General features: G+C 68.4%; 55 protein-coding genes (2 of these 55 cut by a window edge). 37 read left to right on the top strand and 18 right to left on the bottom strand.

Annotated elements, in window-relative coordinates; all coding sequences use genetic code 11:
- The 6 genes from ACYBYQ_RS06840 to ACYBYQ_RS06865 all read left to right on the top strand — a co-directional run.
- Positions 1–588: the 3' portion of a sulfate/molybdate ABC transporter ATP-binding protein gene (locus ACYBYQ_RS06840; protein ID WP_459618007.1), read on the top strand. 474 nt of this gene lie to the left of the window's left edge; the window shows 588 of its 1,062 coding nt (coding positions 475–1,062); its start codon lies off the left edge, out of view; its stop codon occupies positions 586–588.
- Entirely contained in the window at positions 585–1,349 is a 765-nt protein-coding gene (locus ACYBYQ_RS06845; protein WP_459618008.1) for a phosphoadenylyl-sulfate reductase, read from the top strand. The genes ACYBYQ_RS06840 and ACYBYQ_RS06845 overlap by 4 nt, the downstream gene beginning before the upstream one ends.
- A gap of 119 nt (positions 1,350–1,468) precedes the next feature.
- Positions 1,469–2,668 (top strand): PA0069 family radical SAM protein, encoded by a 1,200-nt coding sequence (locus tag ACYBYQ_RS06850; protein ID WP_459618009.1) that lies wholly within the window; start codon positions 1,469–1,471, stop codon positions 2,666–2,668.
- A 17-nt stretch (positions 2,669–2,685) separates the two neighbouring features.
- On the top strand, positions 2,686–3,126 hold the full coding sequence (locus ACYBYQ_RS06855; protein WP_459618010.1) for a hypothetical protein: 441 nt from the start codon (positions 2,686–2,688) through the stop codon (positions 3,124–3,126).
- Positions 3,127–3,346: 220 nt separating this feature from the next.
- A complete protein-coding gene (gene rplS / locus ACYBYQ_RS06860) occupies positions 3,347–3,730 on the top strand; it encodes a 50S ribosomal protein L19 (protein ID WP_459618011.1) in 384 nt (127 codons plus the stop codon).
- Between the two features lie 193 nt (positions 3,731–3,923).
- Positions 3,924–4,658: a CoA pyrophosphatase gene (locus ACYBYQ_RS06865; protein ID WP_459618012.1), complete on the top strand. Its 735-nt coding sequence runs from the start codon at positions 3,924–3,926 to the stop codon at positions 4,656–4,658.
- On the opposite strand, the gene rsgA is transcribed toward ACYBYQ_RS06865, so the two are convergent.
- Positions 4,652–5,554, bottom strand: a complete 903-nt coding sequence (gene rsgA / locus ACYBYQ_RS06870; RefSeq protein ID WP_459618013.1) for a ribosome small subunit-dependent GTPase A — start codon at positions 5,552–5,554, stop codon at positions 4,652–4,654. The two genes, ACYBYQ_RS06865 and rsgA, sit on opposite strands and share 7 nt — an antisense overlap.
- Positions 5,551–6,828, bottom strand: coding sequence for a M48 family metallopeptidase (locus tag ACYBYQ_RS06875; protein ID WP_459618014.1), 1,278 nt, complete (start codon positions 6,826–6,828; stop codon positions 5,551–5,553). The genes rsgA and ACYBYQ_RS06875 overlap by 4 nt, the downstream gene beginning before the upstream one ends.
- A gap of 48 nt (positions 6,829–6,876) precedes the next feature.
- On the opposite strand from ACYBYQ_RS06875, the gene orn reads away from it, so the two are divergent.
- Both orn and ACYBYQ_RS06885 read left to right on the top strand, forming a co-directional pair.
- Positions 6,877–7,422, top strand: a complete 546-nt coding sequence (orn, locus tag ACYBYQ_RS06880) for an oligoribonuclease (RefSeq protein WP_459618015.1) — start codon at positions 6,877–6,879, stop codon at positions 7,420–7,422.
- 24 nt (positions 7,423–7,446) lie between these two features.
- Positions 7,447–8,079 (top strand): NAD(P)H-hydrate epimerase, encoded by a 633-nt coding sequence (locus ACYBYQ_RS06885; protein ID WP_459618016.1) that lies wholly within the window; start codon positions 7,447–7,449, stop codon positions 8,077–8,079.
- Positions 8,080–8,118: 39 nt separating this feature from the next.
- On the opposite strand, the gene paaX is transcribed toward ACYBYQ_RS06885, so the two are convergent.
- On the bottom strand, positions 8,119–9,051 hold the full coding sequence (gene paaX / locus ACYBYQ_RS06890) for a phenylacetic acid degradation operon negative regulatory protein PaaX (protein WP_459618719.1): 933 nt from the start codon (positions 9,049–9,051) through the stop codon (positions 8,119–8,121).
- A 175-nt stretch (positions 9,052–9,226) separates the two neighbouring features.
- Between paaX and paaA the strand changes: the two genes are divergently transcribed.
- From paaA to paaK, 9 genes are all read left to right on the top strand, one after another.
- Complete coding sequence (paaA, locus tag ACYBYQ_RS06895; RefSeq protein ID WP_459618017.1) at positions 9,227–10,219, top strand: 1,2-phenylacetyl-CoA epoxidase subunit PaaA; 993 nt, start codon at positions 9,227–9,229, stop codon at positions 10,217–10,219.
- A gap of 79 nt (positions 10,220–10,298) precedes the next feature.
- Positions 10,299–10,586, top strand: coding sequence for a 1,2-phenylacetyl-CoA epoxidase subunit PaaB (gene paaB / locus ACYBYQ_RS06900; RefSeq protein WP_459618018.1), 288 nt, complete (start codon positions 10,299–10,301; stop codon positions 10,584–10,586).
- Between the two features lie 13 nt (positions 10,587–10,599).
- Positions 10,600–11,364: a 1,2-phenylacetyl-CoA epoxidase subunit PaaC gene (gene paaC / locus ACYBYQ_RS06905; protein WP_459618019.1), complete on the top strand. Its 765-nt coding sequence runs from the start codon at positions 10,600–10,602 to the stop codon at positions 11,362–11,364.
- Complete coding sequence (gene paaD / locus ACYBYQ_RS06910; RefSeq protein WP_459618020.1) at positions 11,358–11,870, top strand: 1,2-phenylacetyl-CoA epoxidase subunit PaaD; 513 nt, start codon at positions 11,358–11,360, stop codon at positions 11,868–11,870. Before paaC ends, paaD begins: the two co-directional genes overlap by 7 nt.
- Positions 11,871–11,874: 4 nt before the next feature.
- On the top strand, positions 11,875–12,963 hold the full coding sequence (gene paaE / locus ACYBYQ_RS06915; RefSeq protein ID WP_459618021.1) for a 1,2-phenylacetyl-CoA epoxidase subunit PaaE: 1,089 nt from the start codon (positions 11,875–11,877) through the stop codon (positions 12,961–12,963).
- A 46-nt stretch (positions 12,964–13,009) separates the two neighbouring features.
- Positions 13,010–14,674 (top strand): phenylacetic acid degradation protein PaaN, encoded by a 1,665-nt coding sequence (paaN, locus tag ACYBYQ_RS06920; RefSeq protein ID WP_459618022.1) that lies wholly within the window; start codon positions 13,010–13,012, stop codon positions 14,672–14,674.
- A 7-nt stretch (positions 14,675–14,681) separates the two neighbouring features.
- The gene (paaG, locus tag ACYBYQ_RS06925) at positions 14,682–15,470 is read left to right on the top strand and encodes a 2-(1,2-epoxy-1,2-dihydrophenyl)acetyl-CoA isomerase PaaG (RefSeq protein WP_459618023.1); all 789 of its coding nucleotides are present in this window, start codon (positions 14,682–14,684) and stop codon (positions 15,468–15,470) included.
- Positions 15,467–15,946: a hydroxyphenylacetyl-CoA thioesterase PaaI gene (gene paaI / locus ACYBYQ_RS06930; RefSeq protein WP_459618024.1), complete on the top strand. Its 480-nt coding sequence runs from the start codon at positions 15,467–15,469 to the stop codon at positions 15,944–15,946. Before paaG ends, paaI begins: the two co-directional genes overlap by 4 nt.
- Before the next feature lie 53 nt (positions 15,947–15,999).
- A complete protein-coding gene (gene paaK / locus ACYBYQ_RS06935; protein WP_459618025.1) occupies positions 16,000–17,316 on the top strand; it encodes a phenylacetate--CoA ligase PaaK in 1,317 nt (438 codons plus the stop codon).
- Positions 17,317–17,403: 87 nt separating this feature from the next.
- On the opposite strand, the gene ACYBYQ_RS06940 is transcribed toward paaK, so the two are convergent.
- On the bottom strand, positions 17,404–18,378 hold the full coding sequence (locus ACYBYQ_RS06940) for a Bug family tripartite tricarboxylate transporter substrate binding protein (RefSeq protein WP_459618026.1): 975 nt from the start codon (positions 18,376–18,378) through the stop codon (positions 17,404–17,406).
- Positions 18,379–18,560: 182 nt separating this feature from the next.
- Between ACYBYQ_RS06940 and ACYBYQ_RS06945 the strand changes: the two genes are divergently transcribed.
- Positions 18,561–19,244, top strand: a complete 684-nt coding sequence (locus ACYBYQ_RS06945) for a GntR family transcriptional regulator (protein WP_459618027.1) — start codon at positions 18,561–18,563, stop codon at positions 19,242–19,244.
- On the opposite strand, the gene ACYBYQ_RS06950 is transcribed toward ACYBYQ_RS06945, so the two are convergent.
- The 3 genes from ACYBYQ_RS06950 to ACYBYQ_RS06960 are packed head-to-tail and all read right to left on the bottom strand — an operon-like array spanning position 19,232 to position 22,048.
- Positions 19,232–20,509 carry a TRAP transporter large permease gene (locus ACYBYQ_RS06950; RefSeq protein WP_459618028.1) on the bottom strand — a complete coding sequence of 426 codons (1,278 nt, stop codon included), beginning with the start codon at positions 20,507–20,509 and terminating at the stop codon, positions 19,232–19,234. The two genes, ACYBYQ_RS06945 and ACYBYQ_RS06950, sit on opposite strands and share 13 nt — an antisense overlap.
- A gap of 13 nt (positions 20,510–20,522) precedes the next feature.
- On the bottom strand, positions 20,523–21,020 hold the full coding sequence (locus tag ACYBYQ_RS06955; protein ID WP_459618029.1) for a TRAP transporter small permease: 498 nt from the start codon (positions 21,018–21,020) through the stop codon (positions 20,523–20,525).
- Positions 21,021–21,076: 56 nt separating this feature from the next.
- Positions 21,077–22,048, bottom strand: a complete 972-nt coding sequence (locus tag ACYBYQ_RS06960) for a TRAP transporter substrate-binding protein (RefSeq protein ID WP_459618030.1) — start codon at positions 22,046–22,048, stop codon at positions 21,077–21,079.
- A 108-nt stretch (positions 22,049–22,156) separates the two neighbouring features.
- On the opposite strand from ACYBYQ_RS06960, the gene ACYBYQ_RS06965 reads away from it, so the two are divergent.
- From ACYBYQ_RS06965 to phoU, 12 genes are all read left to right on the top strand, one after another.
- Positions 22,157–24,685, top strand: coding sequence for an ABC transporter permease (locus ACYBYQ_RS06965; protein WP_459618031.1), 2,529 nt, complete (start codon positions 22,157–22,159; stop codon positions 24,683–24,685).
- Positions 24,685–25,113, top strand: coding sequence for a group II truncated hemoglobin (locus ACYBYQ_RS06970; protein ID WP_459618032.1), 429 nt, complete (start codon positions 24,685–24,687; stop codon positions 25,111–25,113). Before ACYBYQ_RS06965 ends, ACYBYQ_RS06970 begins: the two co-directional genes overlap by 1 nt.
- The gene (locus ACYBYQ_RS06975) at positions 25,067–25,831 is read left to right on the top strand and encodes a 3-deoxy-D-manno-octulosonic acid kinase (RefSeq protein WP_459618033.1); all 765 of its coding nucleotides are present in this window, start codon (positions 25,067–25,069) and stop codon (positions 25,829–25,831) included. The genes ACYBYQ_RS06970 and ACYBYQ_RS06975 overlap by 47 nt, the downstream gene beginning before the upstream one ends.
- A gap of 107 nt (positions 25,832–25,938) precedes the next feature.
- On the top strand, positions 25,939–27,042 hold the full coding sequence (locus ACYBYQ_RS06980; protein WP_459618034.1) for a polyamine ABC transporter substrate-binding protein: 1,104 nt from the start codon (positions 25,939–25,941) through the stop codon (positions 27,040–27,042).
- 4 nt (positions 27,043–27,046) lie between these two features.
- Complete coding sequence (locus ACYBYQ_RS06985; protein ID WP_459618035.1) at positions 27,047–28,171, top strand: ABC transporter ATP-binding protein; 1,125 nt, start codon at positions 27,047–27,049, stop codon at positions 28,169–28,171.
- Complete coding sequence (locus tag ACYBYQ_RS06990; protein WP_459618036.1) at positions 28,168–29,088, top strand: ABC transporter permease subunit; 921 nt, start codon at positions 28,168–28,170, stop codon at positions 29,086–29,088. Before ACYBYQ_RS06985 ends, ACYBYQ_RS06990 begins: the two co-directional genes overlap by 4 nt.
- On the top strand, positions 29,085–29,894 hold the full coding sequence (locus tag ACYBYQ_RS06995) for an ABC transporter permease subunit (protein ID WP_459618037.1): 810 nt from the start codon (positions 29,085–29,087) through the stop codon (positions 29,892–29,894). The genes ACYBYQ_RS06990 and ACYBYQ_RS06995 overlap by 4 nt, the downstream gene beginning before the upstream one ends.
- Entirely contained in the window at positions 29,891–30,247 is a 357-nt protein-coding gene (locus ACYBYQ_RS07000; RefSeq protein WP_459618038.1) for an arsenate reductase, read from the top strand. Before ACYBYQ_RS06995 ends, ACYBYQ_RS07000 begins: the two co-directional genes overlap by 4 nt.
- Entirely contained in the window at positions 30,231–30,950 is a 720-nt protein-coding gene (locus tag ACYBYQ_RS07005; RefSeq protein WP_459618039.1) for a DNA-3-methyladenine glycosylase, read from the top strand. The genes ACYBYQ_RS07000 and ACYBYQ_RS07005 overlap by 17 nt, the downstream gene beginning before the upstream one ends.
- A gap of 72 nt (positions 30,951–31,022) precedes the next feature.
- The gene (locus tag ACYBYQ_RS07010; protein ID WP_459618720.1) at positions 31,023–32,375 is read left to right on the top strand and encodes a DNA recombination protein RmuC; all 1,353 of its coding nucleotides are present in this window, start codon (positions 31,023–31,025) and stop codon (positions 32,373–32,375) included.
- Between the two features lie 142 nt (positions 32,376–32,517).
- Positions 32,518–33,198, top strand: coding sequence for a ribose-5-phosphate isomerase RpiA (gene rpiA, locus ACYBYQ_RS07015; RefSeq protein ID WP_459618040.1), 681 nt, complete (start codon positions 32,518–32,520; stop codon positions 33,196–33,198).
- Positions 33,199–33,342: 144 nt separating this feature from the next.
- Positions 33,343–34,071 carry a phosphate signaling complex protein PhoU gene (phoU, locus tag ACYBYQ_RS07020; RefSeq protein ID WP_459618041.1) on the top strand — a complete coding sequence of 243 codons (729 nt, stop codon included), beginning with the start codon at positions 33,343–33,345 and terminating at the stop codon, positions 34,069–34,071.
- Between the two features lie 112 nt (positions 34,072–34,183).
- Here the strand turns inward: phoU and ACYBYQ_RS07025 are convergent, their stop codons facing one another.
- Both ACYBYQ_RS07025 and ACYBYQ_RS07030 read right to left on the bottom strand, forming a co-directional pair.
- Positions 34,184–36,382 (bottom strand): TonB-dependent receptor, encoded by a 2,199-nt coding sequence (locus ACYBYQ_RS07025; RefSeq protein ID WP_459618042.1) that lies wholly within the window; start codon positions 36,380–36,382, stop codon positions 34,184–34,186.
- 92 nt (positions 36,383–36,474) lie between these two features.
- Positions 36,475–37,410 (bottom strand): LysR substrate-binding domain-containing protein, encoded by a 936-nt coding sequence (locus ACYBYQ_RS07030; RefSeq protein ID WP_459618043.1) that lies wholly within the window; start codon positions 37,408–37,410, stop codon positions 36,475–36,477.
- A 133-nt stretch (positions 37,411–37,543) separates the two neighbouring features.
- Here ACYBYQ_RS07030 and ACYBYQ_RS07035 point away from each other — a divergent pair, with 133 nt between their 5' ends.
- Together ACYBYQ_RS07035 and ACYBYQ_RS07040 are read left to right on the top strand one after the other, a co-directional pair.
- A complete protein-coding gene (locus tag ACYBYQ_RS07035; RefSeq protein ID WP_459618044.1) occupies positions 37,544–38,530 on the top strand; it encodes a tripartite tricarboxylate transporter substrate binding protein in 987 nt (328 codons plus the stop codon).
- Positions 38,531–38,556: 26 nt separating this feature from the next.
- A complete protein-coding gene (locus tag ACYBYQ_RS07040) occupies positions 38,557–39,927 on the top strand; it encodes an amidase (protein ID WP_459618045.1) in 1,371 nt (456 codons plus the stop codon).
- A 61-nt stretch (positions 39,928–39,988) separates the two neighbouring features.
- Here ACYBYQ_RS07040 and ACYBYQ_RS07045 read toward each other — a convergent pair whose 3' ends face one another.
- Both ACYBYQ_RS07045 and acnB read right to left on the bottom strand, forming a co-directional pair.
- Entirely contained in the window at positions 39,989–40,801 is an 813-nt protein-coding gene (locus ACYBYQ_RS07045) for an arylamine N-acetyltransferase family protein (protein WP_459618046.1), read from the bottom strand.
- A gap of 130 nt (positions 40,802–40,931) precedes the next feature.
- Positions 40,932–43,523: a bifunctional aconitate hydratase 2/2-methylisocitrate dehydratase gene (gene acnB, locus ACYBYQ_RS07050; RefSeq protein WP_459618047.1), complete on the bottom strand. Its 2,592-nt coding sequence runs from the start codon at positions 43,521–43,523 to the stop codon at positions 40,932–40,934.
- Positions 43,524–43,663: 140 nt separating this feature from the next.
- Here acnB and ACYBYQ_RS07055 point away from each other — a divergent pair, with 140 nt between their 5' ends.
- Positions 43,664–44,776 carry a hypothetical protein gene (locus ACYBYQ_RS07055; protein ID WP_459618048.1) on the top strand — a complete coding sequence of 371 codons (1,113 nt, stop codon included), beginning with the start codon at positions 43,664–43,666 and terminating at the stop codon, positions 44,774–44,776.
- Between the two features lie 9 nt (positions 44,777–44,785).
- Here ACYBYQ_RS07055 and ACYBYQ_RS07060 read toward each other — a convergent pair whose 3' ends face one another.
- Complete coding sequence (locus ACYBYQ_RS07060) at positions 44,786–45,226, bottom strand: CBS domain-containing protein (RefSeq protein WP_459618049.1); 441 nt, start codon at positions 45,224–45,226, stop codon at positions 44,786–44,788.
- A 172-nt stretch (positions 45,227–45,398) separates the two neighbouring features.
- Here ACYBYQ_RS07060 and ACYBYQ_RS07065 point away from each other — a divergent pair, with 172 nt between their 5' ends.
- The 4 genes from ACYBYQ_RS07065 (at position 45,399) to ACYBYQ_RS07080 (ending at position 48,108) form a co-directional block, all read left to right on the top strand.
- The gene (locus ACYBYQ_RS07065) at positions 45,399–46,106 is read left to right on the top strand and encodes a glutathione S-transferase (RefSeq protein WP_459618050.1); all 708 of its coding nucleotides are present in this window, start codon (positions 45,399–45,401) and stop codon (positions 46,104–46,106) included.
- A 16-nt stretch (positions 46,107–46,122) separates the two neighbouring features.
- Positions 46,123–46,884, top strand: a complete 762-nt coding sequence (locus ACYBYQ_RS07070) for a class II aldolase/adducin family protein (RefSeq protein ID WP_459618051.1) — start codon at positions 46,123–46,125, stop codon at positions 46,882–46,884.
- Between the two features lie 166 nt (positions 46,885–47,050).
- The gene (locus ACYBYQ_RS07075; RefSeq protein WP_459618052.1) at positions 47,051–47,488 is read left to right on the top strand and encodes an RcnB family protein; all 438 of its coding nucleotides are present in this window, start codon (positions 47,051–47,053) and stop codon (positions 47,486–47,488) included.
- 218 nt (positions 47,489–47,706) lie between these two features.
- Positions 47,707–48,108 (top strand): hypothetical protein, encoded by a 402-nt coding sequence (locus ACYBYQ_RS07080; protein ID WP_459618053.1) that lies wholly within the window; start codon positions 47,707–47,709, stop codon positions 48,106–48,108.
- Positions 48,109–48,115: 7 nt separating this feature from the next.
- On the opposite strand, the gene ACYBYQ_RS07085 is transcribed toward ACYBYQ_RS07080, so the two are convergent.
- The 6 genes from ACYBYQ_RS07085 to ACYBYQ_RS07110 form a co-directional block, all read right to left on the bottom strand.
- On the bottom strand, positions 48,116–49,684 hold the full coding sequence (locus ACYBYQ_RS07085) for a gamma-glutamyltransferase family protein (RefSeq protein ID WP_459618721.1): 1,569 nt from the start codon (positions 49,682–49,684) through the stop codon (positions 48,116–48,118).
- Positions 49,685–49,773: 89 nt separating this feature from the next.
- Complete coding sequence (locus ACYBYQ_RS07090; protein WP_459618054.1) at positions 49,774–50,766, bottom strand: ABC transporter ATP-binding protein; 993 nt, start codon at positions 50,764–50,766, stop codon at positions 49,774–49,776.
- Positions 50,759–51,697: an ABC transporter ATP-binding protein gene (locus ACYBYQ_RS07095; protein ID WP_459618055.1), complete on the bottom strand. Its 939-nt coding sequence runs from the start codon at positions 51,695–51,697 to the stop codon at positions 50,759–50,761. Before ACYBYQ_RS07095 ends, ACYBYQ_RS07090 begins: the two co-directional genes overlap by 8 nt.
- A 5-nt stretch (positions 51,698–51,702) precedes the next feature.
- Positions 51,703–52,578, bottom strand: a complete 876-nt coding sequence (locus ACYBYQ_RS07100) for an ABC transporter permease (RefSeq protein WP_459618056.1) — start codon at positions 52,576–52,578, stop codon at positions 51,703–51,705.
- Positions 52,568–53,521: an ABC transporter permease gene (locus ACYBYQ_RS07105; protein WP_459618057.1), complete on the bottom strand. Its 954-nt coding sequence runs from the start codon at positions 53,519–53,521 to the stop codon at positions 52,568–52,570. The genes ACYBYQ_RS07100 and ACYBYQ_RS07105 overlap by 11 nt, the downstream gene beginning before the upstream one ends.
- Before the next feature lie 4 nt (positions 53,522–53,525).
- A protein-coding gene (locus tag ACYBYQ_RS07110; RefSeq protein ID WP_459618058.1) for an ABC transporter substrate-binding protein crosses the window boundary here: on the bottom strand, positions 53,526–54,964 show its 3' portion. 187 nt of this gene lie beyond the right edge of the window; the window shows 1,439 of its 1,626 coding nt (coding positions 188–1,626); the start codon falls outside the window, past its right edge — the gene reads right to left on this strand; its stop codon occupies positions 53,526–53,528.

A 54,964-nucleotide genomic window follows, 5' to 3' on the forward strand; every position in this document is an offset into this window, starting at 1 on the left:
CTGCTGGACGAGCCTTTCGGGGCGCTCGACGCCCAGGTGCGCAAGGAGCTGCGCCGCTGGCTGCGGCGCCTGCACGAGGAACTGCACGTGGCCAGCGTGTTCGTCACGCACGACCAGGAAGAGGCGCTGGAGGTGGCCGACCGCGTGGTCCTGATGCGGGCCGGCCGGATCGAGCAGGCGGGATCGCCGCGCGAAGTCTGGGAGCGGCCGGCCACGCCGTTCGTGCATGGCTTCCTGGGCAACGTCAATCGGCTGGCGGGCCACGCCAGCCGCGGCATGTGGGAAGACGGCAGCATGTCGCTGCCGGCACCCGAGCTGCTCCAGGACGATCGCGTTCCCGCGGTGGCCTACGTGCGGCCGCACGAGATCGAACTGGCGCGCGAAGGCGCGGCGGGCGGCCTTGCGGTACGCCTGGATCATGCCTACCTGGCCGGCCCCAGCGCCTATCTCGAGCTGCAGCCTCTGGACAGGCAGGATCGGCTCGAGGCGGAAGTGCCTGAAGCGCTTTATCGACAACTGAACCTGAAGGAAGGCGAGATCCTGGTGGCGCGCCTGCGCCAGGGCCGGGTTTTCGCCGTGCAACCATGATCAACTCATCTTCATCCCTTCCCCAAGGCTGGCCGGCGCTGCAGGCGCTCCTGGCCGACATCGCCGAGCGTCATCCCGACGCGGCGCTGGCCTCGTCGCTGGCCGCCGAAGACATGCTGCTGACCCACGCCATCTTCGAGGCCGGGCTGCCCCTGCAGGTCTTCACCCTGAACACCGGCCGCCTGCATGCCGAGACGCTCGCGCTGCTGCCGCGGGTGCAGGATCGCTACGGCCGCGCCATCGAGGTCTACGAGCCCGAGGCCGGGGCGGTGGCCGATCACGTGGCGCAGCACGGGGCATATGCCTTCTACGAGAGCGTGGAGCTGCGCAAAGCCTGTTGCAACATCCGCAAGGTCGAGCCGCTGCGCCGCGCACTGTCGGGCCGCAGCGCCTGGATCACGGGCCAGCGCCGCGAGCAGTCCGCCACCCGCGCGGTGCTGGCCGAGGCGGAGGACGATCCGGTGTTCGGCCTGCGCAAATACAACCCTCTGGCGGCCTGGACCGAGCAGGAAGTGTGGGCCGCGATCAGGGCGCTGGACATTCCCTACAATCCCCTGCACGACCAGGGCTATCCCTCGATCGGATGCGAGCCCTGCACGCGTGCGGTAAAGCCGGGCGAGGACGTGCGTGCCGGCCGCTGGTGGTGGGAGCAGTCGGACTCCAAGGAGTGCGGCCTGCACGCCGGCAATCGCGTGATCCCGGTACGCGCCCAGGCGGCTTCACCCGCCCGACAGGCGCAGCGCGACGAAGCGCTGCAGTAGGCGCGGGAAAGCCCGCATCCGGGGGTGTTCACCTGCCGGTCCGACCTGGGGTAAATTGATCCGGTCGGAACCGCAACACGGCGCTTGCCAAAAGTACTGTATTTTTATACAGTACTTCCATGGAGCGAGCCGATCATTCGTCTTTCGATTTTTCCGCCGGTAATGGGTCCCCGGCTGCCGCCCCCGCCGCCTTGCGCGGCCGGGGTGCGGTTACTAATGTCAGGCACCGCTTCGAATCCACCGAGCGGAATCCCGCCGACGACGGCTGGCAACCCATAGGCTTCGTGCCCGAGGCGGGCAGGCCGGCCACCACGGTGCGTGCCGAGCAGGCCCGCAAGCTGCTGTCCCGCAACGATTCCCCCGACATCCCGTTCGACGTCGCCATCAATCCGTACCGCGGCTGCGAGCATGGCTGCGTGTATTGCTATGCGCGGCCCACCCATGCCTATCTGGGGTATTCGCCCGGCCTCGACTTCGAGACCCGCCTGGTAGCCAAGGCCAATGCGCCGCAGGTGCTGCGGGCCGAGCTGGCGCGCCCGGGCTACCGTCCCACTCCCATCAACCTGGGTTCCGCCACGGATATCTACCAGCCCATCGAACGCACCTGGCGCCTTACGCGCTCCCTGCTCGAGGTCCTGCTGGAAACCCGGCACCCCGTCACCCTCGTCACCAAGAACGCCCTGGTCGAGCGCGATCTCGATCTGCTCCAGGCGCTGGCGCGTCGCAACCTGGCCATGGTGTTCGTCAGCATCACCACGCTGGATGCCGACATGGCGCGCACGCTGGAACCCCGCGCCTCGGCGCCGTGGCGGCGCCTGCAGGCCGTGCGCCGGCTGGCCGAGGCGGGCGTACCCGTGGGGGTGCTTGCCGCCCCCATGATCCCCTTCATCAACGACGACGCGCTCGAAGCCATCATCTCGGCCGCCGCCGAAGCCGGCGCCCGCCACGCCAGCTATACCGTGGTGCGCCTGCCCTGGGAAGTCAAAGACGTCTTCGAGCAATGGCTGCACACGCACTTTCCCGACAGGGCGCAGCGCGTCCTGCACCGCATCGCCGACATGCGAGACGGCCGGCGCAATGACCCCAATTTTGGCACCCGCATGCGCGGCACCGGCATATGGGCCGATCTGTTGCGTCAGCGCTACACGGTCGCCGTACGCAAGGCGGGCCTCGTCTCACCCCGCATGCCGCCACTCGATTGCACCCAGTTCGTTCCGCCGGCGCAGCCGGCTTCCACCCTGTCCCGACGCGCAGGGCGCACCGCTGCGGCGGTGTCCGCCCAGGTCGCCGATGTGGGGCAGTTGTCGCTGTTCGACTGACACGCCAGGAGCCCCCCATGAACCTCGCTTCCCCGCTCGCCACAACGCTGCCCACGACGCTCGATACTCCGCTCGCCGACCCGCTCACCTGGCCGCGGCGTGCCGGCGGCGCGCTGCGCCGGGTCGTGTCTGCCCCGCTGTCTGCCGCCATGTCCGCTCTCATGTCCGCCCTTGCCCGGTGGCCGTTCCCGCCTCAGCCGGGCGCAGCGCTGCCCATGCCGGTCGGCCAGCGGCAGGCGGGCTCCATGCCGGTGGCTCCCGCAGCGCCCCCGGTTCCGGCTGCGCCCGCTGCGGCCGCTGCGTCCGTTCGAGATGCCAGCATCGGCGATGCCCGCCGGATGGCGGTGCCGGCCGGCCGGGTGGGCGTGCGGCGCATGGTCATCGACATACTCCTGGTCGGCATCTGGGGCGCCATGATTCCCGCGCTCATGTGGCTGGGTGCCGCCGCCGGGTTCTGAGGATGCGCGAGCCCCGGGGCCGCAGCGGCTGCTGCGGTTCCCGCTGTCATCTGGACAAGGCTATGTGGCGCAAGGCCTAGCTTTTTGGTGTAGAATACCGGGTTTGCCAAACCTCATCCTCTGCTTGCGGCACCAGGACATTCCTACAACCGCATTGGCCGGCCCGAAGCCTCATCTTCGCGGCGCGCCTGCTGCAAGGCACGATGACTAGGAGTTTTACGTGAACCTCATCGAAATCCTGGAACAGGAAGAAATCCAGCGCCTTACCGGCGGCAAGACCCTGCCCGAGTTCGCCCCCGGCGACACGGTGATCGTCAATGTGAACGTGGTCGAAGGCACGCGCAAGCGCGTGCAGGCCTATGAAGGCGTGGTCATCGCCAAGCGCAACCGCGGCCTGAACTCGGCCTTCATCGTGCGCAAGATCTCCTCCGGCGAAGCGGTGGAGCGCACCTTCCAGCTGTACTCGCCCACCATCGCCTCCATCGAGGTGAAGCGCCGTGGCGACGTGCGCCGTGCCAAGCTGTACTACCTGCGCAATCGTTCCGGCAAGTCGGCGCGCATCAAGGAAAAGCTGGTCATCAAGCAAGCCAAGAAGGCAGCTTGATCTCCGGGGTTGGGCATGGGGGCGCCGTGTGCATCGCGCTGCAATCCCATGCCGCAACCAGGTTGAACAAAGGCACCTGCAGGGTGCCTTTTGTTTTTTGCCCGGGCCTGCTGCGAAGGATTCCGTCGCAGGCAGGTTTTCCCCGGGGCTGCCAGGCTCCTGAACCCTGACGCGTTATTCTCCGACGCCGGCAATGCCAGACGCTTCCCAGCCATCCCGCCCCAGACGACCGTCCGCGACTCCGGCATTCGATCCGGCCGACCAGCCCTGGGAGGTCGCCGACCAGGGCCTGTGTGCAGTGCCGCCCGAGCGGATGGCGCCGCAGGCGCTGCGCCGGATCTTCGAGGAGGTGCGAAGCTGGCACGAGGATCTCATGCTCCGCACGCACGAGCCACGCCATCCGGGGCGGGAAGGTCCGCCCGTGCTGGCCGCGGTATTGATACCCATCGTGCTGCGGCCGGAAGGCCCGCGGGTGCTGCTTACCCAGCGCACCGCGCATCTCAATGACCACGCCGGGCAGATCAGTTTCCCGGGCGGCCGCATCGAACCTTCCGACGGAACCCCGGTGGCGGCAGCCCTGCGCGAGGCGCACGAGGAGATCGGCCTGGCCAGCAAGTACGTGGAAGTGCTCGCCAGCATGCCTGCCTACGTGACGGCCACGGGCTTCTCGGTTACGCCGGTGGTCGCCCTGGTGCAGCCCGGCCCGGGCTTCGAGCTGGTGCCGGAGGTTTTCGAAGTGGCGGACATCTTCGAGGTGCCGCTGGCATTCCTCATGGATCCCGCGAATCACCGCCTGTACCGGGCGACCCTGCCCGACGGCAGGGTGCGGCGATATTACGCGATGCCGTGGCAAGGGCACTTCATCTGGGGCGCCACCGCAGGCATGCTGCGCAACCTGTACCACGCGGTGCGCGGCCCGGCTCAGTAGCGTTGCTGCGCGGCTTCGTTTTCTTCCAGCAGGCGGCAATACAGCGCATAGCGCAGGGAGTCGATTCCGCCGGCCCGCAGCGCCGCCACGACGCCGCAGCCGGGCTCATGGCGATGGCTGCAGTTGTAGAAGCGGCAATGCTCCACGTGCGGCAGGAATTCCGGGAAGCCGCGCATGATCTGATCGCGGCTGAGATGCTGCAGCCCGAAGGCCTGGAACCCGGGAGAGTCGATCAGGTCTCCGCCGGGCGGCGGCAGGTGATACAGCCGGGTGCTGGTGGTGGTGTGCCGGCCCATGTCGAGGGCGGCCGAATGGGTTTGCGTCGCGGCCCGCGCCTCGGGGGCCAGCGTGTTCAGCAGCGTGGACTTGCCCATGCCGCTCTGGCCCAGCAGGAGGCTGGTGCGGCCGGCCAGCCGCGGCGCCAGCCGTTCCTTCACCATGGCTGCGTCGTGGGCGCAGAGCTCGACCACCGGCACGCCCAGCGCCTGTATGGGTGCCAGGCGCGCGCGGGCCGCGGCTACGCCCGAGGCCAGGTCTATCTTGTTCAGGATGACCAGCGGCTCCACGCCGGCGCTCCAGGCGCCGGCCAGCGCGCGGCCGGTGAGGTCGTCGGAAAAGGTCGGCTCCACGGCCACCACGATGAGCAGCAGGTCCACGTTGGCGGCGAACTGCTTGGTGCGCATTTCGTCCGAGCGGTAGAGCAGGTTGGTGCGCGGCAATATCGCGTCGATGCTGCCTTCGTCCCGGCCTTGCGGGGTGATGCGCACGCGGTCGCCCACGGCTGCCCCGGCCTTCTTGCCGCGCGGATAGCACTGCCGGACCGTGCCGTCATCGAGTTCCACCATGTAGTGGCGGCCATGGGCCGCGACGATGCGACCTTCGATGGCGGCGCTCATGCGGGCTGGCTGGCGGCGGCGCCCAGCTGGCGGATGCGCACGGCGGCGGGCGGATGGCTGTCGTAGAAGGCGGAATGCACCGGGTCGGGGGTCAGTGTGGCGGCGTTGTCATCGTACAGCTTGACCAGCGCCGACACCAGCTGGCGGGGCGAGCTCTGCTCGGCCGCATAGCGGTCTGCCTCGAATTCGTGGCGGCGGGAATACCAGCTGGCCACGGGCGTCAGCATGAAGGTGAACACGGGCACCACCAGGAAGAAGAGCACGATGGCCATGGCGTGGTTGGGGCCGTCGAGGCGGGGCAGCACGCCCAGCCCTTCGTAGAACCAGGGCTGTCCGGCCAGCCATCCCAGCACCGCGAAGAACAGCAGGGCCGCGCCGAAGCTCAGGGCGATGCGCTTGAGGATGTGGCGGCGCGCGAAGTGGCCGAGCTCATGCGCGAGCACGGCCTCGATTTCGTCGGCGTTGAGCCGCGCCAGCAGCGTGTCGAAGAACACGATGCGGCGCGCCTTGCCGAAACCGGTGAAATAGGCGTTGCCGTGGGCCGACCGGCGCGAGCCGTCCATGACGAACAGGCCGTTGAGCGCGAAGCCGCAGCGTTGCGCCAGGGCGCGGATGCGGCCGGCGAGTTCGGTGTCGTCCAGCGGCTTGAAGCGGTTGAACAGCGGCGCGATGAAGGTGGGATAGAGGAACAGCAGCAGCACGTTGAAGGCCGTCCATAGCCCCCAGGCCCAGAGCCACCAGTAGGGGCCGGCTTCGGCCATGAGCCAGAGGATCGCGGCTGCCAGCGGCAGCCCCAGCACCAGGGCCAGCGCGATGCCCTTGAGCGCGTCGGCCATGAACAGGCCCGGCGTCATGCGGTTGAAGCCGAAGCGGCTCTCGAGGCGAAACTGCCGCCATAGCGTGAAGGGCAGGCCCAGCAGGCCCAGCAGGCCGAATACCACGGCCAGCAGCAGCAGCTGGCGCAACATGGGCTGCTCGGTGACCTGGGCAACCGTCAGGTCGATCAGCTGCAGGCCGCCCAGCAGGGTCAGGCATACCAGCACCACGGCGTCGTAGACGCGCTCGAGCATGCCGAGCCTGACCCGGGCAATGGTGTAGTCGGCCGCCCTCTGGTGGCTGGCCAGGCCGATGCGCGGCGCGAATTCCGGCGGCACCTGGTCGCGGTGGCGCGCCACGTGGCGGATCTGGCGGGTGGCCAGCCAGAGTCGCAGGCCGATGTCGGCAAGCAACAGGATGACGAACAGCAGGGTGAAGACGGGCAGCGGGTTGGGCACGGGTTGGCCTGGGGTGTGCGAAAATCGCGTGTTTTAAAGGCAAATTATATGGCTGCGAACGAGAATCGCCTGGTCTGGCTCGACATGGAGATGACCGGGCTCGATCCCGCGAAAGAGCGCATCATCGAAGTGGCCGTGGTGGTCACCGAGCCGGATCTCAGTGTCGTGGCCGAAGGCCCGGTGTTGGTGATCCACCAGCCCGACAGCCTGCTCGACGCGATGGACAACTGGAACAAGTCCACCCACGGCAAGAGCGGCCTGATCGACAAGGTGCGCGCCTCCACGCTCACGGAAGCGCAGGCCGAGCAGCAATTGCTGGCTTTCCTGGCGCAGCACGTGCCGCCCGGCAAGTCGCCGCTGTGCGGCAACACCATCAGCCAGGACCGCCGCTTCATGTTTGCCTACATGCCGGAACTCGAGCGCTTCTTCCACTATCGCAACCTCGACGTCAGCACGCTCAAGGAACTGGCGCGCCGCTGGGCGCCGGCGGTATACAAGGGTTTCGAGAAGAAGAGCCGCCATGAGGCGCTGGCCGACATCTACGAATCGATCGACGAGCTCAAGTATTACCGGGAGCATTTCCTCAAGATCTAGGGGGATCCCCCGGGAGGTGGGCACATGCGGCTGACGCTCGGGCAGATCCGGCGCATCGAACAGCTGGCCCTGGCGCGGGGCCTGCCCCTGATGGCGCGGGCGGGCGAGGCCGCGGCCGGATTCCTGGCGGCGCGCGTCCCGGTCCCGGGCCCCGTGCTGGCGCTGGCCGGGCCGGGCAACAACGGCGGCGATGCCGTGGTGGCCGCCACGCGGCTGCGCGAGCGCGGCTACGACGTGCTCGTGGCGTATTGCTCCGATCCCGAAAAGCTTCCGCCCGATGCCAGGCAGGCCCATGCCGCCTGGCATCGGGCGGGCGGCACGGTGTTGCCCGCCTTGCCCGACCGGCCGCCGGCATGTGTGATCGACGGCCTGTTCGGCATAGGGCTGGCCCGGCCGCTGCAGGCGGGCTGGCAGCAGTGCATCGACACCGTCAATGGCTGGGGCGTGCCGGTGCTGGCGCTGGACGTGCCCAGCGGCCTGGCGGCCGACGGCCGGCTGCTGGGCGCCCCGATACGGGCCACCTGGACCCTTTCCTTCATCGCGCCCGCCCCTGGCCTGGATGCGCCGGATGCCCGCCGCTGCTCGGGCGAGACGCACCTGGCCACGCTGGACATTCCGCCGGACCTGCTCGCGGCCGCCTTGCGCCATCCTGATTGAGGTCCGGGCCGCGCAGCACGGCCTGCCCCCGCCTGCACCTCACCCCGGCCGGCCGCCGAAGCGCCCCTGGACTTCACGGCCCAGGGGGCGGTAATGGGCGTTTTCCCGCCCGGCCACGGCGTCGAGATGCGCTTCCGAGGCGTCGAACAGCCGCCAGTACAGCCGGCCGCACAGCTGGCGGGCCGCATGGCCGGGCCAGTCGGCCGGCAGCATGGGGCCCGGCAGGCGTGGGTCGTGCAGCACCACGCGGCGCCAGTGGTGCAGCAGCAGTACGCGCGCGGCGAAGGCCTGGGGCGGTTCGGGCGGGGTGTCGAGCAGGGTTTCCAGCGGGCCGAAATGCCGGCTGAACTGGCGGTACTGCTCGGCCACCTCGTCGAGGTTCCAGCACTGCGGGGCCAGGCTGGCAATGGGCAGCCCGCCTGCGCCGGCCAGGTCGCGGGCGGACAGCACCAGCGCCTTGTCGGGGATGCCGAGTTTTTTCAGGATGTCGTGCGCGGCGCGGGCCTGCGTCTGCGGATGCGCGAACAGGCCCGGGGCGACCATGCCGAAGCCTTCCCAGAGCAGCTGGCGGCGCAGCTCGGTGCGTTCGGCCAGGGCATTGTTGCCGATGCGCGGCAACGCCACGAGGGTCCATTCGCCGCTCCATTCCTGCTCCGGACCTTCATAGATGCGCTGCGATGCGTGCGCGGTGTCGCGCCGGCCCTGTTCGGAAAGCAGGTAGAGGCTGCGGCGCCCATGCCGTTCGGCGCGCAGCCAGTCCTGGGCCACCAGGCGGAATACGCTCGTGCGCAGCAGCCGTTCGTTGACGCCCACGGGCTCCAGCAGTTCGATCAGGCTGCCCAGCCAGATGGCGCCGCCGTGCGGCGCCAGCGCGTCGCCCAGGAGGCTCACGCAGAGCGACTTGGCCCGCGGCGGGTCGGCCTTGATCAGTCGGGAAACGAAGCGCGCCAGAGGCGAGGAGGAGGGGGCCATGTCGGGACGAGGGTCGGCCATGAGCGGCGGTCCGCAACATGATACATAAGTCGAACGTGATACAGAAATTCGATTGACAATAGATTTTGTGTATTAAATAATCGTGGCATGAAGGGTGCCCACAGAGGCACGAATACGGGGCCGGTTCCGCCGCCCCGTCTCCAGGAGACGAGCCATGTATGCGCAATTGGTCGAAACCGGCGTCAAGCAGGTCCGCGGGGTGCAGGACATGTCCGGGCCCGAGCAGGCGTTCCAGCGCCGCGTCGACGAAGGCATACGCATCGAGCCACAGGACTGGATGCCCGAGGCCTATCGCAAGACGCTGATCCGCCAGATCTCGCAGCACGCGCATTCCGAGATCGTGGGCATGCTGCCCGAGGGCAACTGGATCACCCGCGCACCCACGCTCAAGCGCAAGGCCATCCTGATGGCCAAGGTGCAGGACGAGGCAGGACACGGGCTGTATCTGTACAGCGCCGCCGAAACCCTGGGCGTCTCGCGCGACGAGCTCGTCGACGAGCTCCACAGCGGCCGGGCCAAGTACTCCAGCATCTTCAACTATCCCACGCTCACCTGGGCCGACATCGGCATGATCGGCTGGCTGGTCGACGGCTCTGCCATCATCAACCAGATCCCGCTCTGCCGCTGCTCGTACGGCCCGTATGCGCGGGCCATGGTGCGCGTGTGCAAGGAAGAATCCTTCCACCAGCGCCAGGGCTACGACCTGCTCATCCAGATGTGCCGCCACGGCACTCCCGAACAGAAGGCCATGTGCCAGGATGCGCTGAACCGCTGGTGGTGGCCGGCACTGATGATGTTCGGCCCGCCCGACGCCGATTCGCCCAACAGCGCGCAGTCCATGCAATGGAAGATCAAGCTGTTCTCCAACGACGAACTGCGCCAGAAGATGGTGGACCAGACCGTGCCGCAGGCCGAGTACCTCGGGCTCACCATTCCCGACCCCGACTTGAAGTGGAATGCCGAAACCGGCCATTACGATTTCGGGGAGATCGACTGGAACGAGTTCTACGCCGTGATCAAGGGCAACGGCCCGTGCAATCGCGACCGCCTTGCGGCGCGCGTGCGGGCGCACGAAGAGGGCGCCTGGGTGCGCGAAGCGCTGGCCGCCCACGCTGCCCGGAAGGCGCGCCGCAAGGCCGCCGCCTGATCCCCGATGGGCGCGGCCCGGCCCGCGCCCGTTCCGTCACTCCATGCAGGACGGCTCGGCCGTCCGGGACTTAGGCATCATGAACCAGCAAGAATGGCCCCTCTGGGAAGTCTTCATCCGCAGCCAGCACGGGCTGGCGCACAAGCACGTGGGCAGCCTGCACGCGCCGGACGCCGAAATGGCCATCAACCATGCGCGCGACGTCTACACGCGCCGCAACGAAGGCCTGAGCATCTGGGTGGTGCGCGCCGCCGACATCGTGGCCAGCAGCCCCGCCGACAAGGAGCCGCTGTTCGACCCCGCCAACAACAAGGTCTACCGGCATCCCACGTTCTTCCCGCTGCCCGAAGAAATCAAGCACATGTGAGGAGCGCAGGCCCATGGACAAGCCGCTGTTCGAATATCTGCTGCGCCTGGGCGACGGCACCCTGATCCTGTCCCAGCGCCTGGCGGCCTGGACCGGCCACGGCCCGGCCCTGGAAGAAGATCTCGCGCTCACCAATACCGCGCTCGACCTGCTGGGCCAGGCGCGCATGTGGCTCACGCTGGCGGGGGAAGTCGAGGGCGCCGGACGCGACGAGGATGCGCTGGCCTATCTGCGCGATGCGCCGCAGTTCTTCAACCCGCTGCTGGTCGAGCGTCCCAATGGCAACTATGCCGATACCATGGCGCGCCAGTTCTTCTTCGACGTGTGGCACTACTTCCTGCTGCAGCGCCTGGCGCAGTCCCGCGACGAGCGCGTGGCGGCGATCGCCGCCAAGGCCGTGAAGGAGGTCACCTATCACGTGCGCCGCTCGTCCGACCTGGTGGTGCGCCTGGGAGACGGCACCGAGACCAGCCACGCCCGCATGCAGGCCGCGGTCGACGATGCCTGGCGCTATACGGGCGAACTCTTCGTCGACGACGAGATCGACCGCGACGTGGCGGCGCGGGGCATAGGCTGCGAGCTGGCCGCCCTGCGCGAGCCCTGGCTCGCCCATGTGCGCGAAGTGCTGGACGAGGCCACGCTGGCCATGCCCGACGAGCCGCAGGCCTTCCACGCCGCATTGCGCGGCGGCCGCCAGGGCCGCCATACCGAGGAACTGGGCTACATCCTGGCCGAGATGCAGTTCCTGCAGCGGGCCTATCCGGGGGCGTCGTGGTGAGCGCCGCCCTCCAGGCCCCGCCGCTGTCGCGCATCTGGGAGTGGCTCGCGCAAGTGCCCGATCCCGAGATTCCGGTGCTGTCGGTGGTGGACCTCGGCGTGGTGCGCGAGGTGCAGTGGGAAGAGCAGACCTGCGTGGTCACCATCACGCCCACGTATTCCGGCTGTCCCGCGATGCGCGAGATCACGCGCGACATCGAGCGCGTCCTGAACGGCCACGGCGTATCCGAGGTGGCGGTGCGCACGCGGCTCGCGCCGGCCTGGACCACCGACTGGATGAGTCCGCGCGGGCGCCAGGCGCTGCAGCGCTACGGCATCGCCGCGCCGGCGGAGCGCGCCGTCGACGTCTCCGGCATCAGCCGTCGCCAGGCCGAGCCGCCGGTGCCGTGCCCGCATTGCGGGGCAGGCGATACCCGCCTGGTCAGCCGCTTCGGCTCCACGTCATGCAAGGCGCTGTACCGCTGCAATGCATGCCGCGAGCCCTTCGATTATTTCAAGACACACTGATCTCATGAGCCAGAGCGCATTCCATACGCTGAAGGTGGCGTCCGTGGCGCGCAACACGCGCGATGCGGTGGTGGTCACGTTCGACCTGCCCGAGCCGCTGGAGCCGGTCTTCAAGTTCCGTCCCGGCCAATATCTCACGCTGCGCGCCCGGCTGCACGGCGAGGAAGTGCGGCGTTCTTACTCGATCTGTTCGGCCCCCGAAGACCGCATGCTGCGCGTGGCCATCAAGCAGGTGGACGAGGGCGTGTTCTCGACCTGGGCCAACCAGGGCCACCTGCAGCCCGGCCAGGAGCTTGAAGTGATGCCGCCGGCCGGCAACTTCACGGTGGATTTCGATCCCGGCCAGGCCCGCCGGTACGTGGCCTTCGCCGTGGGCAGCGGCATCACGCCGGTCTTCTCGCTGGTCAAGAGCGCGCTGTCGGCCGAACCGCGCAGCCGCTTCACGCTGTTCTTCGGCAATCGCGCCTCGTCCTCGGTGCTGTTCCGCGAGGAGATCGAGGACCTCAAGAATCGCTATATGGAGCGTTTCTCGCTGGTCTACATCATGAGCCGCGAAACGCAGGAGATCGAGCTGTTCAACGGCCGGCTCGACGGCGACAAGGTCGACCAGCTGCTGGATGCCTGGATGCGGCCGGCCGACATCGACTACGCCTTCGTGTGCGGGCCGCAGAACATGATCGAGAGCGTGGTCGAGCGCCTGCAGGCGCGCGGCATCGATCGCTCGCGCATCAAGTTCGAGCTGTTCGGCGCGCCGCGCGGGCCCCGCGCGCTGCGCACCGGACGCGAGGCGCCTGCAGCCCCGGGCAAGGGCCAGTGCGAAGTCACGGTGGTGCAGGATGGCCACAGCCGCAGCTTCGTCATCGACAAGAAGGACAACGTGCTGGACGCGGCCCTGGCGCAGGGCGTGGAGTTGCCGTATTCGTGCAAGGGCGGCGTATGCTCGACCTGCCGCTGCAAGGTCATGGAGGGCGAAGTCGACATGGACGCCAATTTCGCCCTCGAGGATTATGAAGTCGCGCGGGGCTTCGTGCTCAGTTGCCAGAGCTATCCGGTCAGCGACCGGCTGGTGCTCGACTTCGACCAGGAAACCTGAGCCCGCTGCCGGGCCGTCCACCATCAATCACTGGAGAACCAGCGTCGTGTCTACCGATTTCTTCGAGCGTCACCAGTCCGTACTCGAGCGGGCCGTGCAGGCCGCCGCCGAGCGCGGCTACTGGAGCCCGTACCCCGAGTCGCCGAGCCCGCGCGTCTATGGCGAGACCGCTCCCGCCGATGGCCAGGCAGCCTTCGAGGCTCTGCGCGGCAAGCCCTTCCCGCTGGAGCTGCCGCACGCGACGGGCCAGGTGGGCGGCGAGGTGTCGCCGTTCGGTTTTCCCCTGGGCATCACCTATCCGCGGGTGGCGCCCGATGCGCTGATCAAGGCGGGCAGCGCGGCCCTGGCGGGGTGGCGCAAGGCCGGGCCGCGGGCCTGGACCGGCGTGGCCCTGGAGATCCTGCAGCGGCTCAACCGCCGCAGCTTCGAGATCGCCCACGCCGTGCAGCACACCACCGGGCAGGGGTTCGTGATGGCCTTCCAGGCGGGCGGTCCGCAGGCCCAGGACCGCGGGCTGGAGGCCGTGGCCTATGCCTGGCAGGAAATGTCGCGCATTCCCGACGTGGCGCACTGGGAGAAGCCCCAGGGCAAGAACGACCCGCTGCGCATGGAGAAGCGCTTCACCGTGGTGCCGCGCGGCATCGCGCTGGTGATCGGATGCTGCACGTTCCCCACCTGGAACGGCTATCCCGGCCTGTTCGCCAGCCTGGCCACCGGTAACGCCGTCATCGTCAAGCCGCATCCCGGCGCCATCCTGCCGCTCGCGATCACCGTGCAGGTGGCCCGCCAGGTGCTGCGCGAGGCAGGCTTCGATCCCGACGTCGTCCAGCTGGCCGCCCACGAGGCCGGCGACGACACGGCGCAGGACCTGGCGCTGCGGCCCGAGGTGCGCATCATCGACTTCACCGGCAGCACGGCCAACGGCAACTGGCTCGAGCAGCACGCCCGCCAGGCGCTGGTCTATACCGAGAAGGCCGGCGTGAACCAGGTCATCATCGATTCGGCCGACGACATCAAGGGCGTGGCGCGCAACCTGGCATTTTCCCTGGCGCTGTACTCGGGCCAGATGTGCACCGCGCCGCAGAACATCTACGTACCGCGCGGCGGCATCCAGACCGCCGGCGGCCACCTGGGCTTCGACGAAGTCGCGGCCGCCCTGGCCGGCGCGCTGGAGAAGCTCACGGCCGATCCCGCCAAGGCGGTGGAGGTCACGGGCGCAATCCAGAGCGATGCCACGGCGCAGCGCATCGGCAAGGCGCGGGCGCTGGGCCTGCCGGTGCTCGCCGACAGCCGCGAGCTGCCCCATCCGCAGTTCCCGGAGGCGCGCGTGCGCACGCCGCTGCTGCTGCGCGCCGAGGCCGGCCACGAGGCCCTGGGCCAGGAATGGTTCGGCCCCATCGCCTTCGTGGTGGCCACCGATTCCACCGACCACAGCATCGCGCTGGCCCGCGAATCGGTGCTGCGCCATGGCGCATTGACGCTGTCCGCATACACCACGGATGAAACCGTCGCGGCGCGCGTGCAGGAGGCTGCCGAGGAAAGCGGGGTGTCGCTGTCGCTCAATCTCACGGGGGGCGTGTTCGTGAACCAGACCGCCGCCTTCAGCGATTTCCACGGCACCGGCGCCAATCCCGCCGCCAACGCCGCGCTCTCCGACAGCGCCTACGTGTCCAACCGTTTCCGCGTCGTGCAGACGCGCCGCCACGTGTGAGGCTGCCATGACCTACCAGGACATCCTGTTCTCGCTGGAGGGGGGCATCGCCCGCCTCACCCTGAACCGTCCCGACAAGCTCAACAGCTTCACCGCGCGCATGCACGGCGAGGTCGCCGAGGCGCTCGGGCGCGTCGAGTCGGAAGGCGCGCGCGTGCTGGTGATCACCGGCGCGGGGCGCGGCTTCTGCGCCGGCCAGGACCTGAGCGAGCGGCGCCCCGGGCCCGACGGGGCGCCGCCGGACCTGGGCGAGACGGTCGACAGATACTACGCGCCGCTGGTGCGACGCCTGCATGCGCTGCCCATGCCGGTGGTGGTGGGCGTGAACGGGGTGGCTGCCGGCGCGGGCGCCAACCTGGCGCTGGCCGGCGACATCGTCATCGCCAAGGAGTCGGCCAGCTTCATCCAGTCGTTCTGCAAGCTGGGCCTGATACCCGACACCGGGGGCACCTACGCGCTGCCGCGGCTGGTCGGCCGCGCCCGTGCGCTGGGCCTGGCGCTGCTGGGCGACAAGCTGCCGGCCCGGCAGGCCCAGGAGTGGGGGCTGATCTGGCAATGCGTGGCGGACGCCGAGTTCGATGCCACGCTCGACGGACTGGCGCGGCATTTCGCCCAGGCGCCCACCCTGGGCCTGGCCCGGACCAAACGCGCCATCGGGGCGAGCCTGGGCAATGACCTCGCGGCGCAGCTGGACCTGGAGCGCGACATGATGCGCGAGCTGGGCCGCAGCGCCGACTATGCCGAAGGCGTAGCCGCCTTTCTCGACAAGCGCCAGCCGCAGTTCAAGGGACGATGATGCAACCTGCCACCACGCCCGACATTCCCGCCGATCCGCAGGTCCTGGCCGAGGCGGTGGGCTCCGCCATGTATGCGCAGGACACCGCCACGCAGGCGCTGGGCATGCGCATCGAGGCCATCGGCCCCGGGCGCGCCCGGCTCAGCATGCGCGTGCGCGCCGACATGCTCAACGGACACCGCACCTGCCACGGCGGCTTCATGTTCGCGCTCGCCGACAGCGCCTTCGCCTTCGCCTGCAATTCGCGCAACGTGAGCACCGTGGCTTCCGGCTGCACCATCGATTTCCTGGCCCCGGGCCTGGAGGGCGACGTGCTCACCGCCGAGGCGCAGGAGCGCTCGCTGGCAGGGCGCACCGGCGTGTACGACGTGACGGTCACCAACCAGGACGGGCTCACCGTGGCCATCTTCCGCGGGCGCTCCTATCGCATCCGGGGCCAGATCGTGGGCCAGCCGGCCGAGGCCGAAGCGGAATAGATACGCGTATCGCCGGGCGGCCGATTGCGCCCGGCACCAAGGAGACAGACGTCATGTCGAACACGATGAGCAAGCCGGGGCTGGACCCCATCGAACATGCCAGCCGCGACGAGATCGAGGCGCTGCAGTTCGAGCGGCTGAAATGGACCCTCGACCACGCCTATCGCAACGTCCCGCACTACCGCCGGGCCTTCGATGCCGCCGGCGTACACCCCGACGACCTGAGGCAGCTGTCGGACATCGCCAGGTTCCCGTTCACCGCCAAGAAGGACCTGCGCGACAACTACCCGTTCGGCATGTTCGCCGTGCCGCGCGAACGCGTGTCGCGCGTGCATGCTTCCAGCGGCACCACGGGCAAGCCCACGGTGGTGGGCTACACCGCCGCCGACCTGGACAACTGGGCTTCGCTGGTGGCGCGCTCGATCCGCGCCGCCGGCGGCAAGCCGGGAGACATCGTGCACGTGGCCTACGGCTATGGCCTCTTCACCGGCGGCCTGGGCGCGCACTACGGGGCCGAGAAGCTGGGCTGCACGGTCATTCCCATGTCGGGCGGCCAGACCGAGAAGCAGGTGCAGCTGATCAACGATTTCCGGCCGGACATCATCATGGTCACGCCCTCGTACTTCTGCAACATACTCGAGGAGCAGCGGCGCCAGGGCTTCGACCCGCGCCAGAGCTCGCTGCGCATCGGCATCTTCGGCGCCGAGCCCTGGACTGGCCAGATGCGCGCCGACATCGAGTCGCAGGCCGGCATCGACGCCGTGGACATCTATGGGCTGTCGGAGGTGATGGGGCCGGGCGTGGCCAGCGAGTGCGTCGAGACCAAGGACGGCCCGGTGGTGTGGGAAGACCACTTCTACGCGGAAATCGTCGATCCCGTCACCGGCCAGCCTGTGCCCGAGGGCGAGGAGGGCGAACTGGTGTTCACGTCGCTCACCAAGGAGGCCATGCCCATCATCCGCTATCGCACGCGCGACCTGACGCGGCTGCTGCCCCCCACGGCGCGCAGCATGCGGCGCATCGGCAAGATCACCGGGCGCAGCGACGACATGCTGATCGTGCGCGGCGTGAACCTGTTCCCCACCCAGGTGGAGGAGTTGGTGCTGAAGATGGCGCAACTGGCCCCCCATTACCAGCTGGTGCTCACGCGCAGCGGCAACCTCGACGAACTGGAGATCCTCACCGAGGTGCGCGACGAATTCGCCGGACTGCCAGAAGCCGAACGTGCGGAGATCGGCCGCCAGCTGCAGCATGCGGTGAAGGCCTACATCGGCGTGACGGCGCGCGTGCACGTGGCCGAATGCGGCTTCGTGGAGCGTACCCTCACGGGCAAGGCCCGGCGGGTGATCGACAAGCGGCCCCGCGGCTGAATCCCGGCGGGGCGCGAGGCGTGCGAAGGTGTCAGGCACCTTTGGCGCCTGACACCCGGGGCGCCGGCGGGCTCGGGGCGAGGCTCGCTATTGCGGCGAGATGCCTGCCTGCTCCACCAGCTTCCGGGTACGAGGAATCTCGGCCTGCACGAAGGCGGCGAATTCCTCGCGGCTGCCGCCACGCGGCTCGGCGCCGGCGCCGGCCAGTTTCTCGCGCAGCGCCGGCTCGGCCAGCACCTTGTTCACGGCCTGGTTCAGTTTTTCCAGGATGGCCTCGGGCGTGCCGCCGGGCGCGACCAGGCCGTACCAGGGAGCGATGTCGTAGCCGGCATAACCCTGTTCGGCGATGGTGGGGATGTCCGGCGCCAGCGTCGAGCGCTGCGCGTTCGACATGCCCAGCGCCACCAGCGCGCCGCTCTTGACCTGAGGCAGCCCCGTCATGATGGTGTCGAAGTACATCGAGACCTGGCCGCTCAGCAGGGCAGGGATGGCTTCGCCGGCGCCCTTGTACGGGACGTGCAGGATGTCGATGCCGGCGATGGACTTCAGCATCTCGCCGGCCATGTGCGACGTGGTGCCCGTGCCGAACGAGGCATAGGTGAGCTTGCCGGGGTTGGCCTTGGCGTAGGCCACCATCTCGGGCAGGGTCTTGAACGGCTGCCTGGGATTGGCCAGCAGGATGTTGGGCGTGTAGGCCACCATGGACACCGGTGCGAACTTGTCGGGATCGTACGACAGGTTCTTCTGCAGGAAGCGGTTGGTGACCATGGCGGCAGGGCCGGCCATCAGCAGCGTGTAGCCGTCGGGTTCGGCGCGCGCCACCACCGAGCTGCCGATGGCGGCAGCCGCCCCGGGGCGGGCCTCGATCACGAAGGGCTGGCCCAGTTCCGTGGACAGGGCGGCGCCCAGCTGGCGCGAGATCAGGTCGGTGGCGGAGCCGGCCTGGAACGGCACCACGATCTTCACCGGACGCTGCGGCCAGTTGTTGGCCTGGGCCGCCGATTGGGCGGCGAAAGCCAGCGCAGCGGCGCCGGCGAGCGTTTGCAGAAAGCGGAACTTCATGGATCCCCCGATTGAACGTGTAGGCGTGTCGCACATCGCCCGATGACCGGCGATGCGGCGGCGCAGCAGGGGATTACAGGGCAAACCCCGGCCGCGCCGCCATCGGGAATTGCATCTATGGATCATTGGATCCAATTTGTGCTATGTTGCCTGCGCCCTGATCGAACCCTCACGGATCCCAGATGCTGCAGTTCCAGCAAGCGGCGCTTTCCGCAGAAGAAGAAGCCTACCGGCACATCCAGCAGGCCATCCGGCTGGGGCGCTATGCGCCCGGCGCCCGGCTGGTGCCCGAGTCCATCGCCGGCGAGATCGGCACCAGCCGCATGCCGGTGCGGGGGGCGCTGCGCCGCTTGGCTTCCGAGGGCCTGGTCGAGATCCGCGCCAACCGCGGCGCCGTGGTGCGCGGCCTGAACGAGCAGGAAATGCTGGAAGTCTTCGAGATCCGCTCGGTGCTCGAAGGGCTGGCCATGCGCAACGCCGTGCGCAACATGGGGCCCGACCACGTCCGCCGGCTGGCCCGCATGCTCGACCGCATGGAGGAGGGCGACGAGGATGGCGACTGGACCACCGCGCACCACCGCTTCCATGAATACCTGTGCAGCTTCTGCGGCCAGCCGCGGCTGGTGCGGCAGATCGCCGAAGTGCACGCGGTGGTCGAGCCCTACATGCGGCTGTGGTCGGCCCAGCCGGCGCATGGGCTGCGCGCCCGCGTGTCGCATCAGGAACTCATCGATGCACTGGCCAAGGGCGATGCCGCCCATTGCGAAGCCGTCATGCGCCAGCACGTGCTCAATACGCTGCCGGCACTGCAGGCGTTCCTGCGGCAGCAGGCCGGCGCCGCGCGGCCCCGCGCTCAGCGGGCGTAGACCGCGTCGCGCAGCGTCAGCGACAGGCCTGGCCAGTAGGTGATCACGATCAGGCAGGCCACCACCACCAACACGAAAGGCAGCAGGGGGCGTATCAGTTTCTCCAGCGGCAGCCGGGCCACGGCGCAGGCCGCGAACAGGTTCACGCCGAAGGGCGGGGTGATCATGCCCAGCGCCAGGTTCACCACCATGATCACGCCGAAGTGCACGGGATCCACTCCGAACTGCACGGCCACCGGCAACAGCAGGGGCGCCAGCACCACCACCGAGGCCGAGGTTTCGATGAACATGCCGATCAGGAACAGCGCCGCGTTGACGCCCAGCAGGAAGCCTAGCTTGTCGTCGAAAAGCTGGCCCACCCAATTGCCCAGCGCATCCGGGATGCCCGCCCGGTTGAGCAGGAAGCTGAACACGCCGGCATTGGCGATGACGAACATGATGACGGCAGTGGACACCACCGATCGCTTCAGTGTTGCCGACAGTTCGCGCAGCGTCAGCTTGCGGTACACGAACATGCCCACGAGCACGGCATACATCACGGCCACCACCGACGCCTCGGTGGGCGTGAACACGCCGCCGTAGATGCCGCCCAGGATGATGACCGGCATCATCAGCGCCAGCCAGGCGCGTCGCAGCGACGGCCACAGCGGCAGGCGCCCGGCGCCATCTTCCTTGCCCAGGCCATGGCGGCGCGCATACAGCCATACGTACAGCATCAGCGCCAGGCCGATCAGGATGCCCGGCAGCACGCCGGCGATGAAGAGTTCGCCGGTCGAGGTGTCGGTGGATACGGCGTACAGGATCATCGGGATGGACGGCGGGATGATGACGCCCAGTTCGGCTGCGGTGGCCTGCAGCGAGGCGGCGAAGGGGGCGGGGTAACCGTGGCGCACCATGGCGGGGATCAGGATGGCGCCCACGGCGAAAGTGGTGGCCACGCTGGAGCCGGCCACCGCCGCGAAGATCATGCAGGTGAGCACGCAGGAGCAGGCCAGGCCGCCCTGCACGCCGCCCACCACGCTCTTGGCGAAGTCCACCATGCGTTCCGAGATGCCGCCGGCCTGCATCAGGTTGCCGGCCAGGATGAAGAACGGAACCGCCACCAGCGGGTACTTGTCGAGCGCGGCATACAGCTGCTGCGCCACCACCAGCCAGGGCAGCCCTGCCACCGACACGCCCGCCAGGCTGGCCAGCCCGATGGCCACGGCCACGGGCACGGACAGCCCGAAGAAAATCAGCATCGTGAGCAGCATCAACTGCGACATGGCGTTCGTCCCGTCAGCCCTGGGCGTCGTTGCGTTGCGCCGCGGGCGCATCCGGCTCGGCCCAGCGGGCCACTACGGCAATCACGGCCAGGGTGGCGCCCACCGGGATGGCGAGATAGATCCACGAGATGGGGATGTCGAGGCTCGGCACGTTCTGGAACCGCACGCGCCATGTCATCTGGCCGCCGATCCAGGCGATGGCGGCGAGAAAGCCGGCGCATACCAGGCCGATGAGGTACTCGAGCAGCCGCTGCCAGCCGCCGCGCAGGCTGTTGCGCAGCAGCTCCACGCTGATCATGGCGCCCTGCCGGAATGCCAGCGCCATGCCCAGCAGCACCGTCCAGATGAGCAGGGCGCGGGTCAGCACCTCGCTCCAGTCGGAGGGAGACTGCAATACGAAGCGGGCGATGACTTGATAGAACGCCGCCGCCGCGGCGGCCACGAGCAGGACCTGAGCGAGCGCCGAGACGACCCTGAACAGGGCCGCCTCGGCCTGGCGTAGCAATTGCATGGACGATTCCCGGAAGAAACACGACCGCCACGGCTGGGCTGCGGCGGCCCTGGGCCTCACTGCATCGCGCGGATGGCGTCGATGAGCTTCCTGTCGAATTTCTTGTAGTAGTCGGCGTAGGCCGGCTCCACTGCCGCAGCGAAGGCCGGCCGGTCGACGTCGCTGACGACCTGCATGCCCTCCTTGCGCAGCTGCTCCACGCCGCTCTGCTCCACGTCGTCCACGAAGGCGCGCATGGCCTGGGCAGACGCCTTGCCGGCGGCCTGGAACTGGCTTTTCTCGGCGTCCGACAGGCTTTCGTAGGTGCTGGCCGACATCAGGACCAGGGCCGGCCCGTACACGTGCCCGGTGAGCGACAGGTGCTTCTGCAGTTGCGAGAGCTTGGCCGAGGTGATGACCGACAGCGGATTCTCCTGGCCGTCGATGGTGCCCTGCTGCAGCGCCGTGGCCACTTCGGGCCAGGCCATGGGGGTGGGCAGGATGCCGATCTGGCGGAAGGCCGCGATGTGGATCGGGTTCTCGGTGGTGCGGATCTTGAGTCCCTTGGCGTCGGACGGCGTGCGCACCGGCCGGACATTGTTGGTGAGATGGCGGAAGCCCTGTTCGCCCCAGGCCAGGGCGACGATGCCGCGGTCGGCGAACCTGGCCAGCATGTCCTGGCCGATCTGGCTGTCGAGCACCTTGCGGGCGTGCTGCAGGTCGCGCAGCAGGAAGGGAATGTCGAAGACGCCCGTCTCGGGCACGAAGTTCAGCGTGGCGCCGGTGGAGACGATGGCCAGGTCTATGGTGCCGATCTGCAGCCCTTCGATGACCTCGCGTTCGCCGCCGAGCGCGCTGTTGGGGAACTGTTCGAGCTTGTACTTGCCAGAAGCTTCTATCGACTTGGCAAAGGCCTGCGCGCCGGCGCCGTAGTGCGACGCAGTCGACAGCGCGTACGCCATCTTGAGTGGGGTCTGGGCGGTGGCCGGCAGCGCGGCAGCGGCGGTGCAGGCGGCCAATGCGATGGCCGCAAGCCAGGACTTGCGCATTTGTCTTCTCCAGGTTTTGGTATGGTTTTCGGCAGCGGTGCAGGATCTGCCCTGGGCGCATGATAGCGGGATTCCCCTGCCACGCCCTGTATTGGTTACGATTGCGCGATGATGGATTTCCCTGATAAGCCGGCCGCTGCGGGCCGCCCCGCCGGTGCCCTGCGCCTGGGCCTGCGCATGATGCTGCGCGACGGCCGTTCCGGCGAGCTGCGCCTGCTGGTGTTCGCCCTGGTGATCGCGGTGGCGGCCGTCACCAGCGTGGGGTTCCTGGCCGACCGGGTCGGGCGGGCGCTGGAGCGCGACGCCGGCCAGATGCTGGGTGCCGACCTGGTGCTCGAGGCCGATGAGCCCATTCCCGTCGGCTTCCTGGACGAGGCCCGGGGCAGGGGACTGGCGGTGTCCACGGCCATGCAGTTCCCCTCCATGGCGGGCGGGGCCAGCGGCGCCCAGCTGGTATCGCTGAAGGCCGTGGAGCCGGGCTACCCGCTGCGTGGCAGCCTGCGCGTGGCCGAGCAGCCCGGCGGGCCCGATGCGTCCACCCGGGAGGTGCCGGCGCCGGGCACGGTCTGGGTCGACGCGCAACTGCTGGCGTTGCTGGGCGCAGATGTCGGCGACACGCTGGGCCTGGGCGATGCGCGGCTGCGCGTGGCACGCATCCTCACCTACGAGCCCGACCGCGGGCTGCAGTTCGTCAACGTGGCGCCGCGCGTGATGATGCGGCTGTCCGACCTGGACGCCACCGGCCTGGTGGCGCCGGGCAGCCGCCTCGACTACTTCATGCTGGCTGCGGGCGAGCCCGAGGCCGTGCGCGGCTATCGCGCCTGGCTGGGCGAGCGTCTGCAGCGCGGGCAGAAGCTCTCCACCCTGGAGTCGGGCCGCCCGGAAGTGCGCCGGACCATGGACCGTGCCCAGCGCTTTCTTGCCCTGGTGGCCCTGCTCGCGGTGATGATCTCCGCAGTGGCCGTGGCGCTGGCGGCCGGCCGCTTCATGGTGCGGCATCGCGACGGCATTGCGGTCATGCGTTGCCTGGGGGCCACCCAGGGACACATCACGCGCATGCTGGCTGCGGAGTTCCTCTGCGTCGGCCTGCTGGCGTCCCTGGCCGGCTGCCTGGTGGGCTATGGCGTGCAGCAGCTGCTCGTCGTGGCGCTGGCCGGCCTGATCGACACGCGCCTGCCCGGCCCATCGGTGGTGCCTGCGGCGCAAGGCCTGCTCACCGGCCTGCTGATGCTGCTGGGATTCGCGCTGCCCACGTTGGCGCAATTGCGCCATGTGCCGCCCGCGCGGGTGCTGCGCCGCGAGGTCGACAGGCTTCCCCTGCGCAGCCTGGCCGGCTATGCGGCGGGCGCGGCGGGGCTGGGCCTGCTCATCTGGTGGTTCGCCGGCAACGCAAGGCTGGGCGCGGTGGTGGCGGGCGGCTTCCTGGGCGCGTTCCTGCTGTTCGCCCTGGTGGCCTGGCTGTGCGTGCTGGCCCTGGCCCGCCTGCGCGGGCTGGCGCGGGGCCTGCCCTCCCTGCGCTTCGCGCTGGCCGGCGTGGTGCGCCGGCGCGCTGCCACCATCACGCAGGTGTGCGCGCTGGCGGTGGGCATCATGGCGCTGCTGCTGCTCACCATGACGCGCACCGACCTGATCGCCGGCTGGCAGCGTACCCTGCCCGACGACGCGCCCAACCGGTTCCTGATCAACGTGCTGCCGGAACAGCGCGAGGCCGTGTCGGCGCGGCTGGCCGCGGCCGGGTTGGAGCAGGCCCGGCTCTGGCCCATGGTGCGCGGCCGGCTGGTAAGCGTCAACGGGCGGCCGGTGAGCCCGGCCGACTACGACGAGCCGCGCGCCAAGCGCCTGGTCGACCGCGAATTCAACCTGTCGTACGGCGATGCGCTGCCCAGCTACAACCGGCTGGAGCAAGGCCGCTGGCTGCGGCCCGATGCCGCCGAGGTGTCGCTGGAATCCAGCCTGGCCCGGTCCCTGGGGCTGAAGCTCGGAGACCGGCTGGGCTTCGACGTGGCCGGCCAGGTGGTGGAAGCCGGCGTGAGCGGCATCCGCACGGTGGACTGGGACTCCATGCAGGTGAATTTCTTCGCCATCCTTTCGCCGCCGTTGCTGGCCGACATGCCGCAGACCTGGATCACCTCCTTCCACCTGCCTGCCGACAAGGCCCCCGCGCTGCGCGACCTGGTGGCCGAATTCCCCAACCTCACCGTCTTCGACGTGGGCGCGATCCTGCAGCAGCTGCAACGTGTGCTCGGCGAGGTGGCGCAGGCCGTGCAGCTGCTGTTCCTGTTCACCCTGCTGGCAGGCGTGCTGGTGCTGGCGGCTGCCCTGAGCGCCACGCGCGACGAACGGGTGCGCGAGGCCGCCGTGCTGCGCGCGCTGGGCGCCACCCGTGCGCAGCTGGCGCGGGCGCAGCGACTGGAATTGCTGGCCGTGGGCGCCCTGGCAGGGCTGCTGGCCGCGCTCGGGGCCAGCGCCGTGGCGTGGGCGCTGGCGGTCCATGTGTTCCAATTCGCCATGACATTCAGCCTGTGGCCGTGGCTGGCCGGCCCGGTGGCCGGCATGGCCGGGGCCTGGGCCGGCGGCGCGCTGGCCCTGCGCGGCGTACTGCGTACGCCGCCCCTGATCACCCTGAGAGAAGCCTGATGACTGCCACCACCCGGGTCGAACCGGTTTTCGAGCCGCTGGATACCACCAAGACCCTGTACGAGCTGCTGGGCGGCGAGACGGCCGTGCGCGCGCTGGTCGAGCGCTTTTACGACCTCATGGATACCGAGCCCGACTTCGCCGCGTTGCGGGCGGTGCATGGCCCCAGCCTGGATTCGGCGCGCGAAAAGCTGTTCCTGTTCCTCTCGGGCTATTTCGGCGGGCCCGACCTGTACGTCCAGCGCCATGGCCACCCGCGGCTGCGGGCCCGCCACCTGCCGTTCGCCATCGGCGAGCAGGAGCGCGACCAATGGGTGGCGTGCATGGGGCGCGCCATGCAGGACGAAGGCGTGCCGCCCGCGCTGCTCGACCGCATCCTGCATGCGTTCTACGGCGTGGCCGACTGGATGCGCAATCGTGCCGGCTGAGTTGCCTGCAGGGTCCGTCCGGCGCCTGGCCTGGGCTGGCGCGCCGTCCGGCGCCATGCTGTACGACGCTGCCCGGGTGGGCGAGACCGCCGGACCCGGATTGCTGGAGCCCGGAACCTATGGCGCGGACGCACGTCCGGTACAGGCCGGCGGGCGGCAGGCGGCGTGGTTCGTGGCGGGACACGACTGGGAGGGCGTGCTGCGCGGCTACCGCCGGGGCGGGCTGGCGGCCCGCGTCAGCCGGGATGCCTATGTGTGGCAAGGAGAGGAGCGCACGCGCAGCTTCCGCGAATACCGTGTGCTGGCTGCGCTGCGCGCCCAGGCGCTGCCCGTGCCCGCCCCCCTGGCCGCCGGCTACTGGCGCCGCGGCCCGTTCTACCGCGCCGCCATCCTGGTCGAGCGCATTCCCGAGGTGCGTCCGCTGGCCCAGGCGCTGGACGCCGACCCGGCGGTCGTGGCCGCAGCGCTGGTGCGCATGCACCGCGCCGGCGTCTGGCACGCCGACCTCAACGCCTACAACATCCTGCTGGATGCCGCAGGGCGGGTATGGCTGATCGATTTCGACCGCGCCACGTCGGGCGGCGTCGGGGCGGCCGGACGTGAGGCGAACCTGGCGCGGCTGCGCCGATCCCTGCGCAAGGTGGCCGATGCGGCGGGGGAGCGCTGCTGGCAGGCCGTGGCCGCAGCCTATCGCGCACAGTGGCCCGGCGGCGCCTGAAACGGCGTGGGGATTGCGGGCAATTCCGCCTGGCAGGGCCGTCTCGAAAGGCTTTATCATTTCGCCTTTTGGTTTTTTCACAACGGGTTTCGGCAGGGGGATACGCGATGAAATTCTCGGCGGGAATGGGCGCGGCGCTCGCGGCTGCGCTGCTGGCCACGGCGGGCACGCCGGCGGCCGCTCAGGAAAAGGTCGTCAATGTGTACAACTGGGCGGAATACACCGCCCCCGACACCATCCCCGGCTTCGAGAAAGAGACGGGCATACGCGTGCGCTACGACGTCTACGACAGCAACGACACGCTGCAGGCCAAGCTGCTGACCGGCAAGTCCGGCTATGACGTGGTCGTGCCTTCCACCCACTACGCCTCGCGCCAGATCGAGGGCGGCCTGTTCCAGAAGCTCGACAAGTCCAGGATCCCCAACTGGAAATACCTGGATCCCGACATCATGGCGCTGGTTGCCACGGTCGATCCGGGCAACGAGCATGCCATTCCCTGGGGCTACGGTACCAACGGGCTGGGCTTCAACGTCACCAGGGTCCGGCAGATCCTGGGCGAGGGCGTCGAGCTCGGCAACTGGGACATGCTCTTCAACCCCGACAACGCGGCCAAGCTGAAGGAGTGCGGCATCTCGATGCTCGACGAGGCGGCCCAGGTGTTCCCGGCCGCGCTCAAGTACCTGGGCAAGGACCCCAACAGCTCGAATCCCGACGACTACAAGGAAGCGCTGGCGCTGCTGAAGAAGATCCGCCCCTACATCCGCCAGTTCAGCTCGTCGGGCTACATCGACGAGCTGGCCGGCGGCGACCTGTGCATGGTGTACGGCTTCTCCGGCGACGTGATGATCGCCCGGCGCCGCGCCCAGGAAGCCAGGCAGCCGTATGAGATCGACTACTTCATCCCGAAGGGCGGGGCGCCGGCATGGTTCGACCTCATGGTGATCCCCAAGGATGCCCCGCATCCCGAGGAGGCGCATGCCTTCATCAACTACATCGAGACCCCGCAGGTGCATGCGGCCATCACCAACACCATGTTCTACCCGAACGCCAACAAGGAGGCGCGCAAGTACGTGAACAAGGACGTGGCCGAGAACCCCATGATCTATCCGCCGCCCGAGGTCTCCAAGACGCTGTACGTCATCAAGGCCCAGCCGCTGAACGTGCAGCGGCTGCAGACCCGCATGTGGGCAGAACTGAAGTCCGGGCGATAGCATCATGAGCGACAGCCGCTATACGGCGCAGCACGGGGATCCGGACGAATTCGTGAAGGTTGCCGATGTCGTCAAGATATTCGGCGACGTGGTGGCCGTGCGGTCGGTCAACCTGGCGGTCAAGCGCAACGAGATCTTCGCGCTGCTGGGCAGTTCCGGCAGCGGCAAATCCACGCTGCTGCGCATGCTGGCCGGATTCGAGGAAGTCACGTCGGGCCAGATCCTGCTCGATGGCGAGGACATCACCGCCGTGCCGCCATACCGCCGGCCGGTGAACATGATGTTCCAGTCGTACGCCCTGTTTCCCCACATGACGGTCGAGGCCAACGTGGCCTTCGGCCTGAAGCAGGAGGGCGTGCCCAGGGCCGAGATCCACGACCGCGTGTTCGAGGCGCTCGACCTGGTGCAGATGGCCGGCTATTCGCGGCGCAAGCCGCACCAGCTCTCGGGCGGCCAGCAGCAGCGCGTGGCGCTGGCCCGCAGCTTGGTCAAGCGGCCCAAGCTGCTGCTGCTCGACGAACCCATGTCGGCGCTCGACAAGCAGATCCGCCAGAAGACCCAGATCGAGCTGGTCAAGATCCTGGAGCAGGTCGGCGTCACCTGCATCATGGTCACCCATGACCAGGAAGAAGCCATGACCATGGCCCATCGCCTGGCCGTCATGACCGAAGGCCAGATCGTGCAATGCGGCACGCCGCAAGACGTCTACGCCTTCCCCAACTCGCGCTTCGTGGCGGGCTTCATCGGCAGCACCAACCTGTTCACCGGCACCATCGTGGTGGACGAGCCCGACCACGTCGCCATCGAATGCGAGGAGCTCACGCGGCCGCTCTACGTCAGCCATGGCGTGAGCGAACCCCTGGGCATGGAGGTGCACGTGTCGATCCGCCCCGAACGCCTCGAGGTCTCGCGCGAGCAGCCGCAGGGCGACTACAACTGGGCCCACGGCATGGTGAGCCACATGGCATGGATGGGGGGCTACGCCCTCTACCAGATCCGCCTGGATTCGGGCAAGACGGTGGAAGCCAGCGTGCCCAGCCTGGTGCTGGCGCGCATGGACGCTCCCGGCGTCGACGAGGAAGTCTTCGTCAGCTGGGACGCCGACAGCGCCACGGTGCTGGCATCATGAAGCAGCTGGTCCCGCGTCGCTGGACGCCGTCGCATCGCGCGCTGGCGATCGTGCCGCCGTTCCTCTGGCTGGTGCTGTTCCTGCTGGTGCCGTTCCTGCTGGTTTTCAAGATCAGCTTCGCCGAGCTGCAGTTCGGCATCCCGCCCTATACGCCGCTGGCCGAGTTCCAGGACGAGGCCATCCAGATCAGCGTGCACCTGCGCGGCTACATCCTGCTCTTCACCGACAGCCTGTATGTGGCCACCTATCTCAATTCGGTGAAGATGGCGGCCGTCACGACGGTGTGCTGCATCCTCATCGGCTACCCCATTGCGTATTACATCGCGCGCTCGTCTCCGGCGGTGCGCAACGTGCTGCTGCTGGGCGTGATCCTGCCGTTCTGGACCTCGCTGCTGCTGCGCGTGTATGCCTGGGTCGGCATCCTGCGCAACGACGGCCTGCTCAACAAGGCCCTGATGGCGCTGGGCCTGACCTCGGCGCCCCTGGAAATCTACCGCACCGACCTGGCGGTCTACATCGGCATGGTGTATGCCTATCTGCCGTTCTTCATCCTGCCGCTCTACGCCAACCTGGTGAAGCTCGACCTGCGCCTGCTCGAGGCGGCCTACGACCTCGGGGCCAGGCCCTGGCGGGCCTTCTGGAGCATCACCCTGCCGATGTCGCGGCCCGGCGTCGTCGCCGGCGCGATGCTGGTGTTCATTCCCTGCGTGGGCGAGTACGTCATCCCCGAGATGCTGGGCGGCGCCGATACCCTGATGATGGGCCGGGTCATGTGGAACGAGTTCTTCAACAACACCGACTGGCCCATGGCGTCGGCCGTGACCTGCGTGATGGTGCTGTTGCTGCTGGTGCCGCTGGCGCTGTTCCAGTACAGCCAGGTGCGCACCCAGGAACTGCAGCGGGGAGGCCGCGCATGAAGGGCCCGAACAGAACGCTGCGCGCCCTGGCCCTGGGCCTGGGTTATTTCTTTCTCTACGTGCCCATCGTCAGCCTGATGGTGTTCTCGTTCAACGACTCGCCCATGGTCACCACCTGGAGCGGGTTCTCGCTGCGCTGGTACGGGTCGCTCTTCCAGGACGACGCGCTGCTCGGCGCCGCCTGGCTGTCGTTCAAGATCGCGGTGCTCACCGCCACCGCCGCCACCATCATCGGTACCTGGGCCGGCTACGTGCTCGGCCGCATGGGGCGGTTCCGCGGCTTCGCGCTGTACGTCGGCATGCTGAGCGCGCCGCTGGTGATACCCGAGGTGGTGCTCGGCATCTCGCTGCTGCTGATGTTCGTCGAGCTGCGCGGGGCGCTGGGCTGGCCCGCCGAGAACGGCATGTTCACGATCTGGGTGGGCCACGTCACGCTGTGCATGGCGTTCGTCGCGGTCGTCATCCAGGCGCGGGTGCGCGAGCTCGACCGCTCGCTCGAGGAGGCCGCCCTGGACCTCGGCGCGCCGCCGGTGCGCGTCTTCTTCAGCATCACGCTGCCGCTCATCGTGCCGTCGCTGGTCTCGGCCTGGCTGCTGGCCTTCACCCTGTCGCTCGACGACGTGGTGATCGCGTCGTTCCTGTCCGGGCCCGGGTCTTCGACCCTACCCATGGAAGTCTTTTCCCGCGTGCGCCTGGGGCTCAAGCCCGAGGTCAATGCCCTGGCCACGCTGTTCATCCTGGCGGTGGGTACCTGCGTCATCGTGGCCAACCGCCTGCAGTGGCGCAAGGAGAGCCTCAAGTCATGAGCAAGACCACCCTCTACGGCCTGGCCAAGTGCAGCACCTGCGTGAAGGCGCGCGACTGGCTGGACGCCCACGGCGTTGCGCACGAATTCGTGGATTACCGCGACCATCCCGTGCCGGCTGCCACGCTGAAGGCGTGGGCCGGCAAGGTCGGCGGCTGGGAGAAACTGGTCAACCGCACCTCCATGACCTGGCGCGCGCTGCCCGACGCCCGCAAGGCAGCCGGCAGCGATGCCGAATGGACTGCCCTGATCGCGGAATACCCGGCGCTGGTGCGCCGGCCCGTCACCGTCACCTCCGACGGCGAAGTCAGCGTGGGCTTCTCCGAGAAACGCTACGGTGAGCGCTTCGCCTGACGCCGTGGCCGCCCGCAACCCGGGCGCTGCGCTGCCCGACGCCTTCTTCGACCGCGATGCCGCCCAGGTCGCGCGGGAACTGCTGGGCAAGGTGATCCGCCGGCGGCTCGATGGCCTGTGGCTCTCGGCCCGCATCATCGAGACGGAAGCCTATTACCTGCACGAGAAGGGCAGCCATGCCTCGCTCGGCTATACCCCCAAGCGCCGCGCGCTGTTCATGGACGGCGGCACGATCTACATGTACTACGCCCGGGGCGGCGATTCGCTGAACTTCAGCGCGGGCGGCCCGGGCAATGCCGTGCTGGTCAAGTCCGCGCATCCCTGGGTCGACGAGGTCTCGGGCGCCGACGCGCTGCACCGCATGCAGGCCCTGAATCCGGATGCCGGCGGCGCACCGAGGCCGCCGGCGCGGCTGTGCGCAGGTCAGACCCTGCTGTGCCGCGCGCTGGGCCTGCGCGTGCCCGACTGGGATGCACGCCGCTTCGATCCCGCGTGCTTCTTCGTCGAAGACGTGGGCGCCGTCGTCGACCGCATGGTATGCACGCGCCGCCTGGGCATTCCTGCGGGGCGCGACGAGCACCTCATGCTGCGCTACGTGGATCCGGCCTATGCGGCCTTCTGCACCCGCAACCCGCTGCGGCGTGGCCAGGAGGCCGGACGGGATTATGTGTGGGTGGACCGCAGCGGCGCCGTCCTGGCATAGCCCGGCGCGCCGGCAACGTCGCCGATTCGCCCGCCTGGGCGGAGCCCGCCTAAAATCGGGCTTTCTGGAGGCATCGACTTGACGCTGGAAACGATCTTGCTCTGGGTGGCCGCCTGCGCGGCGGTGCTGGCGCTGCTGGCAATCCTGTGGAACCAGTGGCGTGCCCGGGCCGGCGCGGATGCCTGGAGCCGCGCTTGGCACGACGGCCTGGCCCGCACCGAGCACAGCCTGCGCGCGGAGGTTTCCGACAGCCACCGCGGGCTGCGCGCGGAACTGGCCGAATCCATGCGCGGCCTGCGTGCCGAGCTGGCCCAGAGCCACGAAGACCTGCGTGCCGCCCTCGGCCGCGAGGCGCGCGCCGCCAGGGCGGAGTCGGGCGAGTCGCTGGCACGCCTTTCCAGCCAGCTGGGGGAACAGCTGCGCGGCCTGGTCGAACTGAACGATCGCCGCATCGCGGAGGTGCGCCACACGGTCGACCAGCGCCTGCAGGCGCTGCAGGAAGACAACGGCGTGCGCCTGGAAGCCATGCGTCGCACCGTCGACGAGAAATTGCACGCCACGCTGGAGCAGCGCCTGGGCGAGTCGTTCCGGCTGGTGTCCGAGCGGCTGGAGGCGGTGCACAAGGGCCTGGGCGAGATGCAGACGCTGGCCGCGGGCGTGGGCGATCTCAGGCGCGTGCTCACCAACGTGAAATCGCGCGGTACCTGGGGCGAGGTGCAGCTTGCCCGCCTCATCGAAGACACCATGACGCCGGAGCAGTACGCCGCCAATGTGCGCCCCGTGCCGGGCAGCGATGCGGTGGTGGAGTTCGCCATCCGCCTGCCGGGCCGGGCCGACGGCGGCGCGCCCGTATGGCTGCCGATCGACGCCAAGTTTCCCAAGGAAGAATACGAGCGCCTGGTCGATGCGCAGGAAGCGGCCGACGCCGAGGCGGCGCGCACGGCCGCAGCCGCGCTGGCGCGCGCAGTGGAGCTCCAGGCGCGGCAGATCGCCGGCAAGTACGTGGCCCCGCCGCACACCACCGATTTCGCCATCATGTTCCTGCCCACCGAAGGGCTGTACGCCGAGGTGCTGCGCCTGCCCGGCCTGATGGACCGCCTGCACGCCCTGCGGGTCAACGTGGCCGGCCCGAGCAACCTGGCCGCCCTGCTCAACAGCCTGCAGATGGGCTTTCGCACCCTGGCCATCGAACAGCGCTCGTCCGAGGTCTGGCAGGTGCTGCGCGCCGTCAAGACGGAATTCGGCAGGTTCGGCGAATCGCTGGCCAGCGTGAAGAAGTCCCTGGACAGCGCCAGCAGCAAGATCGGCCAGACCGAGGTGCGAACGCGCGCCATGCTGCGCAACCTGAAATCGGTGGAGGCCCTGCCCGACGGCGGCGCTGCGCCGGGGCTGGAGGGCGACGAGCCGGCGGAGCAGGGCCGGTAGTCCTGTCCCGCCAGTCTGCCCGCGTGCCCGGCGCGTCTCCGGGCCCTCGGCAGAACACCGGCGCCGGCCCGGGCCGGCCGCGGGCCTGGCCCGGCATCTGCTAAATTGGCCGCTTTACCGCAATCCGCCTCCAGTCATCATCATGCTCTCTCAGCAAGCCCTCAAGCAGCAGGCCGCAGACGCCGCCCTGGAACTCGTCGATGCCGTGGCCGCCCCCGACGTGGTGATCGGCGTGGGCACCGGCTCCACGGCAGACCTCTTCATCGACGGGCTGGCCCGTTTCAAGGGGCGCCTGCGGGCCGCCGTCGCCAGCTCCGAACGCAGCGCCGCGCGCCTGGCCGGGCACGGCCTCGCCGTGCTCGACCTCAATGACGTCGACGGCATGCCGATCTACGTGGATGGCGCCGACGAGATCGACGCGCGCCTGCACATGATCAAGGGCGGGGGCGGCGCGCTCACGCGCGAGAAGATCGTGGCCTCGGTGGCCGAGCGCTTCATCTGCATCGCCGACGAGTCGAAGCTGGTGTCGCGGCTGGGCGCCTTCCCCTTGCCCGTGGAGGTGATCCCCATGGCGCGCCAGGCCGTGGCCCGCCGGCTTGCCGCGCTGGGAGGCCAGCCGCGGCTGCGCGAGGGTTTCGTCACCGACAACGGCAACGTCATCCTCGACGTGTCCGGCCTGCAGATCGCCGATGCCCCGGCGCTGGAGGCGGCCATCAACGACTATCCGGGCGTGGTCACGTGCGGCCTGTTCGCCCTGGCCGGCGCAGACGTGGCGCTGCTGGCCACGCAGCAGGGCGTCCGCCGGCTCGACCGTCCGGCCTGAAGCCGGCACGGATGGCCTTGCCGGGCGGAAGGCGGCGATTAATAATCCTGTCATAGTCAGGTCATAAGCTTGCCAATCTGGCGGGGTGCCGTGCAATGCGTTTGCCATGGCGCCACGTGACACCAACCCATGCAAGGAATCCGCATGACGGAGCACACCAACAAGCAGTTCGACGCCGACCTGGAGCACGTGCGCTCCCAGTTCCTGCAGATGGGCGGGGTCGTGGAGGCCATGATCCACGAGGCCATCGAGGCGCTCACGTCCAACGACCTCAACCTGGTCGAGAAGGTGCGCGAGCGCGAGAAGGAAGTCAACCGCCACGAAGTCGAGATCGACGAGCGCATCAGCCTCATCCTGGCGCGCCACCAGCCCACCGCCATCGACCTGCGCACGCTGCTGGCGGTATCCAAGATGCTCACCGACATGGAGCGTTCCGGCGACGAGGCCGACAAGATCGCCAATGCCGTGCGCCGCATGTACGAGAACGACCAGCGCCAGATTCCGCTGGTCGAGCTGCGCCACATGGCCGACAAGGTCGCCAACATGCTCAACCAGTCGCTGGATGCCTTTGCCCGCCTCGACTCCGTGCAAGCTGCCGCCGTGGTGCGCAGCGACAAGGAAGTCGACAAGGAGTGGAAGGCCGCCCTGCGCAACCTGATCACCTACATGATGGAAGATCCGCGCACCATTTCCCGCGCCATCGACATGGTGTTCATTGCGCGGGCGCTGGAGCGCATCGGCGACCACGCCAAGAACATGTCCGAGCGCGTCATCTACATGGTGCGCGGCGCCGACGTGCGCCACACCGGCGTCAAGAACGCCGAGCGCCTGGCGCGCGGCGAGGAAGAGCCGTCGGAAGACGCACAGGCCTGAGTCCCAGCCTGGCAGCCGCAAGCGCGTCGCACCGGCGCGCGCTGCCATGAAAGAAAGGCCCCGAGGAAGGCCCCGATAAGGGGCCTTCCGCTTTTGCGCGGCCTGCCGCGCTTCAGAAGTCCACCGACATCGACAGCTTGTAGATGCGGCCCTTGCCCTGCGTGAGCTGGTTGAAGTCGTTGCCCACCGTGGACCAGTACTGCTTGTCGGTCACGTTGTCGACGCCGGCGCGCCATACCACGTTGTGGCCGTCGATCTTGGTGGCATAGCGTGCGCCGAGGTCCAGGCGCGTCCAGGCCGGGATCTTGGCGGTGTTGTCGATGTTCACGTATTGCGAACCGCGTCTCTGCACGTAGGCCTGCAGGGTGAGGCCCGTGAGGGCGGGGACGTCCCATTCGGCGCCCAGCACCGCCTGGTAGCGCGGCACGCCCGGGGCCTGGTTGCCGTCCTGTGCCGCCGCCTGCGTGCCGCGCAGCTCGGTGTCCATGAACGTGATGCCGCCGAGCAGCCGTACGCCGCGCGTGGGTTCGCCGTAGACGTTGAGTTCCACGCCGCGGTTGCGCTGCTCGCCCGCTTCTTCATAGACGCTGTTCGCGTTCACGTGGGCCTGGGGCCGCTCGATCTGGAACACGCCGATGTTGCCGCCGATGCTGCCGAAGTCCAGCTTCACGCCGGCTTCGGTCTGCTTGGTGCGGTAGGGCGCCAGCGTCTCGCCGAAGTTGATCGCATTCGACGGGGCCGTGCCGCCCTTGGTGAGACCCTCGATGTGGTTTACGTAGAACGACACCTGTTCCCACGGGCGCACCACCAGGCCGTAGGCCGGCGTCCAGACCGACTTGTCGTACGTGGTGTCGGGCACGCCCTCGTTGGTGTAGAGCCGGTCTTTCAGGGTCTGGTGCCGCACGCCCAGCGTCAGCCGCACTCTGTCTTCCAGGAAGGAAAGCTGGTCGGACAGCGCCACGCTGGTCAGGTGCATGCGGCTGCTGATGTGCGGATCGCCCATGTCTCCGCCGGCAAAGCTGGTGGCGGGACGCGAAAAATACACCGGATCGTGGATGTCGATAGGATTGCGGTCGCTCATTTCGTAGGCCTGCCGTGTGCGCGTTTCGAGGCGCGACACGCCCACGTTCACCATGTGGCCTACCGGCCCGGTCTGGAACCTGCCGCGCACGCCGACTTCGCCGCTGAGCGAATCCCGGGTGTAGGGCACGCTCAGGCGGCCGACGGTGCCGATGCCCTCGCCATCCACCGTAGGCTGGCTGTAGTCGCCGGTTTCACGATCGTGGCTGGTGCCGAGGGCTGCATAGCCCATCCAGTTGCTGGAGAAGTCGTATTCCGTGCGCAGCACGCCGAACGTGCTCTCGAGTTCGCTGTATGTCCAGGGCTGGCCGTAGTTGGTGTCGTTCGACGGTGGCGAGGGCACTTCGTTGCCACTGAGCAGGATGGTGGGCCGAGGCTGCGAATACCGGTACTTCTGGTAGCCCGCATCGAGCGACACGCGCAGCCGCTCCCCCAGGTAGTCCAGGCCCACGGTTCCGACCGTCATGCGTTCGCCGGCGTCGTCCACGGCCGTGTCGCCATCGCGGTGGGCAGCGTTGACCCGGATGCCGAACTGCTGTTCGTCGCCCCAGCGGCGGCCGATGTCGACGCTGCCGCCCACCTGCGAATCGCTGGTGTAGTCCACGGTGGCGCGGGTGAGGGGATCGGCGCCGGCGCGCTTGGGCTGGATGTTGATGGCGCCGCCCAGCCCCGAGCCGCCGGGCGCCGCGCCGTTCAGGAAGGCATTGGCGCCCTTGAGGATCTCCACCCGCTCGATCATCTGGGTGGGCAGCACCTGGCGGGGCAGGATGCCATAGAGCCCGTTGAACGACAGGTCGTCGTTGTTGAGGGCGAAGCCGCGGATCGAGAAGGTCTCGGCGGAGTTCCCGTAACCGTTGCCCACCTGTACCGAGGCATCGTTCTTCACGACGTCGCCCAGGGTGCGCGCCTGCTGGTCCTCGATGAGCTGCGAGGTATAGCTGTTGACGACGAACGGGGCATCCATGTTGTCGAGATTGCCCAGCACGCCCAGCTGGCCGCCGCGCGCGATCTGGCCGCCCGCATAGGCCGCGGGCGTGGGGTTGGACACGCCCATGGACTCGGCCGTGACGGTGGTGGTCTCCAGCGTCGTGGCCACGCCCTGGACGGTCTGGGCCATGGCAGGCACGGTGGCGAGCAGGGAAGCCGACAGCGCGGCATGGACTGCCACGGCGAGCGGCCTGGGCTGCAGGAAACGCGGCGCCTGCCGGCGAAGTGTGGAACGAGTGGTCATGGGGTGGGCCGGTAATGGGTAATCGTGAATAAGAAGTTGTCGTATTATCCTTTCGGCCGACTCGGGGCGCAACAAGGGTTTTGCGGGCATGGCTATTTCACTGCCAGTCCCCTTCGCCTTGCCTGCGGCGGCGCCGAGGGGGCGACCGGAAGCGAGATCGACGCAATCCACTGCCTGAACCGGGACAGCTCGGAAGTCTTGCGCAGGTAGGCCTCCCTGGGCATGACGAAGTAGTAGCTGAAGTCGCCGAGGTCGACCCAGGGCTCGAAGGGCGCCACCAGCCGCCCGTCCTTCAGCTCTTCCGCGACGAGGGCCTTCTGGCCCATCGCGATGCCAAAGCCGGCGAGCGCGGCCTCGTAGGCCAGGGCCGAGGATTCAAAACGCATGTCGTGGTGGGCTTCCGCCATGCGCAGTCCGGCATGCTGGAACCAGGTCCGCCAGTCGTCGGGCCGCGCGTGGGTGTGCAGCAGGGTTTCCCGCAGCAGTTGCTCCGGCTGCTTCAGGCGCCTGGCCATGCCGGGCGTGCACACGGGGGCGATCTGGTTTTCCATGATCTTGTACTGCACCAGTCCGGCGGCCTGCCCATGGCTCATCACGATCGCCGCGTCCAGGTCTTCGCGTTCGAAGTCCGGCGGGCTGATGGAGGTGTGCAGCCGCACCTCCAGCTCGGGGTGTGAGGCGTGCAGGCTTGCCAGGCGGGGCAGCAGCCATCGCATGGCGATGGTGTGCGGCGCGCGCACGTTGAAGATGCGCGGCCCCGACGTGCTGCGCAGCGCCATCGTGGCCCGGCGCAGCCCCGCCACGTGGCGCGAGATCTCGGCGTGGTAGTCGCGGCCCGCGGGCGTGAAAGCGATGTGGCGGTGGTGGCGGTAGAACAGGCGTATGCGCAGGTGCTCTTCCAGCTGCCGGATCTGCTTGCTCACGGCGGCCGGCGTGACGCAGAGCTCCTGGGCCGCCTCCGTGATGCTGCATACCCGGCCCACGGCTTCGAAAACGCGCAGGGCATTGAGCGGAGGTAGCGATTCCATCGGGTCAGTTGGATTAACAAAAAGTAAATCGTATCAGCACAGAAGTTGGTTGAGGCCGGAAGGCGGCTTCCCTACCATTTCCTGCGCCGCATTCAGCTTTCGGGCAACCAAATATCAATCCAAGGGGATATTCATGAAGTCGCGAATCCTGCGCCGCTGTGCCGGCGTGCTGTTCTTTTCCGCTGCATTTGCCGCCGGGGCAGGGGCGGCCGAAGAACCGGCCTATCCGTCGCGCACGGTTTCCATCGTGGTGCCCACCACGCCAGGCGGCACGGCGGATATCCTGGCCCGCCTGATCGCGCCGAAACTGTCGGCGATGTGGGGCCAGCCGGTGATCGTGGAAAACAAGCCCGGGGCGGGCACGTTGGTGGGCACCGACTACGCGGCGCGTGCCCGGCCCGACGGCTATACCCTCATGCTGACGTTCAACGAGCTGGCCACGCTGCCTGCCATCAACAAGCATGCCAAAGTGGACGTGCTCAACGCATTCGACCGCATCGGCAAGATAGGCAGCCTCCCGGTGCTCATCCTGGCCAACCCGAAGGTCCAGGCCGATACGCTGCAGGAGTTGATTGCTGAAGCCAAGCGCAATCCCGGCAAGCTCACCTATTCGTCCAACGGTTCCGGCGGCGTGCTGCAGCTCTATACCGAGATGTTCAAGCAGGAAGCGGGCGTGGACATCATGCACGTACCCTACAAGGGGGCGCTCGAGGCCTCCACCGCCATGCTTTCCGGCGAGGTCGACGTGCTGGTGCAATTCGCCTCGGGCAACGTGCAGAACTACGTCAGGGCAGGGCGCGCCAAGGCCTATGCGGTCGCGTCCAGGCAGCGCCTGTCCCAGCTTCAGCAAGTGCCGACCACCGCGGAAGCCGGCCTGCCGACTTTGCAGCTCGAGGCCTGGTATGGCGTGTTTGCGCCCGCCGGCACGCCGCGGGCCGTCATAGACAAAGTCAATGCGGATGTCATCAAGGCGCTGGCGATGCCCGACGTGCGCGAACGGCTCGACGGCGTGGGTATGGACGTCGACACGGGCACGCCGGAATCCTTCGATGCGTTCTTCAAGCAAGAGTATCGCCGCTGGACCGACCTGATCACGCGGGCCGGCATTCAAAGCAACTGAGTCCGGACGCACCGAGGAGCATGTCAATGAGCTATCACCCCGACACCTATCAGCCCCTGTCGTTTTTCACCGTGCGGGAGCGGTTCCTCGCGGGCACGCTGCGGCCGACCGAGTTCCTGGAGTCCTGCCTGGCCACCATCCGCGAGCGCGAACCGGAGGTCCGTGCCTGGGTCGTCCTGAACGAAGAGGGCGCGCGGACTGCGGCGCTGGCATCGGACGAGCGCTATCGGGCGGGACGCCCGCTTTCGCAGATCGACGGCATGCCGGTAGGCATCAAGGATCTGATCGAGACCAAGGACATGCCCACCCAGATGGGCAGCCCCGCCTACGCCGGGAGCTTTCCGAAGCGCGACAGCGCGCTCGTGCGCGCGCTGCGCGATGCCGGTGCGATCATCCTGGGCAAGACGGTGACGACGGCGCTGGGGTTCCTCGATCCGGGACCCACCACCAACGCCTTCGATCCGGCACGTACGCCGGGCGGCTCGTCCAGCGGTTCCGGCGCCGCCGTGGGCGCCAAGATGGTGCCCGTGGCGATCGGTTCGCAGCTGGTCGGGTCGGTGCTGCGGCCCGCCAGCTTCAACGCGAACTGGGCGCTGAAGCCCACGTTCGGCGGTATCAACCGCGGAGAGAGGCTGGGCTACAGCCAGTCCCATGTGGGTATCCATGCGGGGTGCGCCGAAGACATGTGGTCGACGACGATGGAAATCGTGACGCGCGTGGGCGGAGATCCCGGGCATCCCGGTGTCTACGGCGAACCGGACGTTCCGGCGCCGCAGAAGCCGCGGCGGTTGGCCGTGATGGAAACGGAAGGCTGGCCGCGCCTGGACGCCCAGTCAAGGGCGGCCTTCGAGGCGCTGCTCGACAAGCTGGCGGAAGCCGGGGTGGAGATCGTCCGGCGGAAAGACCTGCTCCTGCTGGATCTCTTCGAGCAATCGATCGCCACCGCCACCGCCAACATGCTGCGCCTGATATCGTGGGAGCAGCGCTGGTCGCTGGAAAATCTCATCGAGCAGCACCCCGGCACGCTGGGCCCCAGCCTGCTGCGGCAGCTGGAGGGCGGTCGCAGCGTGACCCTCGAAACCTTCCGGCAGGAGCTGGCGCTGCGCGATCTCGCACGCCAGCGCCACGCCGCGCTGGAAACCCACTGCGACGCCCTGATCAGCCTGGCATCCTGCGGACCGGCGCCGCGCGTGGACGCCGCGAAGGACACGCCTTTCCCCACGGGCGACGTTTCCTTCAGCTGTGTTTCCTCGTACCTGGGGGCGCCGGCGGTCACGGCGCCGGTGCTCTGCGTGGACGGCATGCCGGTAGGCGTCCAGCTCGTCGGGCAGCCCCACCAGGACGAGCGGATCACTGCCATGGCGCGCTGGCTCTCGGACGTCGCCCGCGCAGGCTGAGCCGGGTCACGGGGCCCGCCCCGGGGCATCCGCAGGGTTTCAGGGTCCTGGACGCCGCCCGCTAGGGCAGGGCGTCGAGTTTCCTGTCTCCTTCCGCGGTGGCGGGCGGCTCCACCAGGAATTCGCTGCGCAGCACTTCCCTGATTTCTGCGGCGCTTTCCAGCCTGCGGTGCACGGCGCTGCCATCGGCGCCGTAGCGGGTGTAGTCGCGGTTGTGCAGGGCCAGCCGGCCCTCGGCCGTGGCCCGCGCCGCGATCAGGTTCGGGACGAAATGCGATTGCGGATGCGTGGACAGGTAGTAGCTGGCAATCTCGTAATCGGGCGGGAAGTCCGGCTCGGGGCCGAAGTGGTACAGGCTGCGCCACTCGCCCCGCACGTCGGCCTGCAGCCGCCAGCCACGCCCGTCCGGCACGAGGCGGCAACGGCCATGCGGCGTGGACTGGGGCTGGCCGTCCTGCAGCTTGAGCGGGCACGTGGGCGTCTGGCCCCCGAAGCCCACGTCCACGATCAGCGGCGCGTCGTCCAGGACTACCTTGAGCAGCATGTGGGTGCGCGGCATGATGGCATCGTCGGGATGCCCCCACAGGACGCGCGCCGACAGCGTCGTCACATCGAATCCAAGCGTGCGCAGCACGGCGCTGAACAGGCCATTGTGCTCGTAGCAATAGCCGCCGCGGCGGCCATGGACGAGCTTGCGTTCGATGTCGGCCAGCGCCAGGCTCACCGGTCGGCCGAAGAATGGATCCAGGTTCTCGAAGGCGATGGCCTGCACGTGGCGCAGGACGAGATCGCGCAGGGTTTCCGCCGTCGGCGTGGCGGCGCCGGCATAGCCGATGCGGCGGAAATAGGCGTCGATATCCGGTGGCGTGGGCATGGGCGTCTCCTGTCTTCGAGGTATTCCATCGTGCAGAGTTTGCCTCAGCCGCCGCGGGCAGGCGAAAAAAACCCCGGCCGGGGCCGGGGCTTGTCTGGGGTGCCGCCGGGGACGGCACTCGCGTCGTCGATTACACCTGCACGGCGTCGGCCACGTCCTTGTAGTCGTCGATGCGGTCGAAGTTCAGGTACTGGTAGATCTGGTCGCCGCTCTTGTCGATGACGCCCATGTCGGCCATGTACTCGTCCTTGGTCGGGATGCGGCCCAGGCGCGAGCAGATGGCGGCCAGTTCGGCCGAACCCAGGTACACGTTGGTGTTCTTGCCCAGGCGGTTCGGGAAGTTGCGGGTGCTGGTCGACATCACCGTCGCGCCTTCGCGCACCTGCGCCTGGTTGCCCATGCACAGCGAGCAGCCCGGCATCTCGGTGCGCGCGCCGGCGGTGCCGAACACGCCGTAGTGGCCTTCCTCGGTAAGCTGCTGGGCGTCCATCTTGGTGGGCGGCGCCACCCACAGCTTGACCGGAATGTCGCGCTTGCCTTCCAGCAGCTTGGAGGCTGCGCGGAAGTGGCCGATGTTGGTCATGCAGCTGCCGATGAACACTTCGTCGATCTTGGCGCCGGCCACGTCCGACAGCGTCTTGACGTCGTCGGGGTCGTTCGGGCAGGCCACGATGGGCTCGTGGATCTCGGCCAGGTCGATCTCGATGACGGCGGCATAGTCGGCGTCGGCGTCCGGTTCCAGCAGCTTGGGATCTGCCAGCCAGGCTTCCATGGCCTTGATGCGGCGGGCCAGCGAGCGCTCGTCTTCATAGCCGTTGGCGATCATCCACTTGAGCATCACGATGTTGCTGTTGATGTACTCGATGATCGGTTCCTTGTTCAGGCGCACCGTGCAGCCGGCGGCCGAGCGTTCGGCCGAGGCGTCGGAGAGCTCGAATGCCTGTTCCACCTTCAGGTCGGGCAGGCCCTCGATTTCCAGGATGCGGCCCGAGAACACGTTCTTCTTGCCCTGCTTGGCCACGGTCAGCAGGCCTTGCTTGATGGCGTACAGCGGGATGGCGTTGACCAGGTCGCGCAGCGTGACGCCCGGCTGCATCTTGCCCTTGAAGCGCACCAGCACGGATTCCGGCATGTCGAGCGGCATCACGCCGGTGGCGGCGGCAAACGCCACCAGGCCCGAGCCGGCAGGGAACGAAATGCCGATGGGGAAGCGGGTGTGCGAGTCGCCGCCGGTGCCCACGGTGTCGGGCAGCAGCATGCGGTTCAGCCACGAGTGGATCACGCCGTCGCCGGGGCGCAGCGAGATGCCGCCGCGGGTGCTGATGAACTGCGGCAGCGTGTGGTGCGTTTTCACGTCCACGGGCTTGGGATAGGCGGCGGTGTGGCAGAACGACTGCATCACCAGGTCGGCCGAGAAGCCCAGGCAGGCCAGGTCCTTCAGTTCGTCGCGGGTCATGGGACCGGTGGTGTCCTGGCTGCCCACGGAAGTCATCCTGGGCTCGCAGTACGTGCCCGGACGGATGCCCTGGCCCTCGGGCAGCCCGCAGGCGCGGCCCACCATCTTCTGCGCCAGCGTGTAGCCCTTGCCGGAATCGGCCGGGTTCTTGGGCAGACGGAACAGCGTGGAGGGCGGCAGGCCCAGGGCTTCGCGGGCCTTGGCGGTGAGACCGCGGCCGATGATCAGGGGGATACGGCCGCCGGCGCGCACTTCGTCGAACAGGACGTCGGACTTGATCTCGAAGGTGGCGATCACCTGGCCGTCCTTCAGGGCCTTGCCTTCGTAGGGGCGCAGTTCTACGACGTCGCCCATCTCCATCCCGGACACGTCCAGCTCGATCGGCAGGGCGCCGGCGTCTTCCATGGTGTTGTAGAAGATCGGAGCGATCTTGCCGCCCAGGCACACGCCGCCGAAGCGCTTGTTGGGCACGAAGGGGATGTCCTCGCCCGTCCACCACAGCACGGAGTTGGTGGCCGACTTGCGCGACGAGCCGGTGCCCACCACGTCGCCGACGTAGGCGACCAGGTGGCCCTTGCTCTTGAGTTCGTTGATGAACTTGATGGGGCCGCGCTTGCCGTCTTCCTCGGGTTCGAACGCCGCGCCTTCGCGCTTGTTCTTCAGCATCGCCAGGGCGTGCATGGGAATGTCGGGGCGGGTGGTGGCGTCGGGGGCGGGGGAGAGGTCGTCGGTGTTGGTTTCGCCCGGCACCTTGAAGACGGTGATGGTGAGGCTTTCCGGCACCTCGGGACGGCTGGTGAACCACTCGGCATCGGCCCAGCTCTGCAGCACGGCCCGGGCATTGGCGTTGCCCTTGTCCGCCTTGTCCTTCACGTCGTGGAAGGCGTCGAACATGAGCAGCGTCTTCTTCAGCCCGTCGGCCGCGATGGTGCCGACGTCGGCGTCATCCAGCAGCTCGACCAGGGGGCCGATGTTGTAGCCGCCCAGCATCGTGCCCAGCAGTTCCGTGGCCTTGGCACGATCGATCAGGGCACACGATTCCTTGCCCAGTGCCACGGCGGCCAGGTACGAGGCCTTGACCTTGGCGGCATCGTCCACGCCGGCGGGCACACGGTGCGTGAGCAGATCGACCAGCGCCTGCTCCTCGCCGGCAGGCGGGTTCTTCAGCAGTTCGATCAGGTCGGCGGTTTGTTGAGCCGTGAGGGGCAGCGGGGGGATGCCCAGCGCCGCGCGCTCGGCGACGTGTTGGCGATACGTTTCCAGCATGGGATGCCTGCTCAGAAGTCGGGTTGGAGAAAGGGTTGTCGGCCGCGATTGTAGAGGCTAGGGCAGGATGTGGGCAAGTGTCTTATATCTTATATAAGACCTTATAATGCAGGCCCCTGCCAGCCAGACCGGAGCATGCCGTGGTCCCTGCGGCCGATATCGCCGATACATTGCCCGAGGTCATCAATGCCTGGGGCACGCCCACGCCCTACGGCGTGTCGCGCAGCAGCCCCGGCGTGGCGCAAGCAGCGGCGCGGGCGCTGCAGGCGCAGGTCGATGTCGAGGCCCTGCATGATGCCGTGGGCCGCGAGCTGGCGGCGCGGGCCCAGGCCGAATCGGCCTGCCTGTGCCATTGCGCCGCGGCCGCTGTCAGCCTGGCCGCCGCGGCCTGCCTGTCGGGCGAGGATCCGGCCAGGGTGGCCGCGCTGCCCGAGTGCGATCCGCCCAGGGCCATCGCCATCCAGGCCGAGCACTGCGTGGATTATGGCCAACCCATCGTGCAGGCCCTGAAATTGAGCGGTGCGCGGGTCGCCGTGCTGGAAGGCGGGCCGGCCCGGCGGCTGGGGCGGCTGGCCGCGCTGGCGGCAACGGGGGAACTGGCCGGGGTGGTGGCGGTGGCCTCCACGCTGGTGGACACGCCGGCCCCCCTGGCGCTGCCGGCGCTGGCCCATGCCTGCAGGACGCATGGCGTGCCGCTGCTGCTCGACGCCGCCGCGCGCGACTGGCAACTGGCCGACCCGGCCGCCCGGGCCGGCGTGGACCTGGCCATCTACAGCGCACACAAGTACCTGGCGGCGCCGACTTGCGGAATGCTGGTGGGCCGGGCGGCGCTGGTGCGCGCCGCGCGCCTGAACCTGCGTGGCCTGGGGCGCGGCTTCAAGCCCACCAAGGAAGCGCTGGCGGGAGTGCGGGCGGCCCTGGCCGAACGCGATGGCCGGGCGCTGGCCCACATCCAGGCCGGCAACGAGGCGAGGGCCCGCGCCTATGCGCAGGGCTTGCGGCAGGTTCTTCCGGCGTGTGCCGTGACGGTGCTGCAAGGGTCGGACTACGGCCCCTATCCGCGCATCGCACTGCAGTTCGAGGACGCGCCGCGGGCCCGCCGCGTGGCCGATGCGCTGGCGGCGCACCAGCCGCCCATCGTGGTAGGCCGGCACGCGCAGACGTGCGGTCGGCTCACGATCGAGCTCACGTATGTGGACGAACCCCAGGCCGCCCAGCTGCGCGCGGCCTTGCGTGCAGCCTGCGCCGCCTGAACGCCGGGATCAGACGTGCTCGCCGCTGATGTAGCGCTCGAGTTCCTGGATGATGAAGCGCTGTTCGCCGATGATGTCCTTGACCAGATCGCCCATGGACACCACCCCGACCAGTTTGCCGTTCTCCAGCACCGGGAGGTGCCGGAAGCGGCGGTCGCTCATGAGCGCCATGCAGTATTCGGACGTGTCGGACGGCTGGGCATAGTAGACGGTGGTCGACATGACGTCGCGTACCTGCGTGGTGGAAGAGGCGCGCTCCTGGAGGATGATCTTGCGCGCGTAATCACGCTCGGTGAACATGCCCACGACGCGGTCATCCTCCACCACGACGATCGCGCCGATGCCGTGCTCGGCCATGGTCTTGATGGCCTGGTACACCGAGCAGTCGGGCGTTACGGTATGTACCTCGGCATCCGGCTTGTTCTTCAGGATCTCCGCTACGGTCTTCATGGCTGTCTCCCTCCGGCGGCATGTTGATTCGAGTGTACGCCAACCGCCTTGCCTGCAACCATCGGGCTGTTAACCATTCGTAGCAAGGCGGCACGTGCCCGCCTCGCTGCGGCTGCTACTTTTGGAACTGACCGCCGCCGCGCGGCGGCCATGACACAGCAAGGAGTGCGGCATGACTTATGAGCTCTGGTACTGGGACGGCATCCCCGGTCGTGGGGAGTTCGTGCGCCTGGCCCTGGAGGCGGGCGGCATCCCCTACCGCGAATGTGCCCGCGAACCGGGCGCCACGGACCTCACCCTGGTCGAGGACATGGCTTCCGACCGCGAGCATCCGCCGTTTGCCCCGCCTTACCTGGTGGCGGAAGACGTCACGCTGGCCCAGACGGCCAACATCCTGTTCTACCTGGGCGAGCGGCACGGCCTGGCGCCGGCCGACCGGCCAGGCCGCTATTGGGTGAACCAGCTGCAGCTCACCATCGCCGACATGGTGGCCGAGGCCCACGATACGCACCATCCGATTGCCGCCGGCGAGTACTACGAGAGCCAGGCCGAAGAGGCGCGCCGGCGGTCCGCCGATTTCCGCGCGACCCGCATGCCCAAGTTCCTGGCCTATTTCGAGCGCGTGCTCGCGCGGCATGGCCAATGGCTGGCGGGCGCCGGCTGGAGCTACGCCGACCTGTCGCTGTTCCACCTGGTGGACGGCCTGCGCCATGCGTTCCCCCGGCGCATGGAGGCGCTTGCAGGCCAGCATCCCCGCGTGATGGCCTTGCACCAGGCCGTTGCGGCGCTGCCTGCGCTGCAGGCGTACTTCGCCAGCGGGCGGCGCCTGCCGTTCGGCGACGGCATCTTCCGCTACTATCCCGAGCTCGATGAGCCCTGAATAAAAAGGAGAGCAGGTGGATACCTACAACGAGGTGGCAGGCGTGCGCGAGCAAGTCGGCGAAACGGAATGGCAAGTGCGCCGCGACCTGGCCGCGCTGTATCGGCTGGTGGCGCTGTTCGGCTGGGACGACCTCATCTTCACGCACATCACGGCCAAGGTGCCGGGCACGGAGCACTTCCTCATCAATCCCTACGGCATGATGTTCGACGAGATCACGGCTTCCAGCCTGGTCAAGATCGATCTGCAGGGCCGCAAGGTGATGGATTCTCCGTACGACATCAACCCCGCCGGATTCACCATACACAGCTGCATCCATGCCGCCCGCAAGGATGCGATGTGCGTGCTGCACACTCATTCCATCAACGGCGTTGCGGTTTCGGCCCAGAAGGGCGGGTTGCTGCCCCTGTCGCAGTTCGCCTTCATCGTCCTGCAGTCGCTGGCCTACCACGACTACGAGGGCCTGGCGCTGGACCCCGACGAACAGCCCCGCCTGGTGCGCGACCTGGGCGACAGGCAATACCTCATCCTGCGCAACCACGGGCTGCTCACCGTGGGGCAGAGCATGGCCGAGGCCTTTCAGGCCATGCACAGGCTGGAAGCGGCCTGCATGGTCCAGGTAAGGGCTCAGGCCGGCGGCGAGCTCAACCCCATTCCGCCCGCCATCCTGGCGCGTGTGGCCGTCGAGAGTCCGGCCGATCGCGCCCGCAAGGCCATGCTGGCCTGGCCCGGCCTGCTGCGCCGTCTCGAGCGCTGCAATCCAGGCTACGACGCCTGAGTCCGGATCGCGCCATCGGTGTAATACCTCGATACGGCTGCAACGCCTGGCTTGCAGCCGTATCAGCTGGTATGTGGCGCTGGCGTTACGCGGGGTTTCGCCGTGCGCCAACTTGCCCTGCAGCTCCCTATACTGGGGATTCCTGTTGGGTGAGAAGGAAACTCACATGAACAAGCATAAGCAGCGCATCCTCGCCGTCCTGCTGGGGGCCTCGCTCGTCGGCACGGTTACCGTGGCCCATGCGCAGGGCCGGTCCGACAACGGCCATGGCGGCCGCGGCGGTCCGCCTGCCAAGGCGCAGTCGAAAGGCGGCGGGCACGGCAACGACAAGGGACCGCAGCGTGGCCCCGACGGCAATCCGGGCCGTGGTGGCCCCCCGGGCCAGGCCGGTCCCGGCTGGCACGGCGATCCTCCGCCGCACCGGTGGGCCCGCGGCGACAAGGTGCCGCTGCCTTATCGTGGCCACCAGTACGTGATCGAGGACTGGCGCGGCTATCGCCTCGCGCCGCCGCCGCGCGGCTACCACTGGATCGGCGTGGGGGCCGACTATTTCCTCGTCGGCGTGGCCACCGGCGTGGTGCTGCAGGCGGTGCTCGGCAACTGAATGCGGGTGCGCAACCGGTCGGCGTCGGCCGTGGCGCCATGCCCATGTCCATTGCTTCCCCGCAAAACCTCGACGGCCTGATTGCGGACTGCAGGCAATTCGAGGCCGCGCTCAGGCGCCGGGCGCCGATTCCCGGCGCTCATCCCGCGCGTGCGCCGCATCCGCGCTCCTCGTTTCGGCATCCCCCTGCGGCCCCGCCTGCCATGGGGACGCCGCTCATGTGGCTGCTCGCGTGCTGCCTGGTCTTGACGGGACTGGACGCGGTCATCCTGCAATTGCTGCCGCGGTCTTCCAGCGATGCGCCAGGCCGCCTGTTGCTGGTGATGCTGATCAACCTGGTCGTGGCGCTCGGGGCGGTTTGCGCCATTGTGGGCGCGGCCCGCGCCCACAGCCTGGCCCTTTCGGGCTTGCGATGGCTGACGTTGATCATGCTTGCAGCATCGGCCGGCGTGGCGCTGCTGGGTTTGCGTGCGGGGCTGTTCTGGATGTTCCCCGCCGCCGCCATGGTAGGCGCCCTGTCGATGTGGCTGGCCCTGCATTCGCGCGGATTCTGCCGCTGGGGCGCCCATCAGCTGGCCGAGCGCAAGGCGCGCGCCGGCCACGCGATGCGAGATACATAGTGCGCCGTCACCAGCCCGCTGCGGCGCCGTCGCTGCGCGGATCGTTGCCGCCTTCGTAGGTGCCGTCCGGGTAGAGCACGATGGCGCCCGCGTGACCCATGGTTTCGTCGTAGGGGCCCATCACTTCCACGGGATGGCCGTGCGTAAGCAAGGCATCCAGCGTCGCCTGCGGGAAGCGCGATTCCATCTTCAGTGTTTCGCTGCTGTTGCCCCATGTACGGCCCAGCAGCCAGCGCGGTGCGTCGATGGCGGCTTGCGGATTCATGCCGAATATGGCGATGCGGCTGAACACGGCGGCCTGGGATTGCGGCTGGCCGTCGCCGCCCATGTTGCCGTACACCATGGTGCGGCCGTCGGAGAAGCGCGCCAGTGCGGGATTGAGCGTATGGAACGGCTTGCGCCCGGGCGTGAGGGGATTGAGCGCGCCGGCGTCCAGGGAGAAGCTGCAGCCCCGGTTCTGCCAGTTGATGCCGGATTCCTCGAGCACCACGCCGCTGCCGAACTCGTGATAGATGCTCTGGATGAAACTCACCGCCACGCCATCGCCGTCGATCACGCCCATCCATACCGTGTCGCCGGGCCCCTTGCCTCCGTGCCAGGAGCCGGCCAGCGTTGGGTCGATACGCGCGGCCATCGCATCGAGTGCGGCCGGCAGCAGGAATGCCTGGGGGTCCGCCTGCATGTGGGCGGGATCGGTGATGTGGCGATCCCGGATCGCGAACGCCTGCTTGGTGGCTTCCACGCAAGCATGGACGAAGGGCGCGCCCAGCGGGTCCATGTCGGCCAGCGGCAGGCGGTCCAGCATACCGAGGATGAGCAGCGACACCAGGCCCTGGGTGGGCGGCGGCATGTTGTAGACGGTGCCCAGCGTGTGCGCCAGCGCCAGCGGCGTTTTCCATACGGCCTTGTGGGCGCGCAGGTCGCTCAGTGCGAGCGGGCTGCCGACTGCATGCAGGTCGCGCGCCATGCTGTGCGCCAGCTCGCCCTGGTAGAAATCGTCCAGGCCCTTGCGGGCCAGTTGCTCGAGTGTGGCGGCCAGGCGCGGCTGCCGGAAGCGGCTGCCGACGGCGGGCGTGTTCCCGTCGGGTAGGAAGGTCCGGGCGTACCCGGGGATCTCTTCCAGTTCGGCGCGCTTGGCCGCGATGCAGGCCGACAGGCTGCGCGAGACCGGGATCCCGTCGCGGGCATAGCCGATGGCGTCTTCGAGCAGTCGGGCAACCGGCATCCGTCCGCGCAGCTCGGCGCGCGACCATGCGTAGGCTGCGTCCCAGCCCGATACCGTGCCCGCCACCGTGTTGGCGGCCAGGCCGCCGCGGAACGGGATGGTGGACAGCCCCTCGGCGCGGTAGGCGGCGATGCTGGCCGCGGCGGCGGCCGCGCCGCACGCCTCCAGGCCCACGGGCGCGTGCCCCGGGCGGCTGATCAGCCAGAAGCCGTCGCCGCCCAGGCTGTTCATGTGGGGGTAGACCGCTGCAATGGTGGCGGCCGCGGCGATCATGGCCTCCACGGCGTTGCCGCCTTCACGCAGCACCGCAAGGGCGCTTTGCGCCGCAAGCGCATTGGGTGCGGTGGCCATGCCGCGTGTGCCGCGGGCGGGATGATTGGGATGCTGCACGCGTTTTCTCGCTATGGGGAATGGTTGGCGCTTTTTCGCGGACGAGGGCGTCAGCATACGCCGGGATGGGCGCCCAACGGAAACAGGCAGGCCGTTTCGCGGCCCTCGTGGCGCAGCAGCGGCGGATCGGTCTCGCGGCATTCGGCACGCGCCTGCGGGCAGCGCGACTGGAAGCGGCAGCCCGGCGGCAGGTCGGCCGGACTGGGGATTTCCCCGCGCAGCGGCGCGGAGAGCGGGGCATCGAAACGCGGAAATGCGCTGCGCAGCGCGTTGGTGTAGGGATGCCGGGGCGAGCCAAGTATCTGGTCCGTGCAGCCCTGCTCGACGATGCGGCCCAGATACATGACGGCGACACGCTCGCACAGGTACGAGGCGACGCCCAGGTCGTGCGTGACGAACACCATGGCAATGCGATGGTCGCGCTGCAGGTCACGCAGCAGGTTCAGCAGTTGCGCCTGCACGGAGACGTCCAGGCCCGCCACCGATTCATCGGCCACGATCACGCGCGGTTCGCACGCCAGGGCGCGTGCCACCGCCACGCGGCGTACCTGGCCGCCGGAGAGCTCCGAAGGATGGCGCCCCGCCGTTTCGGCGGGCAGGCCCACCTGTTCGAGCAGTTCCCCGACACGGTCGGGGATTTCCCGGCCGTCACGCAGGCCGTGTACCCGGATGGGCTCGGCCAGGAGCGAAGCCACGGTCATGCGTGGATTGAGCGACCCGCGCGCATCCTGATAGATGTACGCCACCTCCCGGGCATGGCGGCGGCGCGCCGCGGCGTCCATGCGGTCGAGTTCGTCGGCGCCGTACAGCACTCGGCCATTGGTGGCAGGCTCCAGGCCCAGCATCACGCGGACCAGCGTGGACTTGCCCGACCCGCTTTCCCCCACCAGGGCGAGCGACTCGCCCGCATGGACGGACAGGCGTATGCCGTCCAATGCCTTGAGCAGGCGGCGTCCGCCTTCGATGGGATAGCTCTTCTCGACGTCGAGCAGCGAGAAGATGGGGAGGTCGGAGTGCGTCATGAGGACAGGAGAGTCAGGCATGCCAGCAAGCCAATGTGCGTGACGCTTGCTCAGAGAGGGGAGGGCGAACCGCGCATTGCGCAGTGGCGCGTGTGCAGCGCGGAGCAAACCGGCAGCCCGAGGGCATGTCCGACAGCGAGGGCACGACGCCGGCAATGGGGTGCAGGCGCTCCGCGCCGAAGTCGATGGCGCTGGCGCGCAGCCCCCGGGTGTACGGGTGGATAGGGTCATTGAGCACACGTCGCGCAGGACCCCTTTCCACGATCTGGCCGGCGTACATGACCGCAACGTCGTCGGCCACTTGTGTGGCCAGGGCGAGGTCGTGCAGCACGAAGATCACCGACGCGCCAAGGTCTCGCACGCGTTCCAGGATCAGAGCCATGATCTGAGCCTGGATGGTGACGTCCAGCGCGCTGGTTGGCTCGTCTGCGATCAACAGTTCGGGTTCGCAAGCCAGCGCGATCGCGATCATCACGCGCTGCTGCATGCCGCCCGACAGTTCATGAGGATAGGCCGCAAGCCGCCGTTGCGGGTCGGCGATGCCGACGCTGTCGAGCAGCTCGAGTGCGCGCCGTCGACAGGCGGCGCGATCCAGGCGGCGGTGGCGGCGCAGCGGTTCGGCCAGGTGCTGCAATACCGTGAAGCAGGGATTGAGCGCGGCCGTGGCATCCTGGAAGATCAGGCCCATGCGCGAGCCGCGCAGGGTGCGCAGCGCGCGCTCCGGCAGCCCGACGATATCGGCGTCGCCCACCATGAGCCGGCCTTCCAGCGCCACCTCGGGCGGGCGCAGCAGGCCCATCGCGGCATAGGCCAACGTGGATTTCCCTGCGCCGGATTCGCCGATCAGGGCCAGGGAACTGCCGCGCGGCAGGGTCAGCGATACATCGTCCAGCACGGCTACGCCTCGCCGCCGGACGGTCAGGTGCTCGATCGAAAGCAGGTTTTCGGTCATGGGCTTCATGCGTGCCGGATACGTGGGTCCAGCGCATCGCGCAGGCCTTCGGCGAAGAGATTGAGGCCGATCAGCAACACCGCGAGTGCCAGGCCCGGGATACCCGAGATCCAGGGCGCCATGGTGATGAAGCCACGGCCCTCGGCAATCATCAACCCCCAATCCGGCGTGGGAGGTACGACGCCCAGGCCCAGGAACGACAACCCGGATCCGAGCAGGATGGCGATGGAGACGCGCATGCCGGCCTGGATCAGGATGGGAGAGGCGATGTTGGGCAGGATATGACGCACGACGATGTCGCGCGGCGGCACGCCCATGAGCCTTGCTGCTTCGACGTAAGGCCGCTCCTTGACCTGCAGCACGTCTGCCCGCACCATGCGGGCGAACGGCCCTACGAACGACAGCCCGAGCGCATACACCACGTTGGACAATCCGAGCCCGAAAATTGCCATGAAGGCCATCGCCATGATGAGTTCGGGGAAGGCCAGCAGACCGTCGACCACGCGCATGATGGCCCACTCCGTGCGGCCGCCGCGCAGCCCGGCCAGCAGCCCGAGCGCAACGCCGCCCGACAGCCCCACCGCCACCGAGGCAAAGCCGATCCAGAGGGCAGAACGTGCGCCGTGGAGCAGCCGGGTGTAGATGTCCTGGCCGAATGAGTCCGTGCCCAGCCAGTGCGTGGCCGAGGGCGGCTGCATGGCATCGGCGAAATTCTGCTCGGTGGGGCCGTACGGCGACAGCACCGGCGCAAACAGGGCGGCCAGCACGAAGACGGACACGATGGCGAGTCCGGTCAGGGCCTTGCGCTGCGTGCGCAGCTGTGACCAGAAGCGCATGGCCAGCCTGGGGGTTGACGAGGAAGTTGCGATGTCAGCGGCCATGTTTCCTCAGCCTCGGATCCAAGATGGCATAGGTCTGGTCGACGATGAAATTGACGACGATGAAGAGCAGCGCAGTGATCATGATGCCGGCCTGCACCACGATGTACTCGCGGCTCTGCACGGCGGTCGTGATCATCATGCCCAGGCCGGGCAGCGTGAAGACCACCTCCGTCATCACCGCGCCGCGCAGCATGCCGCCCAGTTGCAGGCCGATCACGGTGACCAGCGGCATCATCACATTGCGCATGCCGTGCACCCAGATCACGCGCCATGCCGGCTCGCCGCGGGCCCGGGCTGCCGCCATGTAGGGCTGTTCCAGCACTTCGAGCAGGCTGGACCGCGTCACCGTGGCGATGAGGCCGACGTACCAGGCGCCCAGTGTGATCGCCGGCAACGTGAGATGCCACAGGCCCGAACCGAGGTCGTCCCAGGGGGCGACGAACCCCATGGTGGGGAACCAGCCCAGCGAGACTCCGAAGATCCAGATCAGCACCACGCCGAGATAGAAGCTGGGGAACGCATTTCCGCCTATGGCCAGCGTGCTGGCCGCCATGTCGATCCAGGTGTTGCGGCGCACCGCAGCGACCACGCCCAGCGGGATGCCGACCGCCAGGGCAATCAGCAACGACAGCCCGGCGAGCGCCAGCGTGACGGGCAGCGCCTGCAGGACGGCCTGCTCGAAGATGTCCTGGTGGCTGACATAGGACGTGCCCCAATCGCCCTGCATGAAGCGCAGCAGCCAGTCCACGTACTGCACGGGCAGCGCGCGATCCAGGCCGAGATCGGCATAGAGCTTGTCGTAGGAGTCGCGGGAATAGTCGGAACCCAGCATCAATGCGACCGGATCGCCAGGGGCAAGCTTGAGGAATCCGAAGCTCACCGCCGAGACGACGAGCAGCACGAGCAGGGTCTGTCCCGCTGCGGCGATCAGTCGTGCGCCCATGGCGTCAGGCCAGCCAGACGCCGTGCAGGTTCAGCAGGTCGGCGGGCACGTATTCGAAGCCCTGGACCTTCTTCGCCATGATCTTGAAGACCTTCATGTGCGCCAGTACGGCGAGCGGCGCGTCGGCCATCAGCGTGTCCTCGGCCTTGACGTAGAGCTCGCGGCGCCTGGCGGGGTCGACGATGTCCTGCGCGGCCACGCAGGCTTCATCGAAGGCTGGATTGCTGTAGCCCACGAAGTTCCACGGCTTGCCCGTCGCCCATTCCGGATAGATGGTCTCGTCGGGATCCAGGTCGGCAACCCAGGCCTCGTCATACATGTCGAAATCCCCCGCGTTGCGCCGGCTGGTCCATACGGCGCGGTCCACGAGTTCGATCTTGGGCTTGATGCCGATCTGGGCGAGCATGGGCGCGATCAACTGGGCGTTGCGGGTGCCCATGCCCCCCGAACCTGTGAAGCCGTCGGTAACGATGAACACGGGGTTGACCTCGCCCTGTTCCTTGGCCTTGCCACGGAATTCCCGGGCCTTGGCGAGATCGAAATACTGGCCGCGTCCAGACTTGGCGATGTCCGGGTCGTAGAAGTCCGACATGGGCGGCGAGATGCAGCTGTACGCCGCGATCGCCTCGCCGAAGTAGCTCTGCTCGACGATGACCTTGCGGTCGATGGCGTAGGCCACCGCGCGGCGCAGCATGGGATCTGTGAACGGCCCGCGCTTGTTGTTCATGCCGACGAAAGCATAGTTGCCCTCGACCTGGCCATAAACGGCCAGGTTCGGGTTCTTCCGCAACTGCGGTATGAACTGGAACGGGCAGACCGACATGCCGTCGACCTGGCCAGCCATCATTGACGCGACGGCCGCGCTGGGTTCCTTGATCAGGAGAATCTGCACGCCGTCCAGGTAGGGCAGGCCGGACTCGAAATACTCGGGGTTGCGCGCCAGCTCGATCGACTGGTTCTCCTTCCAGCCCACGAAGCGGAACGGGCCGGTGCCCACCGGCATGCGGCCGTAGGCCTTGGGATCTTTCTCCACGGCGCTGCGGCACACGATGGTGCCCGCGCGGCCGGTGCTGCCGGTGAGCGCAACCGGCAGGAATGCGTATGGCTTGTTGAAATTGAGCCGCACGGTGAACTCGTCGACGATGTCGACGCTGGCGAGCTGGGCGAACTTCCAGCCGTGAGGCGATTTCACCGCGGGATCCTTGACACGTTCCAGGCTCCATTTCACGGCAGCCGCATCGCAGATGTCGCCGTTGTGGAACTTCACTCCGGGGCGCAGCTTGAAGACGTGCGTTTTTTCGTCGGGCATGTCCCAGTTGGTCGCGAGATCGGGTACGAAGCTGACCCGCTTGCCGTCGTAGGCCACTTTGAGCAGGCCGTTGAATACGTTGTTGATGACCTTGATCGACCCGGAAGAGGCGGTGAAGTGGGGGTCCAGCGTAT

The sequence above is a fragment of the Bordetella sp. 2513F2 genome (assembly GCF_054642735.1).

What these genes read in the sequence shown, in the direction of transcription:
- ACYBYQ_RS07075 (WP_459618052.1), top strand. Translation starts at nt 47,051, where the DNA reads ATGAACAAGCATAAGCAGCGCATCCTCGCCGTCCTGCTGGGGGCCTCG.
- ACYBYQ_RS06970 (WP_459618032.1), top strand. Translation starts at nt 24,685, where the DNA reads ATGACTGCCACCACCCGGGTCGAACCGGTTTTCGAGCCGCTGGATACC.
- orn (WP_459618015.1), top strand. Translation starts at nt 6,877, where the DNA reads ATGGCTGCGAACGAGAATCGCCTGGTCTGGCTCGACATGGAGATGACC.
- ACYBYQ_RS06845 (WP_459618008.1), top strand. Translation starts at nt 585, where the DNA reads ATGATCAACTCATCTTCATCCCTTCCCCAAGGCTGGCCGGCGCTGCAG.
- acnB (WP_459618047.1), bottom strand. Translation starts at nt 43,523, where the DNA reads ATGCTGGAAACGTATCGCCAACACGTCGCCGAGCGCGCGGCGCTGGGC.
- ACYBYQ_RS07040 (WP_459618045.1), top strand. Translation starts at nt 38,557, where the DNA reads ATGAGCTATCACCCCGACACCTATCAGCCCCTGTCGTTTTTCACCGTG.
- ACYBYQ_RS07000 (WP_459618038.1), top strand. Translation starts at nt 29,891, where the DNA reads ATGAGCAAGACCACCCTCTACGGCCTGGCCAAGTGCAGCACCTGCGTG.
- paaA (WP_459618017.1), top strand. Translation starts at nt 9,227, where the DNA reads ATGTATGCGCAATTGGTCGAAACCGGCGTCAAGCAGGTCCGCGGGGTG.
- ACYBYQ_RS07095 (WP_459618055.1), bottom strand. Translation starts at nt 51,697, where the DNA reads ATGACCGAAAACCTGCTTTCGATCGAGCACCTGACCGTCCGGCGGCGA.
- ACYBYQ_RS06950 (WP_459618028.1), bottom strand. Translation starts at nt 20,509, where the DNA reads ATGTCGCAGTTGATGCTGCTCACGATGCTGATTTTCTTCGGGCTGTCC.
- ACYBYQ_RS06855 (WP_459618010.1), top strand. Translation starts at nt 2,686, where the DNA reads ATGAACCTCGCTTCCCCGCTCGCCACAACGCTGCCCACGACGCTCGAT.
- ACYBYQ_RS07065 (WP_459618050.1), top strand. Translation starts at nt 45,399, where the DNA reads ATGACTTATGAGCTCTGGTACTGGGACGGCATCCCCGGTCGTGGGGAG.
- ACYBYQ_RS06980 (WP_459618034.1), top strand. Translation starts at nt 25,939, where the DNA reads ATGAAATTCTCGGCGGGAATGGGCGCGGCGCTCGCGGCTGCGCTGCTG.
- paaG (WP_459618023.1), top strand. Translation starts at nt 14,682, where the DNA reads ATGACCTACCAGGACATCCTGTTCTCGCTGGAGGGGGGCATCGCCCGC.
- ACYBYQ_RS07080 (WP_459618053.1), top strand. Translation starts at nt 47,707, where the DNA reads ATGTGGCTGCTCGCGTGCTGCCTGGTCTTGACGGGACTGGACGCGGTC.
- phoU (WP_459618041.1), top strand. Translation starts at nt 33,343, where the DNA reads ATGACGGAGCACACCAACAAGCAGTTCGACGCCGACCTGGAGCACGTG.
- ACYBYQ_RS06945 (WP_459618027.1), top strand. Translation starts at nt 18,561, where the DNA reads ATGCTGCAGTTCCAGCAAGCGGCGCTTTCCGCAGAAGAAGAAGCCTAC.
- ACYBYQ_RS07030 (WP_459618043.1), bottom strand. Translation starts at nt 37,410, where the DNA reads ATGGAATCGCTACCTCCGCTCAATGCCCTGCGCGTTTTCGAAGCCGTG.
- ACYBYQ_RS06965 (WP_459618031.1), top strand. Translation starts at nt 22,157, where the DNA reads ATGATGGATTTCCCTGATAAGCCGGCCGCTGCGGGCCGCCCCGCCGGT.
- ACYBYQ_RS06990 (WP_459618036.1), top strand. Translation starts at nt 28,168, where the DNA reads ATGAAGCAGCTGGTCCCGCGTCGCTGGACGCCGTCGCATCGCGCGCTG.
- ACYBYQ_RS07105 (WP_459618057.1), bottom strand. Translation starts at nt 53,521, where the DNA reads ATGGGCGCACGACTGATCGCCGCAGCGGGACAGACCCTGCTCGTGCTG.
- ACYBYQ_RS07090 (WP_459618054.1), bottom strand. Translation starts at nt 50,766, where the DNA reads ATGCCTGACTCTCCTGTCCTCATGACGCACTCCGACCTCCCCATCTTC.
- paaE (WP_459618021.1), top strand. Translation starts at nt 11,875, where the DNA reads ATGAGCCAGAGCGCATTCCATACGCTGAAGGTGGCGTCCGTGGCGCGC.
- paaX (WP_459618719.1), bottom strand. Translation starts at nt 9,051, where the DNA reads ATGGCCCCCTCCTCCTCGCCTCTGGCGCGCTTCGTTTCCCGACTGATC.
- ACYBYQ_RS06995 (WP_459618037.1), top strand. Translation starts at nt 29,085, where the DNA reads ATGAAGGGCCCGAACAGAACGCTGCGCGCCCTGGCCCTGGGCCTGGGT.
- ACYBYQ_RS07035 (WP_459618044.1), top strand. Translation starts at nt 37,544, where the DNA reads ATGAAGTCGCGAATCCTGCGCCGCTGTGCCGGCGTGCTGTTCTTTTCC.
- ACYBYQ_RS07045 (WP_459618046.1), bottom strand. Translation starts at nt 40,801, where the DNA reads ATGCCCACGCCACCGGATATCGACGCCTATTTCCGCCGCATCGGCTAT.
- ACYBYQ_RS07060 (WP_459618049.1), bottom strand. Translation starts at nt 45,226, where the DNA reads ATGAAGACCGTAGCGGAGATCCTGAAGAACAAGCCGGATGCCGAGGTA.
- paaI (WP_459618024.1), top strand. Translation starts at nt 15,467, where the DNA reads ATGATGCAACCTGCCACCACGCCCGACATTCCCGCCGATCCGCAGGTC.
- ACYBYQ_RS06865 (WP_459618012.1), top strand. Translation starts at nt 3,924, where the DNA reads ATGCCAGACGCTTCCCAGCCATCCCGCCCCAGACGACCGTCCGCGACT.
- ACYBYQ_RS06975 (WP_459618033.1), top strand. Translation starts at nt 25,067, where the DNA reads ATGCGTTCTACGGCGTGGCCGACTGGATGCGCAATCGTGCCGGCTGAG.
- ACYBYQ_RS07100 (WP_459618056.1), bottom strand. Translation starts at nt 52,578, where the DNA reads ATGGCCGCTGACATCGCAACTTCCTCGTCAACCCCCAGGCTGGCCATG.
- rpiA (WP_459618040.1), top strand. Translation starts at nt 32,518, where the DNA reads ATGCTCTCTCAGCAAGCCCTCAAGCAGCAGGCCGCAGACGCCGCCCTG.
- paaK (WP_459618025.1), top strand. Translation starts at nt 16,000, where the DNA reads ATGTCGAACACGATGAGCAAGCCGGGGCTGGACCCCATCGAACATGCC.
- paaC (WP_459618019.1), top strand. Translation starts at nt 10,600, where the DNA reads ATGGACAAGCCGCTGTTCGAATATCTGCTGCGCCTGGGCGACGGCACC.
- ACYBYQ_RS07025 (WP_459618042.1), bottom strand. Translation starts at nt 36,382, where the DNA reads ATGACCACTCGTTCCACACTTCGCCGGCAGGCGCCGCGTTTCCTGCAG.
- ACYBYQ_RS06960 (WP_459618030.1), bottom strand. Translation starts at nt 22,048, where the DNA reads ATGCGCAAGTCCTGGCTTGCGGCCATCGCATTGGCCGCCTGCACCGCC.
- rsgA (WP_459618013.1), bottom strand. Translation starts at nt 5,554, where the DNA reads ATGAGCGCCGCCATCGAAGGTCGCATCGTCGCGGCCCATGGCCGCCAC.
- ACYBYQ_RS06850 (WP_459618009.1), top strand. Translation starts at nt 1,469, where the DNA reads ATGGAGCGAGCCGATCATTCGTCTTTCGATTTTTCCGCCGGTAATGGG.
- ACYBYQ_RS06955 (WP_459618029.1), bottom strand. Translation starts at nt 21,020, where the DNA reads ATGCAATTGCTACGCCAGGCCGAGGCGGCCCTGTTCAGGGTCGTCTCG.
- ACYBYQ_RS06940 (WP_459618026.1), bottom strand. Translation starts at nt 18,378, where the DNA reads ATGAAGTTCCGCTTTCTGCAAACGCTCGCCGGCGCCGCTGCGCTGGCT.
- paaB (WP_459618018.1), top strand. Translation starts at nt 10,299, where the DNA reads ATGAACCAGCAAGAATGGCCCCTCTGGGAAGTCTTCATCCGCAGCCAG.
- ACYBYQ_RS06885 (WP_459618016.1), top strand. Translation starts at nt 7,447, where the DNA reads ATGCGGCTGACGCTCGGGCAGATCCGGCGCATCGAACAGCTGGCCCTG.
- ACYBYQ_RS06985 (WP_459618035.1), top strand. Translation starts at nt 27,047, where the DNA reads ATGAGCGACAGCCGCTATACGGCGCAGCACGGGGATCCGGACGAATTC.
- ACYBYQ_RS07085 (WP_459618721.1), bottom strand. Translation starts at nt 49,684, where the DNA reads ATGGCCACCGCACCCAATGCGCTTGCGGCGCAAAGCGCCCTTGCGGTG.